The 57,671-nt window shown below is 48.2% G+C and carries 38 protein-coding genes and 3 pseudogenes (1 of these 41 running past the window's edge); 36 read left to right on the top strand and 5 right to left on the bottom strand.

Annotated features, from left to right (window positions below; all coding sequences use genetic code 11):
- Together CF651_RS07830 and CF651_RS07825 are read right to left on the bottom strand one after the other, a co-directional pair.
- Nucleotides 1-1,239, bottom strand: the 5' portion of a protein-coding gene (locus CF651_RS07830) for an LLM class flavin-dependent oxidoreductase (protein WP_094014299.1). Its footprint begins 105 nt before the window's first position; 1,239 of the gene's 1,344 nt are visible here — the first part of the coding sequence; it begins with the start codon at nucleotides 1,237-1,239; the stop codon falls past the left edge of the window.
- A gap of 22 nt (nucleotides 1,240-1,261) precedes the next feature.
- Nucleotides 1,262-2,113, bottom strand: coding sequence for a MetQ/NlpA family ABC transporter substrate-binding protein (locus CF651_RS07825; RefSeq protein ID WP_179232729.1), 852 nt, complete (start codon nucleotides 2,111-2,113; stop codon nucleotides 1,262-1,264).
- A 372-nt stretch (nucleotides 2,114-2,485) separates the two neighbouring features.
- Between CF651_RS07825 and CF651_RS07820 the strand changes: the two genes are divergently transcribed.
- The 6 genes from CF651_RS07820 to cysC are packed head-to-tail and all read left to right on the top strand — an operon-like array spanning nucleotide 2,486 to nucleotide 8,144.
- Nucleotides 2,486-3,331, top strand: coding sequence for an STM4015 family protein (locus CF651_RS07820; protein ID WP_094014297.1), 846 nt, complete (start codon nucleotides 2,486-2,488; stop codon nucleotides 3,329-3,331).
- A gap of 2 nt (nucleotides 3,332-3,333) precedes the next feature.
- Nucleotides 3,334-4,551, top strand: a complete 1,218-nt coding sequence (locus tag CF651_RS07815; protein ID WP_094014296.1) for an STM4014 family protein — start codon at nucleotides 3,334-3,336, stop codon at nucleotides 4,549-4,551.
- Nucleotides 4,552-4,569: 18 nt separating this feature from the next.
- Nucleotides 4,570-5,355, top strand: a complete 786-nt coding sequence (locus tag CF651_RS07810; protein ID WP_094014295.1) for an STM4013/SEN3800 family hydrolase — start codon at nucleotides 4,570-4,572, stop codon at nucleotides 5,353-5,355.
- A 19-nt stretch (nucleotides 5,356-5,374) separates the two neighbouring features.
- Nucleotides 5,375-6,751 (top strand): STM4012 family radical SAM protein, encoded by a 1,377-nt coding sequence (locus CF651_RS07805; RefSeq protein ID WP_094014294.1) that lies wholly within the window; start codon nucleotides 5,375-5,377, stop codon nucleotides 6,749-6,751.
- Nucleotides 6,748-7,605, top strand: coding sequence for an STM4011 family radical SAM protein (locus CF651_RS07800; RefSeq protein WP_094014293.1), 858 nt, complete (start codon nucleotides 6,748-6,750; stop codon nucleotides 7,603-7,605). The genes CF651_RS07805 and CF651_RS07800 overlap by 4 nt, the downstream gene beginning before the upstream one ends.
- Nucleotides 7,606-7,622: 17 nt before the next feature.
- Nucleotides 7,623-8,144, top strand: a complete 522-nt coding sequence (gene cysC / locus CF651_RS07795) for an adenylyl-sulfate kinase (protein WP_094014292.1) — start codon at nucleotides 7,623-7,625, stop codon at nucleotides 8,142-8,144.
- A 28-nt stretch (nucleotides 8,145-8,172) separates the two neighbouring features.
- On the opposite strand, the gene CF651_RS32205 is transcribed toward cysC, so the two are convergent.
- Together CF651_RS32205 and CF651_RS07790 are read right to left on the bottom strand one after the other, a co-directional pair.
- On the bottom strand, nucleotides 8,173-8,328 hold the full coding sequence (locus CF651_RS32205) for a hypothetical protein (protein ID WP_218827840.1): 156 nt from the start codon (nucleotides 8,326-8,328) through the stop codon (nucleotides 8,173-8,175).
- 29 nt (nucleotides 8,329-8,357) lie between these two features.
- Complete coding sequence (locus CF651_RS07790) at nucleotides 8,358-9,563, bottom strand: ATP-binding protein (protein WP_094014291.1); 1,206 nt, start codon at nucleotides 9,561-9,563, stop codon at nucleotides 8,358-8,360.
- 320 nt (nucleotides 9,564-9,883) lie between these two features.
- Between CF651_RS07790 and CF651_RS07785 the strand changes: the two genes are divergently transcribed.
- The 20 genes from CF651_RS07785 (at nucleotide 9,884) to xynC (ending at nucleotide 37,024) form a co-directional block, all read left to right on the top strand.
- Nucleotides 9,884-10,810, top strand: coding sequence for a carbohydrate ABC transporter permease (locus CF651_RS07785; protein ID WP_094014477.1), 927 nt, complete (start codon nucleotides 9,884-9,886; stop codon nucleotides 10,808-10,810).
- Nucleotides 10,811-11,644, top strand: coding sequence for a carbohydrate ABC transporter permease (locus CF651_RS07780; RefSeq protein ID WP_094014290.1), 834 nt, complete (start codon nucleotides 10,811-10,813; stop codon nucleotides 11,642-11,644).
- A gap of 198 nt (nucleotides 11,645-11,842) precedes the next feature.
- Nucleotides 11,843-13,213 carry an ABC transporter substrate-binding protein gene (locus CF651_RS07775; RefSeq protein ID WP_094014289.1) on the top strand — a complete coding sequence of 457 codons (1,371 nt, stop codon included), beginning with the start codon at nucleotides 11,843-11,845 and terminating at the stop codon, nucleotides 13,211-13,213.
- A gap of 57 nt (nucleotides 13,214-13,270) precedes the next feature.
- The gene (locus CF651_RS07770; RefSeq protein WP_179232727.1) at nucleotides 13,271-15,061 is read left to right on the top strand and encodes a cache domain-containing sensor histidine kinase; all 1,791 of its coding nucleotides are present in this window, start codon (nucleotides 13,271-13,273) and stop codon (nucleotides 15,059-15,061) included.
- 14 nt (nucleotides 15,062-15,075) lie between these two features.
- Nucleotides 15,076-16,674 (top strand): response regulator, encoded by a 1,599-nt coding sequence (locus CF651_RS07765; protein ID WP_094014287.1) that lies wholly within the window; start codon nucleotides 15,076-15,078, stop codon nucleotides 16,672-16,674.
- Between the two features lie 219 nt (nucleotides 16,675-16,893).
- Nucleotides 16,894-18,627: an extracellular solute-binding protein gene (locus tag CF651_RS07760; protein WP_094014286.1), complete on the top strand. Its 1,734-nt coding sequence runs from the start codon at nucleotides 16,894-16,896 to the stop codon at nucleotides 18,625-18,627.
- Nucleotides 18,628-18,694: 67 nt separating this feature from the next.
- Nucleotides 18,695-19,597: an ABC transporter permease gene (locus CF651_RS07755; RefSeq protein ID WP_094014285.1), complete on the top strand. Its 903-nt coding sequence runs from the start codon at nucleotides 18,695-18,697 to the stop codon at nucleotides 19,595-19,597.
- 14 nt (nucleotides 19,598-19,611) lie between these two features.
- The gene (locus CF651_RS07750; protein ID WP_094014284.1) at nucleotides 19,612-20,532 is read left to right on the top strand and encodes a carbohydrate ABC transporter permease; all 921 of its coding nucleotides are present in this window, start codon (nucleotides 19,612-19,614) and stop codon (nucleotides 20,530-20,532) included.
- A 45-nt stretch (nucleotides 20,533-20,577) separates the two neighbouring features.
- Nucleotides 20,578-22,353, top strand: a complete 1,776-nt coding sequence (locus tag CF651_RS07745) for a sensor histidine kinase (protein WP_245855766.1) — start codon at nucleotides 20,578-20,580, stop codon at nucleotides 22,351-22,353.
- Nucleotides 22,328-23,947 (top strand): response regulator transcription factor, encoded by a 1,620-nt coding sequence (locus CF651_RS07740; RefSeq protein WP_094014282.1) that lies wholly within the window; start codon nucleotides 22,328-22,330, stop codon nucleotides 23,945-23,947. Before CF651_RS07745 ends, CF651_RS07740 begins: the two co-directional genes overlap by 26 nt.
- 268 nt (nucleotides 23,948-24,215) lie before the next feature.
- On the top strand, nucleotides 24,216-25,121 hold the full coding sequence (locus CF651_RS07735) for a carbohydrate ABC transporter permease (protein WP_245855794.1): 906 nt from the start codon (nucleotides 24,216-24,218) through the stop codon (nucleotides 25,119-25,121).
- A 12-nt stretch (nucleotides 25,122-25,133) separates the two neighbouring features.
- On the top strand, nucleotides 25,134-25,961 hold the full coding sequence (locus CF651_RS07730) for a carbohydrate ABC transporter permease (protein WP_094014281.1): 828 nt from the start codon (nucleotides 25,134-25,136) through the stop codon (nucleotides 25,959-25,961).
- Between the two features lie 66 nt (nucleotides 25,962-26,027).
- Complete coding sequence (locus tag CF651_RS07725) at nucleotides 26,028-27,791, top strand: cache domain-containing sensor histidine kinase (RefSeq protein WP_094014280.1); 1,764 nt, start codon at nucleotides 26,028-26,030, stop codon at nucleotides 27,789-27,791.
- Nucleotides 27,788-29,395 (top strand): response regulator, encoded by a 1,608-nt coding sequence (locus CF651_RS07720; RefSeq protein ID WP_094014279.1) that lies wholly within the window; start codon nucleotides 27,788-27,790, stop codon nucleotides 29,393-29,395. The genes CF651_RS07725 and CF651_RS07720 overlap by 4 nt, the downstream gene beginning before the upstream one ends.
- A 130-nt stretch (nucleotides 29,396-29,525) precedes the next feature.
- Complete coding sequence (locus tag CF651_RS07715; RefSeq protein ID WP_094014278.1) at nucleotides 29,526-30,872, top strand: ABC transporter substrate-binding protein; 1,347 nt, start codon at nucleotides 29,526-29,528, stop codon at nucleotides 30,870-30,872.
- A 56-nt stretch (nucleotides 30,873-30,928) separates the two neighbouring features.
- A complete protein-coding gene (locus CF651_RS07710; protein WP_245855764.1) occupies nucleotides 30,929-31,954 on the top strand; it encodes a Gfo/Idh/MocA family protein in 1,026 nt (341 codons plus the stop codon).
- Nucleotides 31,951-32,955: a Gfo/Idh/MocA family protein gene (locus tag CF651_RS07705; RefSeq protein WP_094014277.1), complete on the top strand. Its 1,005-nt coding sequence runs from the start codon at nucleotides 31,951-31,953 to the stop codon at nucleotides 32,953-32,955. The genes CF651_RS07710 and CF651_RS07705 overlap by 4 nt, the downstream gene beginning before the upstream one ends.
- Nucleotides 32,952-34,130, top strand: a complete 1,179-nt coding sequence (locus CF651_RS07700; protein WP_094014276.1) for an N-acetylglucosamine-6-phosphate deacetylase — start codon at nucleotides 32,952-32,954, stop codon at nucleotides 34,128-34,130. The genes CF651_RS07705 and CF651_RS07700 overlap by 4 nt, the downstream gene beginning before the upstream one ends.
- Nucleotides 34,127-34,942, top strand: coding sequence for a glucosamine-6-phosphate deaminase (locus CF651_RS07695; protein ID WP_094014275.1), 816 nt, complete (start codon nucleotides 34,127-34,129; stop codon nucleotides 34,940-34,942). Before CF651_RS07700 ends, CF651_RS07695 begins: the two co-directional genes overlap by 4 nt.
- A gap of 405 nt (nucleotides 34,943-35,347) precedes the next feature.
- Nucleotides 35,348-37,024 carry a glucuronoarabinoxylan endo-1,4-beta-xylanase XynC gene (gene xynC, locus CF651_RS07690; RefSeq protein WP_094014274.1) on the top strand — a complete coding sequence of 559 codons (1,677 nt, stop codon included), beginning with the start codon at nucleotides 35,348-35,350 and terminating at the stop codon, nucleotides 37,022-37,024.
- Nucleotides 37,025-37,234: 210 nt separating this feature from the next.
- On the opposite strand, the gene CF651_RS07685 is transcribed toward xynC, so the two are convergent.
- Entirely contained in the window at nucleotides 37,235-45,811 is an 8,577-nt protein-coding gene (locus CF651_RS07685) for an endo-1,4-beta-xylanase (protein ID WP_094014273.1), read from the bottom strand.
- A 401-nt stretch (nucleotides 45,812-46,212) separates the two neighbouring features.
- On the opposite strand from CF651_RS07685, the gene CF651_RS07680 reads away from it, so the two are divergent.
- The 10 genes and pseudogenes from CF651_RS07680 to CF651_RS07650 form a co-directional block, all read left to right on the top strand.
- Nucleotides 46,213-48,441, top strand: coding sequence for an AraC family transcriptional regulator (locus CF651_RS07680; RefSeq protein WP_094014272.1), 2,229 nt, complete (start codon nucleotides 46,213-46,215; stop codon nucleotides 48,439-48,441).
- Between the two features lie 223 nt (nucleotides 48,442-48,664).
- Nucleotides 48,665-49,606: an ABC transporter permease gene (locus tag CF651_RS07675; RefSeq protein ID WP_094014271.1), complete on the top strand. Its 942-nt coding sequence runs from the start codon at nucleotides 48,665-48,667 to the stop codon at nucleotides 49,604-49,606.
- A 15-nt stretch (nucleotides 49,607-49,621) separates the two neighbouring features.
- Complete coding sequence (locus tag CF651_RS07670; RefSeq protein WP_094014270.1) at nucleotides 49,622-50,512, top strand: carbohydrate ABC transporter permease; 891 nt, start codon at nucleotides 49,622-49,624, stop codon at nucleotides 50,510-50,512.
- 59 nt (nucleotides 50,513-50,571) lie between these two features.
- Nucleotides 50,572-52,131, top strand: a complete 1,560-nt coding sequence (locus tag CF651_RS07665) for an extracellular solute-binding protein (protein WP_094014269.1) — start codon at nucleotides 50,572-50,574, stop codon at nucleotides 52,129-52,131.
- A gap of 645 nt (nucleotides 52,132-52,776) precedes the next feature.
- Nucleotides 52,777-53,178 (top strand): annotated as a pseudogene (locus tag CF651_RS32795) (hypothetical protein); the annotation flags it as partial.
- Between the two features lie 21 nt (nucleotides 53,179-53,199).
- Nucleotides 53,200-53,550, top strand: a pseudogene (locus CF651_RS32790) (carbohydrate-binding protein); the annotation flags it as partial.
- A gap of 27 nt (nucleotides 53,551-53,577) precedes the next feature.
- Nucleotides 53,578-54,447, top strand: a pseudogene (locus tag CF651_RS32785) (glycoside hydrolase); the annotation flags it as partial.
- A 189-nt stretch (nucleotides 54,448-54,636) separates the two neighbouring features.
- A complete protein-coding gene (locus tag CF651_RS32780) occupies nucleotides 54,637-55,296 on the top strand; it encodes a dockerin type I domain-containing protein (protein ID WP_342746560.1) in 660 nt (219 codons plus the stop codon).
- A 395-nt stretch (nucleotides 55,297-55,691) separates the two neighbouring features.
- On the top strand, nucleotides 55,692-56,684 hold the full coding sequence (locus CF651_RS07655) for an S-layer homology domain-containing protein (protein ID WP_094014267.1): 993 nt from the start codon (nucleotides 55,692-55,694) through the stop codon (nucleotides 56,682-56,684).
- Nucleotides 56,685-56,795: 111 nt separating this feature from the next.
- The coding region (locus tag CF651_RS07650; protein WP_425436227.1) for a family 43 glycosylhydrolase at nucleotides 56,796-57,671 on the top strand (876 nt) is incomplete at its 3' end.

Genomic DNA, 57,671 nt, shown 5'->3' with positions numbered 1-57,671 from the left:
AATGGGGAGGACGAGATTAACAAAATCATGGATGCCTTCCGGTACAATCGGGCCTGAGCTTACGATAAAGCCATCGACGGCTTCCGACTCGAACCACTCTTGAATTTCATCAGCAATCTGTTCCGGTGTACCGACAAACGTGCCTTTATCTTTACGGGTGGCGTTTCGAATAGCCAATTGGCGAAGCGTAAGCTTTTCCTCCTTCACGATTCGATCCAACTGTTCTACAGCACTTTTGAAACCGTCTGAGCCCCAATCCGTCCATTTGTCCGGAAGCGGCTCATCCAACGGAAACAATGTCTTTAGATCAACACTATTGAAATAACGGTCGAGTGTATTAAGGGCTTCATCCACATTGACGAGTCCATCAATTTCCGCCAGCTTGCGCTGGGCTTCCTCCTCGGTACGGCTGACAATAATGCTGACGCCAGGAAGAATATGCAGGTGCTCCGGTTCTCTGCCGTGAGCATGGACTCTGCTTTTTAGTTTTCGATAAAAGGCTTGTGCACTGTCCAGACTCCCTTGATGCGTAAACACGATATCCGCGTGCTTCGCAGCGAAATCGATCCCTGCGTCGGAGGAGCCTGCCTGCACAAGTACCGGATAGCCTTGTTTCGTACGTTCGCTGCTTAACGGCCCTTTAACAGAGAAATATTTACCTCTATGGTCCAGTACATGAAGCTTTTCCTGATCGAAAAACACGCCTTTTTCTTTGTCCCGGATAAAAGCCCCTTCTTCCCAAGAGTCCCATAATCCTTTGGTAACCTCAACAAACTCATCAGCAACCTCATAACGCTGGTCATGCTCCAAATGGGCTTCTTTGCTAAAATTAAGTGCGGTATTGGCTAACGCGGTCGTCACGATATTCCAGCCGGCCCTGCCATTGCTAATATGATCGAGTGAGGAAAAAAGCCGCGCTACATTGTAAGGTTCGCTATATGTAGTGGAGAGAGTGCCGACAAGTCCGATATGCTTTGTAACGCCTGCCACGGCCGTAAGCAGCGTCAGCGGCTCTAGGCGGTTGATTAGCGGAGGAGGCGAATTTTCGTTAACGAACAACGTATCACCAACGAATATAAAATCCATCTTGCCTTCCTCGGCTTTTTGCGCGCATTCTTGAAAATATCGGATATTAATTGGTGCATCCGACCAATGTCGGGGATGCTTCCATATCGAGTTCTCGCTGCCGCTGCTCAATGCACAACCGAGTATGAGCTGTCTTTTTGCTTTCTTGGGCATGGATAAATACCACCTTTCAAGATTACCATGAATAGTAAATACTTCCTGCATCGTACTTTTTAACGTAAAAATCCTTCACTGCCGCACTAAAATAAGCTTGCTGCAATGCTTTGAGCTTGGCGGAGCCGATTAGCTCGGGACGGGTAAGAGCAATGATGTAATAATCTTTTGCGTCGGCCGATTCGAGGCCTAAAGCATCGGTAAGCTTGAATCCCCCCTGAATTCTCAAGCTTTGATACAAGAAGCCGGCATCGACATCATCCAATGCTCTTAGTAGAACTGCTGTATCGACAGATTTGAATTTGTATTTATGCGGATTTTCAATAATATCCGAAGGAGAGGTTTTTGTCGGGTCTGTACCCGGCTTTAACTTGATGAGACCTTTACTTTGGAGAATAAATAGGGGACGACCGGCATTTGAGGCATCGCTTGGAATGCTGATCGTAGCACCCTCAGGCAGCTGCTCTAAGGATTTGTACTTTCTTGAGAACAATCCATTCGGGGCGAAAGTTGTTTTAAACGCCTCGACCAAATTCGTTTTTTGCGCTTCATTATAAGTGTTCAGGGCGGCAGTATGCATGCCGATTAAGGCATCGTAGTTACCAGCCAACACTTCTTTGTTCCCGACATTGGTGTCGGATGGCGTTTTGAATTCGAGCTTATAACCCAGTTTATCCAATTCCGTTTTTAAAATCGGAGCAACTTCATCGTTGTTGTTGACGGTTGAAGCTAATAATTTGATCGTTACATCCTCAGGTCTGACTTGGGCGGGAGCCGGTTGGCTCGACGAGATTGCTGTTGTAGAAGGCTGTGAACCGCATGCGCTGACAACAAGAAGCAGGGACAGGAAAATGACTAGCTTAACTTTTTTCATTTCATGGTTTCTCTCCTTTGATGTGTTAATCATGTTTGAATTTGACCTATAACTACGATCTACAGTATTCATACTAAACCTATATGAATTATATAATATATGGTAAGTGAATGTTCTATTTTTGTCTAATAGACCTTTTCTATTTCTGAATCGTTTGAATAGAATAGTCAGATAGAGTAAATAAGGTCAAAGCATTACAACTATCCATTTACAGGTGAGTGCGATGATAGTACAGGGGAAATCCAAGCAGTACAAATTTGAGAAGCAAAAGCAATTATGTAGAGAATGTGAACGAAATGGAAAACATTTGAAACGGGTGTGTGTGGCTTTTATAATGAATGAAGGTCATTATTCATTTTAAGGAGGTATTTTATGTCCGAGTGTAAACTATCCGTCGATTATGATCAGTACGAGAATGGAGTCAAAATCCTAGATTTAATAGAGGAGCTAGCAGGTAAGGAGGAGAGCTTGCAGCTTGAAAGTCTCGTTATCGGTGACTGGGGCGGCGCCTACGAAAATGATTCCAGTGAAATTGTAGAAGCGCTGGTTCGGCTGAAAGACCGCTTTCCAAAGCTGCGCAGCTTGTTTATTGGCGATATGTCCTATGAAGAATGTGAGGTCTCTTGGATTAATCAATCCAATTTGGGACCGATTTTATCTGCTTATCCCGAGCTTACATCCTTCACGATTAAGGGAAGCACAGGTCTCAGTCTTGAACCGGCCCATCATGACAAGCTGGAGGAGCTGACGATCATTTGCGGCGGCCTTGGAAAAAATGTCATTGCCAGCATTAGCGATGGCAGCTTCAAAAGCCTGAAAAAGCTGGAGCTTTATCTAGGGGTTGAAGAATACGGATTCGATGGAAGCCTCGACGATGTCCTCCCGCTGATCGAGCCTGGTAAATTCCCTCAGCTAACCTACCTGGGGCTCAAGGACAGTGAAATTCAAGATGACATCGCTGTGGCTGTAGCCAATGCACCGATTGTTGATCAGCTTCACACGTTGGATCTTTCGATGGGGACGTTATCGGATGTGGGAGCCGAAGCGCTGATCAACAGTGAGAGGATCAAGAGGCTGGAGCTGCTTGATTTAAGCTACCATTACATGTCGGATGAAATGATGAATCGTTGGAAGCAGTCAGGCCTCAACGTAGATATCAGCGATCAGCAGGATGCTGATGATGACGAGGATTACCGCTATCCTTCATTGACGGAATAACGATGAGATCGATGATACTCATCGGCAATTCTGAGAATCGAAGAACAACCGGATTACAAGCGGCAAGAGCACGGCTGGGGCTGCCCCCAGCCCTTGTTTTGGATTATATCGATGTGCTGCAGGGAAAAGCATCCTTGACTTCAATTACACAAACCCTGGGACGAGCAATGGATGAACCGCCCTTGCTGCGGCTCGACGCTCCGGGGGAGCATTTTGAAGTGGAGCGTGAGCTTATTGCGCTTGGCGCCCCTGACGCCGAAGCAGCCCATATAGACGATCGTTGGGTAAGGTGTGACCAGAGTATTGTCCAGCCCATTTCAGTTCGGATGGCCCAAGGCTTGCAGGAAATCAAGGGGAAGCTGTATCATCCTTCCCAGTGGTTTCGCGGCTATTGCAGGCTGTTGTCCCGATTGGACAGGGAGGCGGTTCAGCTGTGGGATACGCCGCGTTGGATGAATGCTCCTCAGGACATCGCCGCTATGTTCGACAAAAGGGTTACGCACCGGCTCTTATCTTCAGCCGGGCTTCCGGTGCCTAGAAGACTAGCGCCACCGGAGGCTATTCCGGATTATGATACCCTGCGGGATATGATGAGACATGAGCGGACATACCGGTTATTTATTAAGCTTGCCGCAGGTTCCGGCGCTTGCGGCGTCATTGCCTATCAAGTCAACCCCGCTACGGGGGCGGAATCGGCCGTGACAACCATTGGGGTGGAAAATTATATCGCCAGGCCCCCGTTATTTTATAACGTGAAGAAGCTGGCGATCTACAAAGAACGCCAAGTCCTACGTCAAATCATCAATTGGCTGTTGGGACATGGCGCGCATGTGGAGCAGTGGATTCCGAAAGCGTCTTATGGGGATCGTACTTTCGATATCCGGCAGCTTGTCGTGGCAGGTAAGGCTTGTCACAGTCTGGCAAGAGTAAGCAGAACACCTATCACGAATCTGCATCTGGATAGCGACAGAAGGACCTTGGCAGAGATAGGCCTGCCTGATGAGCTTCAAGCTGCCGTGCGGCAATGCGCCGAACGGACTTTATCGGTTTTTCCGCGTTCTACCGTCGCAGGTATTGACGTATTGCTCAGCAGCGGGTCGTATCGGCCCTATGTATTGGATGTCAATCCGTTCGGGGATTTGCTATATCATAGCCATTATGAAGGACATGACCCTTATGAATGGGAAATGAAAATGGCTTCGCACCCTTCGACGATCTAAATGGAAGGGGACACCTTGATGTTTAACATGAATGAAATGGCAGGCAGTCATGACATTCTCATGATTACGCTGGATACATTGCGCTATGACGCCGCCGTCCTGGAGGAGGAGAACTGCCCGAATTTGTGCGGAGGCGGACATTGGGAAAAGCGACACACGCCGGGCAGCTTCACCTATGCGGCGCATCATGCTTTTTTCGGCGGATTTTTGCCCACCCCAGCTACGACCAATAAGTCAGAGCATGTTCGGTTGTTTCATTCGAAAAATACGGGATTAAAGACTCACCCGTATACATGGCAATTCGATTCAACAGATATCGTATCCGGCCTGCAGGCCGAGGGCTACCGTACGATCTGCATAGGCGGAGTGATCTTTTTCACGAAAAAGGTACCGCTGGCCAAAGTGCTTCCCGGCTATTTCCAGGAAAGCTATTGGAGAATGACCTTCGGGGTTACGAATCCACGCTCGACAGAGCATCAGGTGAACCATGCCATCAAGCTGCTGCAAAACTCGGATCAGGCCGAGCGTCTGTTTCTGTTTATGAATATTTCGGCGATTCATGGGCCGAACCATTATTTTGTCCCTGGGGCGAAGAAAGACTCAGTGGAGACACAGCGCGCGGCGCTCCGTTATGTGGACGGGGAGCTTGGACGATTGTTTCACGCATTCAGAGAACGGGAGCGGCCCGTATTTTGTATGGCGTTCTCTGATCACGGCACCGCCTACGGCGAAGATGGCTACAACGGCCATAGGCTTGCGCATGAGGTCGTGTGGAATGTGCCTTACCGCGAATTTATTTTGTAAGGTGAAAGGAGGGATCATGATGAGCCCTAAGGTCTACCCAAATGACTTGGATATCATCCGGAATCCGGAGGCTCTGCGCAGCTGGAAGGATAACCTAATATCATTGCCTTACCGGTCTTATCTGTACTCTTATCCGCATAAAACGTCCTATCGGCAATTGGAGAGAAAGCTGCCGCTATCCGAGCTGTGGAGCGGGGAATTGGCGGATACGTTCTTTTTATATATGCATATCCCGTTTTGCGGGGCTCGCTGCGGTTTTTGCAATTTATTCACCTTGCCCGACAAGAGAGCCGATGTTCATGCCGAATATGTGGATGCGTTGGAAAGGCAGGCTGTACAGTGGGCCCCGTTCATTCAGAACAAGCCGGTGGCCCGGTTTGCAATCGGCGGCGGAACGCCGACTTTGCTCGAGCCTGTCCAGCTTGACCGGTTGTTTCATATCGCTCAACATGTGATCGGCATGGACCCGGATCAAGCTTCCATCTCCGTGGAGACCTCTCCCGAGACGGTGACCTCCGAACGGCTAGCCATTTTAAAAAGCAGGCAGGTGGACCGGGTCAGCATGGGGATTCAAAGCTTCATAGCGTCGGAAGCGGAAGCCATTTATCGTCCGCAAAAGCCGCAGGAGGTCGAAAGAGCGCTGGAGCAGCTTAAACGGTACCCCTTTCCGATCCTGAATCTGGATTTGATTTATGGCCTCCCCGGTCAAACCCTTGCTTCATGGTTGTATTCACTGGATAAGGCGCTGTCTTACGAGCCGGAGGAAATGTTTATATATCCGCTGTACACGCGCGAGCACACAATTGTAAAGCCGGAGCACATCAGACAGAGCGGCGAGGATCAGAGGCTCACGTTCTACAGCGCTGCTCGGGAACGTTTGCTGGCACGCGGATATACCCAGTACTCTATGCGCCGATTTGCGAAGGCGGAAGCGGGCTCCGGGAAATCATTGCTTCCTTATGGCTGTCAGGAGGAAGGGATGATAGGACTCGGCTGCGGCGCGCGATCGTATACAAGGTCAGTTCATTATTCCTCGCGCTATAGCGTAGGGCGTTCAGCCACAGCAAGCATCATTGCCGATTACGTGGCCGCAGCCGACTACACCCATGCAGAGTACGGCATTGTGTTGAGCATGGATGACCAGCAGCGGCGCTTTATCCTTAAAGCGTTACTTCATACGGAAGGCTTGGCACTCCATAGTTATGTGGAGCGGTTCACAACGCCGGCTCTCGCCGATTATCCCGAGTTGAATCTGCTTGTTCAAACCGAGCTTGCTGTTATTGAGCATGAGGTGCTGCGGCTGACGGAAGAAGGGTTTATGTACTCCGACGCCATTGGGGATTGGTTCATCTCCCCGGATATTCGGGCTCGCATGGAAAGCTGTGTGCTGTCATGAAAGCAGCGATCTATTTTCGGGGCAGCTTAAGCTCCTGCAATTACGACTGTCCTTATTGTCCTTTTAGCAAAAATACGGATAGCCAAGAGACGTTGGCTAAGGATCGGCTGCAGGTAGAGACATTTGTCGACTGGGTAAGGAATCAGGAGCACAGCGGACATCAGCTGTCCGTGTTTTTTAACCCTTATGGGGAAGGGCTTACGCATCGTTGGTATAGAGAGGCCTTGGTGAAGCTGTCTCATATGCCGCACGTGGATAAAGTCGCTATCCAAACGAACTTGTCCGCTAAGCTGGAGTGGACGTCCGACTTGAATCCGGCAACAGCTGCATTCTGGGTAACGTATCACCCTGGTCAGACGGAGGAAGCGCGCTTTGTACAGCAGTGCGGCAAGCTCTATGAACAAAAAATCCCGTTCAGTGTAGGCTGTGTCGGTGTCAAGAGTGCATTCAGCTCCATTAAGTTCATGAGGAAGGCATTACCTGAGGATGTCTATATGTGGGTGAACGCCTTCAAGGATAAATCGGATTACTACTCTGCCGAGGATGTCACGTTTTTGACCCGTGTGGACCCGTTGTTTGGGTTGAATGCCAAGGATTACGACAGTATGGGCAAGCCGTGCCGCGCCGGGGAAAAGGTGTTTTACGTCCAAGGAGACGGGCGTGTAAAGCGCTGCTATAAGGATCGTCAGGTGATCGGAAATCTGTATAAAGACGGGCTGGAAGGCATCGCTAAAAAACGTCCGTGCCGTATGAAGCAATGCGATTGTTATATCGGCTACATCCATATGGAAGGACAACCGTTCGATCCTATTTACGGAGACCGGGCACTCGAACGGATCGCCGTGATAACATAAAAGGAGGGAACAGCGCCTTGGTCGGGACGGCAATTTGGTTAACCGGACTTCCAAGCTCCGGCAAAACGACAACGGCACTCGCTCTAACGGCGGCGCTTCAGGACAGAGGCGTTAAGGTCGAATGCTTGGACGGCGATGAGCTTAGACGCGAAGTCGGACGCGAGCTCGGGTTCAGCAAAGAAGACCGGCTGGAAAATATTCGCCGTGCCGTCTATATTAGCAAGCTGCTGAACCGCAATGGCGTGACGACGATCCTCTCTATGATTGCGCCTTATTTGGAAATGCGGGACTATGCACGAGCACAGCTGGAATCGTACGTCGAAGTGTATGTGCATTGTCCATTGGAGGAGTGTGTGCGCCGAGACGTGAAAGGCTTGTATGCCCAAGCGAGACAAGGCGGCATTGCCGCATTTACCGGCATTGGCGATGTGTATGAACCGCCGAAGCATCCGGACATCACGATACATACGCATACGAACAGTGTGGAGTCGAACGTGCGTCAGATTTTGGACTGTTTGTCAGCTCAAGAGGCAGTATAAAAGCTTGTGCCAGTCTATGGCACAAGCTTTATTTTGTCTCACGCCATTGCCGGAGCCGACCCATACTTTGCGGCTTTGTTTCATCGCTTTTTTTGATCATCGACTGTACGCTTTCCCCGCTGTTTTCATCCACAAGCACACTGCCGATGCCTGTCGTACCGATGTCGAGTCCGATCAAGTGCATCCTCATGTTTTCCTTCAGCATTTCTGAGATTAAAGGACATTCAACAATTGCTTCCGATCGTTGGAGCCGAGAGCCATGTGAATGAGATGGACGACCATCTTTTTCTGTTCCCGGTTCAGATCGATGAATACCTTCGGCGCCGCTTGATACATCTCGCGAATCACGCTTTCGAGCTCTTCCTTTTTGAGCCGATCCTCCGGTATTTCCAAAAAGGGCGGGAACGCATCGGCTTCAGCCAAATCCTGAATAACGACATCGGTATAAGCCTTTAGATACGGCTTCCTTTTTTGCTTAATCAATGCACTTACTTCATCGAGCAGGAACAAATACGCGTCGCTTCGCTTGTTTTCACCGAAACCGAACTCCAGCTGTTCGCTGTCCGGCTCCGTGTCAAAATCAAAATGGTCAAAATACGAGCTCTGAATATACACGCTGTGATAAAAGGAGTCACTTTTATTATTAAAGGTGGTTGGCTGCTTATGCTTCTCGGTTAGCGTAGAATCGAGGAAGTAGATTTTGGAATGCTCATGATGGATGCGGTCATTCCACTGAATATATTTTAAATGAAATACCGTTTGGGTTGGCTTATGTAGAAATTCAAGCCGTTCCTTTTCCCTAATCAGGCTGGAATAATCGAGCGGGCTTCCGTCCACTGTTAGATCGAAGCCCTTGTCCGAATTCAATTCAAGGAACCACCCGAATTCCCTGCATAAATAAGCTATGAACTCTGCATAATCAAATTCTTTTATGATGTTGTGAAAGGTTACGGTTGTCCCTGTGCCTTGAACGTCATTCGCCGGAACAGCCTCTGTCGCCTCATAAGTATCCATGCGGTCCGAACGAACATGAATCGTGTATGTCTTGTAGGAACTCGCATCCTCATACGTAGTTCTCCACAAAGCGTCGGAAGCGAAGCGGTGGAACGTTAAACGGCCGATACCGTTTTTTCCGTGCATAGCTGAGGTGATGCGAACACGTTTGCCTGGATCGAGCTGTTTCTCCGATTCGTAAAAAGGAGTAAATTTGCGCTCCAGCGCCTCGCGATCAATACCATATCCGTTATCTGCAATCGTGATTTGGTTGATTCCGCCTAAGGGGTTCCTTTGAAGCTGAACCTCTACAGCCGTCGCGTGCGCATCAAACCCGTTCCATATGTACTCGGAAACCGCTTGAAGATAATTAAACTTCCGAAGCGTCTTCTCAATTCCTTTTGAGGTGATTCGGATTCGGTTCAATAGAGTCCCCTCCTTTTAAGTGTGGAGCATGTTCTCTTATTTGCTAGTTTAATGGATTTACTTAGGATTTGTAAGCGGGTTATTTTGTCGAGAAAAGTTAAAAACCCCCAGGATGAGGGTTTTATCAATAATTCGAGCTGTCAATTACAGTACGGCAATACATCAATATAGCCAGATGCATGGAACCCATCCTATTTTTCTGTGATCAGATGATAATTTTAAACACTTTGATGCGATTATTACATTCAATTAAGCGCTTTCAACATATAAAATGAAACCACTACAATAGAGTGGAGGTATACACGATGGGGGCAAAAACCATGGAATTAGAATCCCCGAAGTTCCTAAGAGCAAAGCCTTCGAGAAAGAAACGCATTAAATGGATGCCCTACCTGTTTATCGCGCCATCCGTGCTGCTGATCGTTTCTTTCTTGTTCTACCCAATGCTAAATGTTTTCTACTACAGCTTGCAAAACTATAACCCCAGTAAGCCTTTCTACAACGGATTTGCCGGCTTTGATAATTTTGTGAACATTTTTACCGCTGATCCATTATTTTGGGAAAGTCTGCAAATATCTTTGAAATGGGTCATATTGGAGGTTGTCCTGCAGCTCCTGTTCGGATTGCTGATCGCTCTTATACTGAACCGCGCTTTCCGGTTTCGATCTCTGATTCGTACGGCCGCGATTATCCCGTGGGCCATATCCGGCGTTCTTACCGCCACCATGTGGTCCATGCTGTACAGCGAGCATAGCGGTCTGCTGAACGACATCCTGACGCGGCTTCATCTGATTCAATCACCGATTGCCTGGCTCGGGGATACGGAATGGGTCTTCTTTTCCATCGTCACGGCAGAGCTCTGGAGAGGGATTCCCTTCTTTACAATCACGATGCTGGCCGCGCTGCAAACCATTCCGCAGGAGCTGTATGAATCTTGCACAGTCGACGGCGGGGGCCGTTGGAAAGGGTTTCTCCATATTACCTTGCCATTTCTGAAAAACTCCATTATCTTGTCTACGCTGCTGCGGGCCGTATGGGAGTTCAATAATGTCGATATGATTTTTGCCATGACGGCCGGAGGCCCTGCCAATCATACGATGACGATGACCATGTACGTAGCCAATCAAGCTATCGTCGCGCAAAATTTCGGGTACGGCTCGGCGCTCACGGTTGTTGCCTTCTTAATCCTGATGCTCTTTGCTGTCGGATATTTGAAAATAAGCGGATTCGGAAAGGAGGACAAATAAATGCTCAAAAGAAGTTTGGATCGCGCAGCCACCTTGTATGTTCCGCTGCTGGTCGCCATGCTGTTTACGCTGCTGCCCTTTTATTGGACGATCATCACTTCACTGAAGCACGAAGTCGATATTACCAGACTGCCTATCCAATATTTGCCGAGTCCGTTCACTTTCGAGAATTATAAAATAGCCTGGGATACGGTCGGGTTCTCGATATTTTTTAAAAATAGCCTGTTCGTTTCGCTGTCTACGGTTGTTATTGTCCTTGTTCTTTCCGTGTTGACCGGCTATGCGTTGAGCCGTTTTCAATTTCGCGGGAAACGCGCATTCCTTCTCCTGCTGCTTTGCACGCAGTTCATACCTGGAGCGATGCTTTTGATTCCGCTTTTCATGATTTTCAAGACGTTTGGTATGATCAGTAATCCACTCAGTTTAATCATTACGTACAGTACGTTTCAGCTTCCGTTCAATTCCATTCTGATGAGCGGATTCGTTACGAACATACCGGAGCAGCTGGAGGAAGCGGCGATGGTGGACGGCTGCAGCCGGCTCAAAGCGGTATTCCTGGTGATTTTCCCCATTCTGCTGCCAGGCATCGTCGCCACCACCGTATTTACGTTCATCGGAGCGTGGAACGAGTTTCTATTCGGGCTGATGCTGATCAATAAACCGCAATTTTTCACGCTGCCCATCGGGCTGCGCTATATGCAAGGAGAATATAACATGGCTTACGGTGCATTGGCGGCCGGGAGCGTCATTTCGCTGCTGCCGGTAGTCGTCCTGTTCGCCTTCGTTCAAAAGTACATGGTGCAAGGCATGTCCGCAGGTGCAGTGAAAGGTTGAGAAAACCTTTATCGAGGCCTTTCACAGATGAGCGACCGCGTTAAGCGGTTGGTTTTATCGCCAATAAGAAATGCCGATCAGAAAGTTATGAGCTTTCACGTAGTGAAGCACTGAAACTTTCTGATGCGGAAGACAGAAGGATGTATTCCTGAATCAGGATTCATCATAAATATAAAACCAGAAAGCGGGGAAATTTGAATGAAATGGATGAAGCTTCTGGCAGTCGCATCGGGCATCACTCTGGTTCTGGCAGGCTGCGGATCGGGCGGAGGAAGCCAGGCCGGTCAGGGAACGTCGGGCGGAGACGCTGCGGCGAGCAAGCCGGCAAACGGCAGCGATGCTGCAAGTAAGGACGGCAAAGTAACAATTACGTTCTGGGACGACAACGCTGGTCCGAACCGCACCCCGTTCTATCAAGAAATGTTCAAAAAATTCGAACAGAAATACCCGAATATTCACGTGGAATATGTCGGCGTACCGCAGCAATCGTGGAAGCAAAAAATGGACGTCGCTATCGCTTCAAACGATGTGCCTGACGTGGCGGCCGTCGCCAACAACTTTGTGTCCGATTTTGCGGCTAAGGGTGCCTTGCTTCCTGTAGACTCCAATTTTGACAAGTGGGACGAGAAGGACAAAATGATTCCTTCGGTCATCAATTTCATCCGCTCGCTCAGCCCGGACAAGAAGCTGTACATGCTTCCTAACACGCTCTTTATGGACTTGTACTGGTACCGTACCGATAAGATCAAGGATGCAGGGCTGAATCCGCCGGGGACGTGGGACGACTTCTTCAAGGATGTAGACAAGCTCACGGATGCGAACAAAAACCAATTCGGTTACGGCTTGCGCGGAGGTACTGGCAGCATTGATCAGTTAACGAGGGCGATGTATGCCTACTCCGGCATTACCGAATATTTCGACAAGAATGGCAAAGCGACCGTGAATGATCCGAAAAATATCGAATTTGTCAAAAAATTCGCGGCTCTTTACAAGAAAAATACCGCTGCGAGCGATGTTGCCAACGGCTACAAGGAAATGGTCGCGGAATTTAACAGCGGTACGGCGGCGATTATTCAACACAATTTCGGCTCGTATAACGACAATCTGAAGGCTCTCGGGGATAAATTTGCCGGTGTCCTTCTGCCTAAATCGGCTATCACCGGCAAAGCGGTCATGGTGACGAACCCGAACGGATACAGCGTAATGAAGGGGACGAAGCACCCCGACGAAGCGTGGAAGCTCTTGAGTTTCCTAGCCTCAAGCGACATTCAGACCTATTGGAACCAAAACATCGGGCAGATGCCGACGAACCAGGATTCGATGAACAGCGACTACGCGAAGAATGCGAAGCATATTCAGGACGGCGCTAAGATTTTGGCGGATAAGGATACGGCCATCCTCAGCGTGCCCGTTTACTTGCCGGACTACGCCAGCATCGTATCGCAGCAATTGGAGCCGAATCTCCAGAAGGTGCTGACGGGCAACATGACGGTGGAGGATTTTGCGAACGGTTGGGCCAAGGCGATGGAGAAATCATACCAGGACTACAATAAAGCGCTTAAAAAATAAGAAGCGACACTCTTTTCCAGGCTGAGAATGTGGTACAATGTCGGTGGGGGGATCCGCATGAGAGGAACGCGCTCTATCCAATTTATTATCCTATGGAGACTCATTCCCGGATTGATCTTTTTCGTAGTCACCACCGGCATTGCCTCCTATATTCTGTCGGCCGATCAATTGAAGGCGAATGCCTATGCCAATATTTACGATACTGTATCCCAAACCAAAAATTATATGGACGACCGTCTCAATGTGTTGTTGTCGGCGGTCGTCGCCATGTCTAATAACAGTTTCAACAACAATTCGGATTTGGTGCAGTCGCTGCACCGGTCCGACAGCCCAACGTTTGTCCCCGGCCCTTATGATTATATTGCCTGGAGTCAGGCACTCAATCAATTTTATTCCTATGATATGGTCGATTCAGTCGTCCTATGGTACAACAATGGCGCCATTTCCGTAGCCAGGACGGATCACCTTTTTTCTATCCGGAATTTTCCCGCCGGACCTTATATGAGCCGGCCTGCAGGGTCGTCTGCTACTGTATTTTGGAGAAATCTTCATGAGCGGGACCTACCTTACAGTGGAGATGCTTCCACCCAGGTAGCAAGCCTATACGAATGGATCGGAAGCAACGGTTTGAATCCGGACGGCGTTTATATCGTCAACATTAAACCGGACTTTTTCAAAAAGATTCTCGACTCTCCAAGAATTAGTGAAAACGGTTACTTGATGCTGGTCAGTCCCGACGGCATTATGCGCTTTAAGCCGTTCAGCGGCAAATATGAGCTGGACGACGAGCAGCTGCAGAAGCAATTGCTCGGTACGCCAGACGATCATGGGAGATTGGATGTGCGCAGCAAGAGAGGCGCGAAGATGGACGTCATCTACGATACCGTCAGCACGAATCGCTGGAAGCTCGCCGCGGTATTTCCCGAAGAAGAAGTGCTTAGTAAAGTGAACAATATCAAATATTTAAGCCTGATGATCACGCTTGGCGCCGTTGTGTTCGCCATTTTATTTGCTGCTTTGCTGGCAAGGTATATTTCCAAGCCGATCCAGCATTTGACGAGACAGGTCAATCGAATTGAAGAAGGCCACCTGATCGTGACCGTAAAGAAATGGCCGCAGTATGAAATGACGGTGTTAAACAATGGATTAAAAGATATGGTCGAACGAATTCGGGCGCTGCTCCGTCAGGTTCAAGAAGAACAAGAGATGAAGCGGCAAATGGAGATTTCGCTCCTGCAGGCGCAAATTCAGCCGCACTTTTTATACAACACCTTGTTTTCCATCAAACAGCTATGCGATATGGGCGAAGCGAAGGAAGCCGGCAGTATGATTACCGCTCTCTCTACATTCTTCCGGATTTCGATCAGCAAAGGCCAGGAAGTCATTTCGATCGCTCAGGAACTGGAACAAGTCCAGACCTATTTGTTTATCCAAAAAATGAGATACGGAGACGTCTTTCATTACGAGATCGATGTTGACCCGTCCCTTCTGAACTATCCGATCGTCAAACTGACGCTGCAGCCCATAGTGGAAAATGCCATCTATCATGGGATTAAGAAGAGCGAGGCACAAGGCAGGATACACATTACCGGTTATGACGCAGGGGAAGACATTTACTTGTATGTGGAAGATAACGGTGTCGGGATGCATGCCGACAAGCTCGATGAGATCAAAGCCAGTTTGTGCGATATGGGGCAGGCCAGAGTCGGTTTTGGAATCGGCAACGTGCACAAGCGGCTGCAGATGCATTATGGAGACGACTGCGGTTTGTCTTATGAGAGTGAGTCGGGGCAGGGAACCGTTGTTGTGGTCAAAATCCGCAAGGCTTTGAAACAAGCGGCCGTGTGAAAGGAGTACACCTCATGTACAAGCTGATGATCGTCGACGACGACGTGATCATTCGTAGAGGGTTAACCCGAAATATCGATTGGGAAAGCCAGGGGATCAAGTTGTCGGGGAGCGCCGGGAACGGGAAGGAAGCCCTGCTGCTGGCGGAGAGTCTGAAGCCCGATCTTGTCGTTACCGACATTCGGATGCCGCACATGGACGGACTAGAGCTGACGGAACGGCTGATAGCAAAATTCCCGGAGCTGAAAGTAATTCTGATGACCAGCTACGAGGAGTTCGAATTTGCGAAAAAAGCGTTAAAGCTGAAAGTATTCGACTATATCTTGAAGCCTTTTGAGAATGATGCCCTTCTCGATACCGTGAACAGAGCAGCTGCCGAATACCGCCGCGAGAAGAGCGTCCGCAAGCAAATTATCGACAGCATGCCGCTGCTGCGGCAGCTGTTCTGGGAGCATCTGATTTCCGGGCGGTTCGAGGAGACGGAGCTGGCCACGGAATCCGAATTTCTCGGGATCCGGTTGCATGCTTCTCATTATGCCGCGAGCGTCATCAAAATCGACGACTACCGTTCCCCCAATATGTTGAACCGCTTCGGCCAGGAAATGCTGAAGTATTGCGTCGGTAACATTATTGAGGAAATGACCCGCCATCTGGACCCATGTTACATCATTCATTACGACGGGGGGGAAATCGTACTTGTATTTGGTTCGGATGATGAGCCTGTGCACATGGCGCACGAGCTCCATACCCTCATGGAGAAGCTCCGGGCCAACGTGGAAACTTTTTTGAAAACGACAATAACGGTAGGAATCGGTCCGGTTTACGAGCGGCCGCTTTCCCTCCAGCATTCTTATGCGGAAGCCAATGCAGCGCTCGAATACCGCCATATTACCGGAACGAATCAGGTGTTCATTGCGCAGGAGGTCCATTTGCAGCCGGAACCCGAAACCGTCAGCCCGCAGGGCTGGGAAAAGGATCTGCTCGTCAAAGTGAAGCTTGGGATGGAAGAGCCTGCCGTATCGATCATTGATCAGCTGGAGCAAGATGTGCTGAAGCGAAAACGGGTTCCTCTGCAGCAGGTGCATATTTTGGGGACCGAAATCGCGCTTCTTCTGTACCGGGAGTTCTGGGAGTGGATTCAGACTCCGCAAATGGAACAACGTTTCGGCGGTTTTACGCACTTTTGCGCCAATCTGCAAACGATGACGACGTCCAAGCAAATTTTTACAACCGTTCGGGATTTTACCGTCGAACTTATCTCCGAAATATGCGCGAGACGAGACAGTCACCAAAAACAATTGATGAGCAAAGCGTATCAATATGTGGAAACCCACTTCAGCCGGGAGGATCTCTCGCTGCAGGACGTGGCTAATTACGTGAACGTCAGCCCCGGTTATTTGAGCGCGATGTTCAAGAAGATCGGGAACACGACATTTTCCGAGTGCTTGCTGAAAACCCGGATGGAAAAGGCTTTGCAGCTCATGAGCAAGGACGACTGCAAAGCGTATGAGATCGCCTACCAAATCGGCTTCAGCAACCCTCAATATTTCAGCGTATGCTTTAAGAAATATACAGGGTTCTCTCCTTCAGAATACCGCTCGCGCAGGGCCTGAGCCACGTTTCGGGATACATACTTCATCTGTCGAATTTTGTATTCGGCCGGTGGAGTATTTTTTTATGGCAGGAAAAATGGATAGCGCTTTCATTGTGTCAACGATGGGTAAGCAAAGTAAAGAGATGTACATTGTTTGCCTGCTGGTACAAACCTATAATAAATGCATATACAGTCATCGTGCAGAGGCCTAAATAAATCCGATGAATGGGGGAAGGACATGGAAGCGAAGACACACAAATCAAAGACATTACTGGTATCCATCCTATCGATTGCTGCTTTATTAACGGCGTGCAGCGGGCAGAACGATTCAACAGATATCGGGAAAGGCAAGGGTTCTAAGGTTGAGTCGGGGAGTACAGCTGGTAATGAGGCGAAAGGAACAAATGATGATCCGTTAGGGAAATACGATCCGCCGATCGAGGTGTCTTTCATCCGGAATCTCAATGACGTTGTAGAAAACAACGTGCTGGGTGTGCTGAAGGGCGAAACGTTCGAAGATAACCGCTGGACCCGCTTATACAAAGACCAGCTGGGCATCAATATCAAAAATAAATGGGTCGTTAAAGGAAGCGATACTTCAGAGCAATATTTGCAGAAATTGAATGTAACGCTGGCTTCCGGCGATTTGCCTGATGTCATTGCCGTGAACGCGACTCAATTGAAGCAATTGGCCGACTCCGACCAGATTGAAGATATGACGGCTTTATATAAGAAATATGCTACTCCGTTAATCAAAGAGACTTTGCTGCAGGAGGGAACGAGTCCGTTCGACGCCGCTACCATTGACGGCAAACTGATGGCCATCCCACAGGTGGAATCCTCGATTGAGCGCGCCATGTTTATATGGATTCGGACGGATTGGCTGCAGAAGCTGGGATTGCAGCCTCCGAAGACGATGGATGATGTGCAAGCGATTTCAAAGGCTTTTGCAGAAAAAGATCCGGATGGCAACGGTAAAAAGGATACATACGGCCTTGGCTTGACCAAAATTTTGTGGGGAGGCGCCATGGGGCTGGAAGGGTTTATGGCCGGCTATAAAGCCTATCCGAATATGTGGGGGACAGACGCATCCGGTAAATTGGTTTTTGGCGGTATTCAGCCTGAAGTAAAGAAAGCGCTTCAAGCTCTGCAGAATATGTTTAAGAACGGAGAGCTGGATCAGGAATTCGGTATTAAAGACGGAGGCAAGGTTTCCGAGCAGATCACTGCCGGAAAGATTGGAATGGAATATGGTGAGCAGTGGAACTCCATCTGGCCGCTTCAGTTGAACCGGAACAATGATCCGAATGCGCAGTGGCGTGCATTTCCGATTGTTTCGGAAACCGGCGAGACGCCTAAAGTGCCTTTAAAGTTCAGTACGCTCAAGTTTTTTGCAGTGAAAAAAGGAGCTAAGCATCCTGAAGCGGTCATTAAAATGTTCAATCTCCATCTGGAGAAAAACTTTGGCAAGACCGCGGAGTTTGACAAATATTATGCTCCGCCTGAAGCCGAAAGTGTATGGCAGTTATCCCCAATGACGCCGTATCCGCTGAAGAAAAACGTGGAGGCGTTTAGAGCCATTGATGCAGCCCGTAAAGCGGGCGACTTCTCGACGCTGAAAGGGGAGCCCAAAACGATTCAAGAGAAATTGGATGCTTATAAATCAGGGTCCAAGGAAGGGTTTGCACTATGGGGCTGGGAACGAATTTACGGTCCGGAAGGCTCCGAGGGAATTGTTGACCAGTACGATAAAAATAACCAGTTCCTCATGGATAAGTTCGTTGGTGCGCCTACTCCTACCATGGTGGAACGCAAATCTACTCTGGAAAAGCTGCAGAATGAGACGTATACGAAAATCATTATGGGCGCTTCTGTGGATGAATTCGATAAGTTCGTGCAAGACTGGACTAAGCTTGGCGGAGAACAAATTACAAAAGAAGTAAATGACTGGTATGCCTCAAAGAAGAAGTAGCAACGGGCAGAGGTGGGATGAACCTTCCTTCCTCTGCTTATTTTATTTCACAGGACGGAGGATGGATATGATCACAAGGAAACGGTTAAATGAGCTCCCCCTGCATCTGATGATATTGCCGGCACTGCTGCTTATTGTCTTATTCTCATATGTCCCCATGACGGGGATTATTATTGCTTTTCAAAAGTTTATTCCTGCGAAGGGACTTTTTGGAGATCAGCGGTGGGTTGGATTGGACAACTTTAGATACGTATGGAACTTGCCGAGCTTTAAACAGGTTCTCTGGAATACTCTCTTTATTTCAAGTCTTAAGCTTATTCTCGGACTGATCGTACCGATTGTATGCGCTGTTCTGCTCAATGAATTGAAGAATGAAGTCATCAAAAGAAGCGTCCAAACGACCATCTATTTGCCCTATTTTCTCTCATGGGTCGTTCTTAGCGGGATCTTGATCGATATCCTGTCTCCGTCCACCGGTATCGTGAATGGATTGCTGGGCGTTTTTGGCATGAAAAAAATATTTTTTCTGGGGGACAATCATTGGTTTCCGTTCACCTTAATATTTTCTGATTTATGGAAAAACTTTGGTTACGGGACCATCGTTTACTTAGCCGCTATTACCGGCATTGATCCGGGGCTTTATGAATCTGCTACAATTGACGGCGCAAATCGCTGGGATAAAATATGGCATATCACTCTTCCCGGCATGCGTATGGTTATCGTTCTCTTATCTGTTCTCAGCTTAGGTCAGCTGCTCAATGCGGGCTTTGATCAAGTATTCAATTTGTACAGTCCTCAAGTTTATCAAAGCGGCGATATTCTGGATACGTTTGTGTATCGGATCGGTTTGTTAGATGCCCAATACGGCGTGGCGACTGCCGTCGGACTTTTCAAATCGCTTGTATCGCTCATACTCATATCCGGCTCGTATTTTGTTGCCTATCGATTTGCAAATTATAGAATTTTCTAGGGGGCGGGAAACCAATGTCACATGTATCAGCTAAGCTTGTTTCGGATAAGGGGATCAGGGCATCCCGTAAGCCAATCGAATGGTTTTCCGTTGTAAACACGTTCTTTCTTATCTTGGTATCCTTCATCTGTATCCTTCCGTTAATCCACATTATCGCCGTTTCGTTCAGCTCAAGCACTGCGGCGGCGGCAGGCTATGTGAAGTTATGGCCGGTTGATTTCACTCTAGCTTCCTACGCATACACGGCAAGCCGGGAAGCGTTTTGGCATTCCATGCTGGTTTCGTTGGAACGCGTTGCGATGGGAACGCCGCTAAACCTGCTATTAACTATACTGGTCGCCTACCCTTTGGCCAAAGACTCGGGTTCGTTTCGTTCTCGAAACGTCTATGCATGGATCTTCTTTATTCCCATGCTTTTTCATGGCGGCTTGATCCCTTGGTACACGACAATTAAGCAGTATCATCTGCTTGACACGATCTGGGCGCTGATTTTGCCAGGTGCGGTTCCTATATTCAGTATCGTACTGCTGCTTAATTTTTTTCGCGAGGTGCCCAAAGAGCTTGCGGAGGCCGCTACTATTGATGGAGCAAGCCACTGGACAACGCTATGGAAAATTTATGTACCGATATCCATGCCCGCACTTGCAACCCTTGCCTTGTTTTCGATGGTGGAGCATTGGAACAGTTGGTTTGACGGCCTGCTGCTGATGGGGGACCCGAACCATTACCCGCTGCAAAGCTATATCCAGACGATCGTGATTCAGCAAAATTTGGCGAATATGTCTCGTGATGAGGCGTTGAATTTGACTCTGATATCCGATAGAACACTGAAATCCTCCCAAATTTTCCTGGGCTCGCTTCCGATTATTTTGGCGTACCCGTTTTTGCAAAAATATTTTGTCAAAGGGATTGTTTTGGGAAGCGTAAAGGGTTGACAGCCGGAGTTATAATGAAAGAAAATGTTTGGAGGTTCCCTCCCCTTGTTCAATCGTCAACCGTTCTCTCTAAGAAATACCATCTTCCTACGACTTCTCATTACGTTCTTGCTGATCATGCTGCCCATCGTTTCGCTTGGCGTCTATTTGTATCATTGGATCGTGCAGACGGCAAGCGAAGATATCTCCAAAACGGCTGTCTCCCAGATTGCTTTCTATTTGACCGATCTTGAGAACGAGCTGGAGCGAATGAGATTACAGCAGTTCGGCATTCTGGAGGACGAGGATCTCAATGAATTGACATTAACTTGGAATTCCATGGATGCATTCAAACGTACGGAAAAAATCAATTCGTTGTGGAAAAGGCTTAATGCCATACAAAACAGCAGTATGTACATCAAAAATGTGAGCGTTGACGTCTTTCCGATTTCAAAATCGATTTCATCCGCAAATCGGACTCAGGATTTGGATCCGCTATCCTATTACGAGAATCACCCGAAATTTGACATCAGGAACAACCAAGTCATCGAGTGGAAAGGCAGCTTATACTTAAGCACGGCCAAACAGAGCGCCACCAAAGGGGAACAGCCCTTATTTATTATCGTCATCGAGCTGGATACCGTGAAGCTGAGGGAGGCGCTAAGTCAGCTTAATACCTACGCCGGCAGTGGAACGCTGCTGTTCTCTAAGAAAACCGGAGACATCCTTGTCAGTGTTTCTGAAAAGCAATTGAATGAAGATACGAATGCTTTCATTTCACAAATCAACCAGTCCAACTTGACTCAAAATGGAACCTATACGATGTTAGGCAATCATTATTACACTGCGTTTGCAAGTTCCGATTATCTGAATATGTCCATCATCCGATTTATCCCCGAAGAAATCATCAAGAAGCCGTTGGACAAGTTTTATACATGGGCATGGCTGTTTATATTTGCCACTATCGTGATTATTGCTGTTTATGCGTTTTCTACCTACAAATTTATACATAAACCGCTGTTAACGCTTGTGAAGAGCTTTCGGCGCATGGAGAGCGGAGATCTCCAGTTTGTTATCGCACATGAAGCAAAGGACGAGTTCGGCTATTTATACGGCCGATTTAACCAAATGATTGCGAATCTTCGTTCGCTGATAGATCAGGTTTATAAACAGAAAATTATGACTCAGCGTGCTGAGCTGAAACAACTCCAATCGCAAATTAATCCGCATTTTCTATATAATAGCTTTTTTATCCTGAATACGATGGCGAAGATGAGTGACGTCGAGCGAATCGAGCAGTTCACGACTCAGCTGGGAGAATATTTCCAATTTGTGACCCGCAATGCTTCAGACGAGGTATCGCTGAAACAAGAAATTCACCATGCCAGAATGTACACGGAGATTCAGGAGCTTCGCTTTTCTCGGCGCATTCGGGTGCAATTCGACGCACTCCCGCAGGAAGCCGAGCAGGTATCTGTTCCCCGTTTAATTATCCAGCCTATTATTGAGAACGCATTCGAACATAGTTTGGAGCAAATGAAGCATAGCGGGTTGATAGTCATCCGCTTTGAAATGGAAGAGAGGGAAATCCGCATCATTGTCGAAGATAATGGTCAAAGCTTATCAGACAACGGGCTGGAGCAAATTTCAAATTCCTTGGCTAACGGTAATGATCATACGGAGACGACAGGTTTAGTGAATATCCATCGTCGTGTGAAGCTCACGTTTGGCGATGCATATGGTTTACGGGTAAGCCGAAGCGAGCTCGGGGGATTGAAGGTAGTCATTTGTTTTTCCTCTGAAGGGGGTGACGCTCATGATTCGATTGCTCATCGTCGATGATGAAGAAATTATTACGGAAGGGCTATTTGAGGTACTTAAGCAGTTGAATCTAGGGCTTGATTTGTACAAAGCCTATGCCGGAGAAGAAGCACTCGATTTGATGAATAGAACGAGAGTGGATATTGTGTTATCCGATATTCGGATGCCCGGCATGGATGGGCTGGAGCTCATGAATAACATACGGAGTCACTGGCCGCATTGTAAAATTATTTTTTTGACCGGATACAACGACTTTGATTATATTTATCAGGCGATTCAAGCATCGGGTGTTAGCTATCTCCTGAAAAGCGAAGGATATGGAAAGATCATTAAAGCGGTAACCGATGCCATGAATGAATTGGAAAACAGTCTGAGGTTCCATAATCTGATCAAGCAGTCAAGAGAGAAGCTAACCACGCTCGAAACGCTGGCCCAAGGCAATTATTTCAGGTACCTGCTTCAGGGGGCGAGAGCGGAGGAGGAGCTGGAAGTCGATTTTCGCAAATTGGGCATTGCTCTCGATTCCTCCCTCCCCGTACTTGTGGTGCTTGGCGACCTGCAGCGAACGAACCTGAGCCATTCATTTGCCGATAGTCAGGAGGCTGCGCTGGCCGTTAAATTTTTGGCTGAAACCTTCCTTACGGAGCGGACCGACAGTCTTGGAATCATTGACCGATATGGCGACCTTGTATGGCTTATCCAACCGGGAAGCGGCTTGCGAATAGACCCAGGTGAAGCCTATGTTCGTACGGTTAGGTATTTGGAAGGGCAATTTGAGCTTCTGCAGCAAGCTTGTATGGAATCACTGGGCATCACTTTTGCCATTACGCTCTGTGCTGAGCCTTGTGAATGGAAGCAGCTTTCCATGGCGTATGAACGGATCCGAAATCAACAGCATAGGAGAGCGGGCGACGGTGCCCAGATGATACAAACGGTCTACATGGAATCGGTCGAGACTGCAATTCCTTCGCGATCCTTGAGGGAAAAAGAGGAGACGCTGGCGATCCATCTTGAAGGGGGGAGCAGAGAGGGGTTTCTTCATCTGTTGCGTGAGCTGACCGAAACGGCATTCGTTGAGGGCAGAGGCGGGGGGCCGTTTGTCCTCGAACTTTATTATACAATAGCACTGCTTCTATTATCCTACATCAACCGTTGGGAGCTGCATGATAAGGTAGAAGCAACCGGTCTCATGCAGAGAGAATTGCATGCGTCTTGGCAGGACAGCTTCGATTATTTGAAAAGGGTTGCGGAGTCTTTGTTCGATCTTAGGTTGAGCGGAGAACGCAGCAGGGCGGCTGCGGCGATTGAAAAGGTCCGTTCATACATTGATGAACATCTTGGCGAGGACTTGTCGCTTGTGCGTTTGGCCAATGTGATTCATTTCAATCCATCTTATTTGTCGCGGCTTTTTAAGCAGGAAACCGGAATCAATCTATCGGAGTACATAGATGAAGCTAGGATAGAGAAGGCTAAAGAATTGCTGAAGCAGGACGAGATGAAGATAGCCGAAGTGGGTGTTCGTGTAGGGTATGAAACCCCTCATTCCTTTACTCGATTTTTCAAAAAGTCAATCGGCTTTACCCCGCTGGAATATCGGGAAGGCTTGAGGAAATAACCCGATGTTAAATCATCGGAGGATGTAATTATACGCAATTGGGAAAAAGCACAATCCAGCTTGATATTTTGGCTCAGCGGCGGCTGGGCCTATTTGCTTTTTCTATGAAATCAAGCGTTGGCCCGCGAAAGACACGGTTGAAACGTGTAGTTTTTTATTAATATTTATAGATTTCCCTCATATAAAAAGGGGAAGCGGACAGGTAAGATTACTGTACAAAGGTTTTGAAAAGCTAGAGAGGAAGAGGGAGTGGAAATCAGTGAAGAATATTCGACAAAGAGCAAAATGGAGTCCAAGACGTCTAAGGTTCGTTGAACCTGCTTGGGGCTATGTGTTTATTTCACCGTGGCTGATAGGTTTATTTGTGCTAACCATCGGTCCTATGTCCCAATCGTTCTATTTATCGTTAACCCATTATAATTTGCTTGAACTGCCCAACTGGGTCGGGTTCGGCAATTATAAGGAAATTTTTATGGGAGATCGAGATTTTTGGAAGGTGCTGCAGGTGACTTTCACCTATGTGCTGATGTCCGTTCCGCTAAAATTATTGTTTGCTCTGCTGGTGGCTATGCTGTTATTTAGGGCAATGCGCGGCATGTCCGTTTTTCGGGCCATTTTTTATTTGCCTTCCCTTATCGGTGGGAGCGTAGCGATCTCCGTCATTTGGCGCAACCTGTTTGGTATGGACGGATTTTTAAACCATTTGCTTAGAGTGATTGGCATCCAAGGGAGCGATTGGATCAACTCACCCGAGACGTCCCTCTACACGCTGGTGCTTCTGGCGGTATGGCAGTTCGGGTCCTCCATGGTCATCTTCCTGGCCGGGCTAAAGCAAATTCCACGCGATCTTTATGAAGCAGCCTCGGTGGACGGTGCATCGAGACTACATTCCTTCTTTTCGATAACATTGCCGATGCTGACGCCGATCATTTTTTTCAATTTGGTCATGCAAATTATCGGCAGCTTCCAAATGTTTACCCAGGCGTTTATCGTGACGAAAGGCGGCCCTATCAACTCCACCTTAGTTTTCGCTTTATATTTGTTCCAGAAAGCGTTCGCTTACTTCGATATGGGCTACGCCAGCGCTTTGGCTTGGATATTGCTGACGATCATTGGATTGTTCACAACGTTTATTTTTTGGTCGTCGAAAAAATGGGTGCACTATGAAACATAGGAGGCAAATGCAATGAGGCAAAATAAATTTTTTCAATACATCTTCCTGATCCTGTGCAGTGTCATGATGATTTATCCGATTTTTTGGCTAGTCGGTAATGCGCTTAAATCGAACGAGGAAATCCCTAAATCGAATCTGATCCCGACGGAAATCCATTGGGAGAACTTTGCTGACGGCTGGACGGCCATCCCTGGATTCAGCTTCGCCCATTTTTTCTACAATTCTTTCTTTATATCCGTATGCTCGGTGATTGGAACGGTGCTTTCCAGCGCTTTCGTGGCATTCGGCTTTGCAAGGCTCAATTTCCCGTTAAAGAAGTTTTGGTTTGGGATCCTCATGATGACCTTAATGCTCCCGACTCAGGTTACTTTGGTACCGCAATATATTTTGTTTAAAAATTTCGATTGGGTAGGGACGACGCTGCCGCTCATTGTTCCGCATTTTCTGGCGGTGAGTCCGTTCTTTGTATTTTTGATCATTCAATTCATTCGTGGTATTCCAAGGGATCTGGACGAATCGGGAAAAATAGACGGCTGCTCGACGCTCGGGATTGCCTTCAAAATTGTGCTTCCCTTATGCATGCCAGCCTTCATTACAACAGCCATCTTCAGCTTTATCTGGACGTGGGATGACTTTATGGGGCAAATGATTTATTTGACAGATACCGCCAAGTACACGGTTCCGTTAGCGCTGCGTTTGTTTCTGGACACCTCGTCGGCTGTAACATGGGGACCGATGTATGCCATGTCTCTGTTATCCGTCATCCCGTGTTTTGTCATTTTCATTGTCGCTCAGAAATACTTTGTAGAGGGGATTTCGACTACGGGGATTAAGGGATGATTTACAAGACAATGGAATGGTCTTATACTTACAAGTAAAAAACGGAACCTATAGGTGGACTGCAGCATGAGGAATCCATTTAAAACCTTTTCATTCCAAACAACATTTTTCGTTTCGTTTATTATCATTTCCGCCTTATTGATTCTTCTTCTGGGAATCACCAGCTACTATATTACAAATCAGGAAGTGGTCGAACAGACCATTTCTTCTAGAAAGCTTCTATTAAATGAAATTAATAAGCAGCTCGATTCTGCTATGCAAACGGTGGAGTACGATTCCTTGGTGCTTGCAAGCAATCCGAAACTGATCAATTATTTACAATACAACGATGATTCCTTCGAACATATCCAGCAGAAGTCGGATATTATTGACTTGTTGAGCCGGCTCAGTTATGTAAAAGAGGGTGTTCATTCGGTTCAGCTGTACACGAAAAGCAGCTCTATAGATGGCCATATCGGAGCGAATGGCGTTTTTGACTATTCCATTATCAAGCAGAGCCCGTGGTATAACGAGATTAAAGACGCCGATTACTGCTGGGCGGGGACTCATGCGATCGAGGTAGGAAGCTATCCGGCTGAGGAAAGAAATGTGGTTAGCTTTGCTAGAAAAGTACTGGCCCCCTCCGGGGAGGAAGTCGGGATTCTCGTCATCAACTTAAATCTGTCGTTTATGCAAAAGGTCGTCTCAGGCAGCTCGCAGAACGTAAGTCGGGTTATTCTGGATACGCGCCATCGGCTTATTGCGGAGTTTAACGACGGTTCCAAATCCGATTCATTCGCCAGTATGAAGGAGAATCTGTCTGAGGTGCTGGACAAGTCCGCCTCCGAAACCTATGCAATCGCTCAGTTAGAAGAGAAAAAATTAATCATTTGGAATCAACAGGACCGCACAATGTGGGTCACCATGGATATTATCCCCTGGGACGATATTGAGAAGGGGAGCCGGCGAATTGAAATGGTGATGCTGGTTGCGGTAATATTCTGCATTCTACTGGCGATCATCATGGCTTACTTGCTGTCTAAGCAATTCATTTTCCCGATCCGAAATCTTGTTCATGCTATGAATATGATGAAGGGCGGCAAACTGGATATTCAAATCATAAACGACTATCATAACGAGTTCGGTCATATGAATGAAAATTTTAATCAAATGACGGCACGGATCAATCATTTGCTCATTGAAGTCAACGAACAGCACAAGCGCAAGCGTGAAGCGGAGATGCAGGTGCTGCAAGAGCAAATCAACCCCCACTTTTTATATAACACACTCGATACTATGAATTGGCACGCCATCGAGTCTGGCTCCCGTGAAATTAGCCATATGCTCTCCTTGCTGGGCAAGATGCTGCGAATCGGCTTATCCAGCGGGGCCACCTTCATCACCATCCAAAGAGAGCTGGAACACCTGCATTATTACATGGAGCTGCAAAAAATTCGTTATAAGCAAAGGGTGGAATTCCACATCTCCATCCCCGAATCGATGAAAATCTTTTACACGCCGAAGCTCATCATTCAGCCCTTCGTCGAGAATGCCCTCATTCACGGCTTACATTCTTGCGAGAGGGGCCTGATCCACATCTCGGGATGGGAGGATGAGCAAAGCTTGTATTTTCGGATCGAGGATAATGGTGAAGGCATGGACACGGATATGACGGTTCTAACAAGGGATCATAACGGGATTCGCAATGTGCGCGAACGAATTCAATTAAATTTCGGGCAGCGTTACGGGGTCGAGGTTTATAGCGAACGAGGCCAAGGCACCGCCATTATGTTGTCCTTGCCTAAAATCAGAACTGTGCCACCACATTATACGGAGGGGAACGCAAAATGATCAAAGCCGTAATCATTGATGATGACATGACGACAATTCATGGAATTACCCGTTCTATCCGTTGGGAGGAGTTCGGGATTGAAGTGTCGGGAACAGCCAAGAACGGTAAGGAAGGCTTGGAGCAAATACGGATTCACCGTCCTGATATTATTTTGACCGACATCTTTATGCCGGTTATGAACGGGATCGACATGCTGAAGACGCTGCGAGAAGAAGGTAATCAAGCGGAAGTGATTATCTTAAGCGGCTTCGAGGATTTCAAAACGGCTCAATCGGCAGTAAAGCTGAATGTGAACGATTATTTGTCGAAGCCAGCTACGTTGGATGAAATTGAAAGCGTTCTCAGATCGGCGCTTGCCAAAATAGAACAAAGAACACGTACGGAAAAGGAAGATAAGGAATTAAGAGCTCTTCTCGAGTACAATCTCCCAACGACAAAGAAACAATTATTCAAGGGGCTGCTGGAGCCGGGTTTTTCGCAAACCGCTTCTTTCCATAGAATGGCGGACTATTTGAAAGTGGATTTCTCTAATCGATATTATACAGTGCTGTTGATTGAGTTTTTCATGAACCGCGAACGTAATGCGTACCGTCCAAGCGAATTATCGTTGTTTGCTTATGCCGTGAAGAATATTGTGGAAGAGCTGGTGCAGAGTAAGGAAGGCATCTATGTGGCGGATATTCAACGCAATGTGACTGCCGTAATCGTATCCGCCCCATACCATGGAAGAAAAGAACAGGTCAAGCTCCAGGCGAAACAGACAGCTCATGAATTTTTGAATACTATTCAGAAATACTTGAAGCTGGAAGTATGCGCATCGATAGGATGTATTGTCGATCATGTGCATGATATTCCGAGGTCGTATGTTGCTGCTATTGATTTGTTAGCAGAACGGTCAAGGCTGCCGGATCAGCAGCTGATTTGTGAAGAAGATTGCCGAGGAGTGACCAAGGCGGTATCACGCCGCCCAATGGAAAGCTATCAGGCGATTGTTGACGCTGTTATGATGGGTCAAGAGGATCTCGTACATGAGCGTATTACGGAGCTTGTGAAAACACTTCACAAGGGGGATGTGCCGAGCATCAGCACCCTGCGTGAATTTTCCATCGACATCGTGGGTGTTTTAACGCTAGCGCTTCATGAGCACGGCTTGCAAATCGAAGACATCGACTCAAGATTCAACTTGTACAAGGAGCTCGAGCTGCTGCACGGGATAAAAGATTTTGATGCATGGCTGCGAGATCTGCTTATTCCGGTGTGCGGGGTGATGAGCAGGCGAGGTTCGCAGAAGCATCCGAGGACTATCGATTTTATTATGAGGTATGTACAGGAACATTATGCCGAAGATATTACATTGGATGTGTTGGCCGAGAAAGTGTATTTAACGCGAAATTATTTGAGCCAAATTTTCAAGCAAGAAACCGGTGAGAACTATAACAATTATTTAACTCGCGTTCGTATGGAAAAAGCAAAGGAATTTATGCTGAGCGGAAATTATAAAATATTTGAAATCTGCGAAATGGTCGGATATAAAAACAACGCCTACTTCAGCCAATTATTTAAAAAACATACGGGGTTAACCCCCTCCGAGTTCAATCATTGATCCGCAGGATAAGATGAAGACAGTGTGTATTTTTTTAATACATTTTATAGATTTCCCTTATTCTATTAAAAAACGAAAATTTTATAATGAAGTTGTAACCAATGAAACAATAAAATAGGGGGGCAAAAAAATGGTGAGATCCGGGTTGAAAGTCCGCAAGTTAATGAAGGCAGGTTTAGCCTCGACTGTGATCATGGGGCTGCTGGCAGGGTGTGTCCCTACGGAGAAGAAAAGCGCGTCGGAAGCCCAGCCGAAAAGCATTGAGCTTCGTTTCTCTTGGTGGGGGAGCCAAGGTCGTCACGACCGTACCTTGAAGCTGATCGATAAGTTTCAGCAGCTGCATCCCAATATTAAGATCAAGCCTGAGTATACGAGCTTCGACGGCTATTGGGAGAAGCTGTCCACACAGGTGGCAGCGAATAACGCGCCTGATGTGATGCAAATGAGTATCTTATACATCAAAGAGTATTCGGAGCGCGGTGTTTTGGGTGACTTTTCACCCTACTTGGACAAGGAACTGCATATTGACGATCTGAATAAAGACGTATTGAAAAATCAAGGAACCATTAACAGCAAATTGACCGGTTTACCCGTATCGGATAACGCTTCCGTCCTGATTTACAACAAGGAAATGTATAAGCAGGCTGGTATTGAACCTCCGAAGATGGACATGACGTGGAAGGAGTATTTCGATAAGGCACGCGAAATCAAATCCAAGCTGGGCGATAATGTATTTGGATCGTTCGATATGTCAACTTCACTGGAAGCGTTTATGTACTATTGTTTCTCGGTAGGGGACACCCTTTACAAGAACAATCGGCTCGGCTACAACGAACAAACGATGAAGAACTGGCTTAAAATGTGGGATGACGCTCGAAAGGAAGGTATTGTGCCGCCTGCTGCGCAGACCGCTTCTTTTCTTCCGTTGAGTAATGCTGATCCCAATAAAGATGCTTTGATGAAAGGGGTCGTACCCATTATTGGGCCACAATTTACGGCTACTTTCCCCGCTTATGAGAATGTGATGAAGGATAAAATCGATATGGTCGCTTATCCGAAGGATAAGCAAACCGGCAGTGTGCTCGAAACAGCAATGTTCTTATCGGCTTCGGCCAAGTCCAAATATCCGAAGGAAGCGGCTATGTTTATTGACTTCTTCCTTAACTCCAAGGAAGCGGCTGATATTTTGGAGACAGATAGAGGCTTGCCGGAAAACAAAAAAATGCTGGAATACTTAACTCCGAAATTCGCGGATCGAGATAAAAAGATGGTAAGCATGCTGCAGTATGTAGCGAGTATTCAGCCTTCCTGGTACGATGCGGGACCTAAGGGAGCCGGAGAAGTGACGAAGTTGTTTGAACAAGTCGTGCAGAAGCAGCAGTTCGGCAAAGCGTCTATCGATGAAGCAGCCGCCGAATTCCGGAAGGAAGCCGACAAAATTTTTGAGAAAAACAATAATGAACTCACGAATAAATAAAATAGAATCCCGCTCCGCAGAGCGGACATTCTATCTTTCAAGGGAGGGTGCTGCGAGTGTGTGCCAAACAGTTTGCCATTATCGGTTGCCAGCATGCGCACATCGGTATTTTTATAAGTGAAATGTTGCAGCTTGGTTACACGTGTGCCGGCCTATATGAGGACGAAAATGATCAATTGGCCGGCAGTCTATCCAGGCAATATGGGATTCCTCTTGTTCAGGATAAAGAGAGCCTGCTTTCGGACACAGTTGAAGTTGTCGGGTGTGCTTCGATCAACGACCGCAAAATAGACGTCATCGAATTATGCGAAAGCCGGGGGAAGCATGTCATGCTGGATAAGCCGGCTGTCACGGGCCGTGAAGGGCTCGATCGGCTGAAGGGCGTGATAGACAGAGGCCGCATCCAAATCGGCATGCTGCTGACGGAACGATTCCACCCCGCGATCTATACCTTGAAGCGGAACATCGGGCTTGGAGTTTTGGGAGAAATCGTAACGATCGGGATGCGCAAGCCTCATCGATTGAATGCCGCGAGCCGGCCGGCGTGGTTCTTCTCTAAGCATCAATCGGGAGGCATCCTTGTCGATCTGCTCGTACACGATTTCGATCTTCTCCGCTGGTTGACCGGTAAAGAACTGGTAAGCGTTCAGGGCTATGTCAGTAAGACGGTCATGCCCGAGCATCCTACCTTCTATAATACGGCAAGCGTACAGGTTGAAATAGAAGATTGCATCGTTGCCCAGCTTTATGCCGATTGGCATATGCCGGAGCAGAGCTGGACGTGGGGAGACGGACGGATCTACGTCACCGGAACCGAAGGCATTGCAGAATTGAGACTGCAGGGCGACCCTTTAGTTGGGGAAGAGCCTTCACTGCTCATACAATTAACCAATCGGGAGCCGGTGGTTCGAGTGCCTCTTTTAGAGCCTCCTTATTCCATTTCGCATGATTTCGTGCGCCGGATTGAGGGTCTTGATTGTATCGTGAGCCATGAGGATATTGTGAAGACGAGCGAAGCGACGATCTGGGCTGACGAATCGGCTGCTTATTTACAACTTGACGTGAAGGAGCCGCAGAGATGAAAGAAGGAGTTCGAACGAAATTTGCGATTGTCGGCTGCGGTGTTATCGCGGACGTTCACGCGAATGCCATCCGTAATACCGCGGAGGCAGAGTTGATTGCGGTTTGCGATATCGATGACGCTAATGGTCAACAGTTTGCGGATAAATATGGCGCCCAATTGTACACAAAGCTTGATTCCATGCTGCAAAATGAGGATATCCAGGTCGTGTCCATTTGCACGCCAAGCGGACTTCACGCCGAGCAAACGATCCAGGCCGCCAAAGCCGGCAAGCATGTGATGACAGAGAAGCCGATGGCGATCCGGCTCGAGGATGCCCACCGGATGATTCACGAATGCAAAGAGCAGGGCGTCCTGCTAAGCACGATTTTTCCGAGACGAATGTCACCGGCAGCTCAGTTTGTCAAACAGCTGCTTGCAGACGGGAGGTTAGGGAGATTAAGCTTGTGTGACGCTTATGTTAAAATTTACCGAAGCCAACAGTATTATGACAGTGCCGGTTGGAGAGGGACCTGGGCCATGGACGGCGGCGGTTCTATGATGAATCAGGGGATCCACACGGTGGATCTGCTGCAGTGGCTCGTCGGTCCCGTTCGATCCATTTACGGGAAGGCTAACACCCAGCTGAGAAATATCGAGGTGGAGGATACGGCGGTGTCGCTGCTCGATTTTCATAATGGGGCCATGGGCATACTTGAAATTACGACTACGGTATATCCAGACCGGGGACAGCGTTTGGAGATCCATGGGGAGAAGGGATCTGTCATCATCCAGGAGGATGACATCGCCTTGCTGAAAGTAGAAGGCGAAGAGGTGAACATTCCGTCATTCCCACCGTTTCAGGTCATCCCCGACGGGCATCGGATGCAGATTCGCGATATGGCTTTAGCCGTGCAAGAGCTGAGAGCGCCGATAGTGCCTGGTGAAGAAGGCATCCACGCGCTAGAAATTATTTTGGGCACATACGAATCCTCGAAACAAAAGAAGGAAATTAAGCTATGAGGCTGCAAGGAATCCGATTCGATACGGCTGAGGTCGTCGAGGTAGAGGTTAAGGACGGGCTGATCGCTTCCGTGAAGCCGCTGGAATCAGCGGCAGCGCAAGAGCTTCCCTGGATTTCCCCGGGTTGGTTTGATCTCCAGGTCAATGGGTTTAACGGGTTTGACTTTAATGGCGAAACCACGACTGTGCAGGATGTAGTTGGGGTCACGGAAGCACTATATCAAAGAGGTGTCACCCATTACTTGCCAACCGTTATAACCGGGAGCTTGGAACGGATCAAGCAAGCGGTGACGACGATTGCGGAAGCTTGTGAGCGTTATCCGGATGTGTGCCGTTCCGTTGTCGGGATCCATCTGGAGGGTCCTTACATTTCCGGTGAAGACGGACCTCGCGGAGCTCATGCAAGAACCTACGTCAGGGACCCGAACTGGGAGGAATTCGCCCAGTGGCAAGAGGCATCGGGGAATCGGATTCGTCTCGTGACAGTGGCTCCGGAAAGAAAGGGAGCCATCGCCTTCATTCGAAGACTGAAGGAAGCCGGAATTACGGTCAGTTTAGGGCATACTTGTGCGAATGCGGATGAGCTGGCCCAAGCTGTAGCCGCGGGCGCTGCTTTATCCACACATCTTGGAAACGGGGCGCATACCCAATTACAAAGGCACCCCAATTACATTTGGAATCAGTTGGGGGAGGATCGTTTGTGGGCTACTTTTATTGCCGACGGCCACCATCTAAGCCCGCCGGTTTTGAAAGCGATGCTTCGTGCGAAACGCGACCAATTTATTCTGGTCAGCGATAGTGTGAAATTTGGCGGTTTGTCCCCCGGACGCTACTCTAGTGTCATCGGAGCGGAAGTTGAGCTTCATCCGGATGGAAGGCTAACGCCTATCGATAATCCACTCATTTTAGCTGGATCAGCCGAGGCTCTGGATGTGGGGGTCTCCAATGCGGTGCGGTATGCGGGAATCTCTTGGTCTGAAGCGATTGAGGCAGTCACGCTGCGGCCCGCCCGTCTTCTCGGCCTGTCGGGGCCGGGGAGGGAATGGCTGGAGGTAGGCAGCGAAGCGAGCTTTACACTTTTCCGACAGCCCGATCGGCAAGAGCGGATTCGGATTAGCGCTGTTGTATTGAATGGAGAAACCAAATACAGTTTCATGGGAGGAGGAGCCCAATGACGTCCGTTTTTATGCCGGAGCAGAGCTTTACTAGGGATGAATTAAAGGTCCAGGTTTATGCCACGCGGCGTGAGTTAGGTGCGGCTGCGGGAGCTGAAGCGGCGGAAGCAATGCGCAGTAAATTGCGGGAAAAGGAAGGGTTGCGAATCGTATTCGCAGCCGCTCCTTCCCAAAATGAATTTCTTGAGCAGCTATGCCAGGAGGAAGGAATCGACTGGAAGCGGGTTACCGCATTTCATATGGATGAATATATCGGTTTACAGCCTGGTGCGCCTCAGCTCTTTTCTGAATTTCTCAAACGAGGCATATTTGATAAGGTAAAGCCTGGCGTCGTACATCTCATGGATGGCGCGAATGGGGAAGCGGAATGTGTTCGGTATGCGGAGCTGTTAAGGGAGGCCCCGATTGATTTCGTCTTCCTCGGCATCGGAGAAAATGGGCATCTTGCCTTCAACGATCCGCCTGTCGCCGATTTTGATGACCCTAAGGCGGTGAAGCCCGTGCTCTTGGAGGAGTCCTGCCGACAGCAGCAGGTGAACGACGGATGCTTCGAGGATGTGCATTCGGTTCCCACTCATGCATTGACGCTTACCATCCCTATGCTCATGTCAGCAAGCCTGCTATTCTGCATGGTACCGGGGCTTACTAAACGTGAAGCTGTACGGAGCACGCTGCAGGCCGTCATTTCTACGGCTTGCCCGGCAACTATACTTCGCAGTCATCCGAATTGTACCCTGTATGTAGATAAAGAATCGTACGTCCTGGCGGAGTGCAGCAGCGATCAGAATAATGATTCGTCTATGCAGCCGTAGCTTTTTCAATGGCCTCCTTCACAGGAGGTTTTTTTGTTCAGGCGAAATTTACGATCGAGTCCATTCGGCGGCCATCCTTTAAAAAGAAATTAAGTCTAAAAGAAAGGTAAGGTCGCTTGCAAATCCTTCCGTAAAGATGAAGCTAAGTCCCAAATTATTGTATATATTCAAAGTCGCATTCCAGATGATACAGTAGGACCTGATTGAACGATTGGGACAAATAGGAAAATATTTAAATGTTTTCATTCGACTGCTTGGAGATGAGGAAGCCTTGCGTCCGCATACGAAAGGGCGTGGTCCAGGGAAATTGCGTAAAACGGTGTAACACGGAGATTGCAGCATTCCCACGGTAACCAGTTTGTGGAAGCGATTAATTTACGATTAATTTATGAGGAGATGAAAACAATGACGTCGCGTGTAAAGAAATCAATAAGTGTTCTGTTGGCATGTGTAACGATGCTTTCGGTTATGTTAACCGTATTTTCTCCTGCTGAAGTTTCGGCAGCGAGTGATGCCACGGTGAACTTGTCGGCAGCAAACCAAGTGATTCGCGGCTTTGGAGGCATCAACCATCCGGTTTGGGCCGGAGATTTAACCGTGGATCAAAGAGAAACCGCTTTCGGTAACGGACAGAACCAATTGGGCTTTTCCGTTTTAAGAATTCATGTAGATGAAGATAAAAATAACTGGTCCAAAGAAGTAGACACTGCCAAAAGTGCGATTGCGCACGGTGCCATTGTGTTTGCTTCCCCATGGAATCCCCCAAGCACGATGACGGAGACCTTCGATCGCAACGGGGACACGTCGGCCAAACGGCTTCGATATGACAAGTATGCGGATTATGCACAGCATCTGAATGATTTTGTTGCCTACATGAAAAATAATGGTGTGGACCTGTATGCTATCTCCGTCCAAAACGAGCCTGATTACGCCCATACCTGGACGTGGTGGACTCCACAAGAAATGCTTCGCTTTATGAAAGAAAATGCCGGATCGATCAACTGCAGGGTCATGGCACCGGAATCATTCTCGTATATGAAAAATATGTCGGACCCTATTTTGAACGATCCGCAGGCTCTGGCTAATATGGATATTCTCGGTGCCCATACGTATGGGACGAATTTTAGTGATTTCCCTTATCCTCTTTTTAAACAAAAGGGAGCGGGAAAAGATCTTTGGATGACGGAAGTATATTACCCGAATAGCGACAACAACTCGGCGGATCGCTGGCCTGAGGCATTGGATGTAGCTTATCATATGCATAATGCTATGGTGGAGGGGGATTTTCAAGCTTATGTGTGGTGGTACATCCGCAGGCAATATGGTCCTATGAAAGAGGATGGAACGATAAGCAAACGCGGCTATAGTATGGCTCATTTCTCGAAATTCGTTCGCCCCGGCTATGTAAGGGTTGATGCAACCAAAAACCCCAATTCGAACATTTACGTATCTGCCTATAAAGGAAACAATAAAGTAGTGATTGTCGCCATTAACAAGGACACTACAGCTGCAAGTCAAAATTTTGTTCTGCAAAATGGCACGGCCGCTCAGGTAGCCTCCTATGTGACCGACAGCAGCAGAAATCTTGCAGCCGGGTCGTCCATTAATGTGTCCGGCGGTTCCTTTACGGCCCAGCTTCCTGCCCAAAGCGTTACAACATTCGTAGGCGATTATACGGACGGCACGACCAGCAGCGGGACCACCTATGAAGCAGAGACAGGCACGATATTAACTAGTGCAACGGTAGATACCCTCTATACAGGCTATACCGGTACAGGATATGTTAATTTCAATGCTTCAACTGGAGCGGCTGCGCAGTGGAATAGCATCAATTGCGCCGTAACGGGAACCAAAAATGTGAAGTTCCGGTATGCATTGGATTCAGGAACTCGAAACTTGGATGTGTATGTGAACGGGACGAAAGTGATCAGCAACGCCGCCTTTACGGCGACCGGGAGCTGGACAACGTGGGGCGAAAAAACGATTCAGGTACCGATGAATAGCGGGACCAACACTTTTAAAGTCGTCACGACCGGTACGGAAGGACCGAATGTGGATAGTATCAATGTGACTGCCCAGTAGGTTCATTTAATCAAAGGGAAAAGGCGGGGGATAGAAGACCGGCCATAAGCAAGAGGCTGTCAGGCAGTAATAGAAGCCAAAAACCAAGGAGCTAAGCGAGAACAGGCCGCTTAGCTCCTTGGTTTCTTTAGAAAGTCATTCTAGTTCTTGTTGCTGAGGGTGTTCCAAAGTTTACTATTGGAACACCCTCTTTTGTTGCGCGTAGGATCGTTACTTTTTCAAGGCTAACACGCGTTCAATGACCGTTACAGCTTCCGCACGGGTCGTGTGATTTTGCGGCTGCAGTGTTCCGTCCGGATAGCCGTTCATTACTCCCTTCTCCATTGCAGCGGCAATGGCTGATCTAGCCCAGCTGGAAATATCCGAGCTGTCTGTGAAATTCATGCTTTCATTCGTGGAGTTCAATGCTGCGGCACGAACCACGATGGTGGCCATCTGCTCACGGGTAATGTAATCGTCGGGCCCAAAGGTCGTATCGTCATAACCCGATACCCATCCTTGCGCCTCCGCTGTGGCGATAAACGATTTGGCCCAGTGATGGGCAGTATCGGCATACACCTTGCCGTTCTGTTCGTTTAGATGGAATGCTTTTACGATGATGGCGATAAATTCCGCTCTTGTGATCTTGTTGTCCGGTTTAAAGGTACCGTCTGGGTAACCGGCAATGGCACCAGATTGAATCAGCGCTTGGATCTTGGTTTCTGCCCAATGCCCACGAATATCGGTCAGCTCTGTTGTTCCGGCCGTCGGCTTCGAACCTTCCGTTTTCTTTACCGCTATAACCGCAAAGCTGCCCAAATGGTCAATCGAACCGCTGATCGTCGCTTGACTTTCATCTACCTGCTGATTATTCAATAAAATCCACTTCTGTGCTTGCTCATTGTACCAGTAAAGACCGATTTGATTGTGCTCAGCGTCTAATTTGCTCTTATCGAACGGGAGCTTGATGGTAACTGGCATGCTTAAGGTACCTTCAGGCTGCCCGATCATTTGAAAGACATCGCTGATCAGCCGGGACGCGGTGTCCAAGGTCAAGCTCGACACATCCGTTACTTTATTGACGGTGATCTTCATGTCTTTTTTAATAGCTTCGGCGGGAATGACGATTGTAGCTCCATTGAGGCTAAACGTACCGCCTTGATTTGCAGCAACGGCTGCCGTGTTTGTTTCTGCTGCAACGCTCCCGCCGCTTCCCCCATGGCTGCGACGAGGGGGGGGATCCACGTTGTTCACCGTGTAGATGACGAACTGGGTAAAGTGTTTGGTCCAAACGATCAAGTCATTGCCGACAGAGAGCTTGGCGTCTCCTCCGGCTGGAATCTCACGCTCAGCGGCTGATTGGCTATCGGCACTGATGGTGCCTGCAATCGGAACGATCGTGCCATTTGACACAACTCCTACCGATTTGCCCGCTTGACCCGGGAAGACCAGCCTTACCGCTTTATCAAAGGTGAAAGGGACACCCGGTGATCCGACCTGAATCACTGCAAGAACGGTACCATTTGCGACCGAAACGGTGCTGCTGCTTTGAACTTTTGGCAGCTCCATAAGGCCATTCCAGCTCGACGGCGCCGTTAATTGCGTATTGGCAGGAATCGTCATGTCCACAACGCCCAGCGAAGTGTTCGAATGGACAACGATAGACGGAAGCGTTACTTTTGCTGCTGTTCCGGATAGGTCCGGTGTGAATTGAATCGCAGCATTCGTCACTTCCTTAGGCACGGTAATCTGTACCGGATCGTTACCGGGCAGCCGAAGCACAGGCGCATCGATAGTAGGTACGAGCTCAATAGCGCTGACTACCGCGATGTTCGCACTGGCGCTGAAGCCGCCATAAGTTGCGGTGATTACGGTTGACCCTGCAGATAAGCCTGTCACAATACCTTGGCCGGTGATCACTGCGACCTGCGGATTGGATGAGGCATACCTTGCAAAACCCGTCACATTAACTAAGGAATGATCCGAATACACGGCGGAGACTACTGTGTTATGGCTTTTGCCGATCAGCAGGCTGTAGCTGCCAGAATCCAGGGTAACGCCCTCCAGCACGGAAGGTTGTTCACTGCCGGCCGCACGGGTTACATTGACCGTGTACGTTTTCGTGCTGCCGTCTTGCGCGGCAACCACGATCGTGATCGTATTATTTCCAACGGCAAGCTGAATCGGGCTGCTCGGCTGGCCGCTTACGGCAGGTTTTCCGTTAATCGTCAGCGTAGAGCGGCTGTCATACACGCTTGAGGTGACGGTCAAACTTGTCACGCTGTTCGGCAAGCTTACGTTGTAGCTAAGTGTGCCCGGAGCAAAATCCACTTTGCCGCTGGACAGCGACAAGCTGGACAACTCGGCATTGCTTCCATCGGATTTACCGGTAAGGGTAAGGTTGCCAAATACCTCTGTAGATTTGGTGGCTCTGCCCAGGATATCGTTCCATGTAGCGACGCTTTGAAGCGTAGACCCGGTTGCATCGTTCACCTGCGCATCAAACCGGATCTTCGTACCGTTTTGCGGAGTGATCGTTTTGAACGGAATTTTCATTTCTACGGTATAATTCGTTCCATCTGCAATGGCCGCCGATTCAAACCCGGGGGAGGTAGCCGGCGTTGAATTGCTGAGGAACTTGAACGATTGCTCGTTTGCATAGTTTACCCGGTACTCGCCGTCATCCTCACGATAAGGCCATGCGTCCACTCTGTCCTCGTCCACATAGGCTTCAACAGAGTCCTGGTTCGCTTTATTCGTGCTCGACTTGCTGAGCTGCGTATCCTTCACTTGGAACAGGACATACAGATTTTTTTCATCCCAAAGTACCTTTGCTGTTCCTGTCGCTCCTGCCGTTGCCATGAGAAGATTGTTCATCTGAATCGAAGGGGCTTGATTCCATAGGGAATCGATCGTTCCGTCGATTGCAGGCGTGCCGTACAGAGCTGTGGCGCTTTTTGTTTCAGGCGGCGAATACAGCGGATGCTCCGCCAAATATTTATCCGGGTCGATGATTGCATAATAGGACGGCTTCGGTGCCAGAGAACCAACGAATGGCAGCGGATTTTGGCTGGCCCTCCAGCTGGTGTTGTCCGTGTATCCCCAAATGGTCACACGCGCGATCTTATCGGCATGCTTCTTATAAATTTTGAATAATTGTGCATACAGACTTGCCTGTTTATCCGCCCACTCCGCGGATAGGGAGGAGTTCATTCCGGCTAGAACATCAAGCTCGCTGATGCTCAGCTCGACGCCCAAGGAAGCATACTTTACAATCGCGGCCTCTACATTTGCCGGGCTGGTTCTCATATCGTAGTGAGATTGCAGGCCAATGCCATCAACCAGAAGCTTTCCTGGGTGGGTCAACGAATACCGGTCGTTCATTTCTTTGATCATGTCATAGATGGCGTCTCTTTTCGCAGGGAAATCATCGTTGAAATCGTTGTAATACAGCTTCATCTTCCAATCCGGATGTTCATCCATCACGGCTCGGGCCGCAAGGAAGGCCTGTTCTACAAAGTCCGGACCGACGGAATAATACCATGGCGATTTCCGCAGCGCATCCTTCCAGTTGGAAACCGCAGGCGGTCCATCCTGCATCGCTTCATTGACGACATCCCAAGAGATGACTTTATCTCCGAAATGCTCCATCACGGTTTTGATATGGGTCTTCATATTGGCAAGCGCCTCATCCCGACTCAGATAGATAGGATTTCCCGCTGCATCTTTTAATGCATTGCCGGATGCATCTACCTTTTGGTTAAACCATGCAGGCGTCTGACTGTGCCAAACGAGGACATGACCATGGATATTCATTCCCATGCTTTGCGATTTGGAAACCATGCTGTCCGCGGTAGTGAAGGTAAAGGTCCCCTTATTTTTCTGCAAAGCGTCCGGCTTCATCTCATTGCCAAAGGTCACGGTATCAAAGTGATAATTATAAAAAGCATTTTGCCCGTTGCCCGGTGTCAAATCATTCATTCCCGGTACATTTCCCATGAGGAAGTCATTCTTATACGCCTCTTTAAGAGGGACGATACTTTGCAGCCCTGTATCTTCAAAGCTGAAGTCATCGATATAGTAGGATGCAGTGGAGCTGTTAGGGCTTTCCACATATAAGGTGACATCCTCGCTCAAATAACGATAGGTTCCTTCCAGCTTCACCCAGCCTGAGGAGTCGCTTAGGGTTTGCTGTTGAAGGCTGATATAGTAAGGTGTTGCTGCATTGACGACTGCGGTAAGCTTCAATTGCGCGCTTGCAGGGCTGATCAGCTTGACCCATACGGCGGCTTTGTATTCGTGCCCGACCTTAACGGCGTTCTTCACGTTGATGGACGGTCCATCCGAATTGGCATTTCGGCCGCTGACTTTCAGCGCATAGGCCCCGCCTGCGGTATGGTTGGCTTCGTTTGTTGGATTCAGCGTTACTGTAGCGCTGCCCTTCGGAGTGAAGCCTTGTACCGTTTGATCCTCGAAGTCTTTCGCTATAGCTGCCGATCCGTCGCCCACGACGGTAAGCGAGAGAATGCTTAGGCTGGCGGCTCCTTTGAAGATGCTCAGCGCAAATTGGCCGTCTGTAAGCGAAAGGGTGCACGTAACGCCAAGCGATTTGAGTTTGGCGTCATTATTAAGTAATTGCTGGGCTTTCGTTTGCAAGGTGATGGCGTCATTGCCGGCAGCATTCGGAACCGTAATGCGATTTCCTATCAGAGCTGCGGCTTGTTCCACTGCCTGTTGGTCGGCATTCACAGTTCCGTTATCCGCCCCAGTCATCAGCAAAGTCACATTGGAGAAGGCAGCATTCAGATCGACTGTCGCGCTCTTGTTAATGGCAAACAGTTGAAGCTTGGCGCCTTGGAAGAAATCAGGGGTAAACTGCACATTCGTTCCCATCATATTCCAGGTAGAGCCGTTGGTCGTCGAATAATATCCTTGCACACCAGTTCCACTCTTCACGATGCGAATCCAATAGCTGGAACCGCTCAAGTTCGTATTGGAAGTATTGTTTGTTACATTGGCGCCAGATTTACTCGCATTATGAACCTTTGTGTTCGTAGTTACCTTTTGGGCATCAATTTCATAATTTTCCCCATTGGCCGCATTATAGATCCCGATCCCTGCTTGAGTGCCATTCGTATCGGAGGCACTGAGTGCGATATTCGTGTTGACCGTTGCTGTGATCGTCCAATTCCCCGCTAGTGAAACCGGCAATTGCAAAATATTATGGCTATTGGGGTAATCCGCATCTGCCTTCTTGGTGTTAACCGACACCGCATTTGCTGTTGTCTTGATAGAGGTATCCGCTTGATCCGGGTTGATGATCACCCAGCCTGCCGGAAGTCCATTCGCAAAGTTGATGATTTCATTCGTACTAAAGGCAATGGTATACGTCTTCACATTTTGACCTTTAATAAAACGTATCACAGCCGTCCCTTGAGCGCTGTCAGCTTGTGAAATACTGACTTGCACCTCCGGATCGCTCGAAGCTGCTGTTACTTTGGGAAGGGTCGTTCCTGTAACCGTATACGTATAATCTGACTTATTGACGTCAAAATCGGACGGTTGAATGCCGTCAACGTAAATATTGTACGTAGGGATCACATCAGGGGTTAACGAGAGCTGATCTGTATAGAGGATGTTGGCATCCTTTGCATACAAGGCTACAATTACCTTGGCCGTGCCGTCAGGTTCGTTATAAGTGAACGGCCGGTCCGGAGTCTCGTGCCAATCGGCCACCTTCACGTCAACGGGCTGGAAGGAGCTTAAGCCAATCGGTCCGCCCTCAAGGATGCGGCCCACAAATTGGCCGCCCGCGTTCCAATAAGCAGCATCTCCCGCTTCTCGGGCTGCGTAAGGTTCGGGCATCTTACGGCCATTAATAGGAGTGAGGCCGAGTTGTTTTCCATTACTGTCGTAATATACTAGGGCAGCTTCGACATCGCCCGGGTTTTCCGCCGCAATATCATAGCTTTCCGGGCGGCCCTTCATGGCAAGAAAATATCCCTTGAAGTTGTATTGTTCTCCTTTAGTCAGTTTACCGGTGACATCCTGCCAGATGCCGTCGTACTGGTTTACCGCATCCACACGGTTGGAAATTTTCGCGGAACCGGCCACCTTCGAGGTCGAGCTATTTTTCAAGTAACGGGAGAGACCCGAGTAGCTCTGGACGGTATCTGCAGTGAAGGCAGGTCCGGTTACCGATGGGTTAAACGCTCCGTTATCGTATCGGCCGGTGGACCAATTATTGGTATTGGAGGCGGTGGTGGTGTCAAAGTCGCCGTTCAGTAAAATATTGCCCGGCAGGCTTACCGTCGAATTGTTGCCGGCGGCACTCCAATCGGAATCATTGGCTCCAAACAAGAAACGGTCAACCGTGATGGAACTGCTGGGCCCATTCGTCGCAGCTACGATATAAAGATCCTTATGGCCATAAGCACTAAGGTCACCCGTAGCTACCATGTCCTGATATTTCCCGTATTGATCATTAGCCGGTACCGTGATTTTGGCGACCCGTGTACCTTTGGATAGGAGTTCAGCGGCACTGCTCACAGTAGTGCCTACCGGCAGGACATAAGCATGCAGGGTGCCGCCCTTTGCTGACTTGGCTTGTGCGGTTAAATATAATAGGTGTCTACGGACAACACCACCGTTAGCGGAACCATCCGCAAAGTTCACGTTTTTGTAAGCAAGATAGCTGCTATCGGCCAGCGTGACAGCCTCGTTGGTACGGCCGGCATTGCCTGCGGTGTCGCCAGGCACGCCGTTGTCATTGCCTTCCGCCTCCAGAGAGGAGAATATATCGCGCTCTCCGTCTAGACCGTTGTAAGTCGCATAGGTACCTTGAGACGGTACAACGGTGACGATACTGGCTGAAGGGACGTCGATCACGAACTTGCCGTTATTTACAGGAATCGTGCCGAGCTTCTTCTGATTCTCACTGCCTGAGGTGCGGAAAACGGTTACACTTTTGGTGTCTGTCGGGAAGTCTTTCAGGGTGAATTCTAAGGGCTGAATGCTGTCATCATTTTTGGCGTTGGAGAGGGTAATCGAGAAATCATTGGTGTTCGGGTTTTTGAAGCCGACGATATTGATATCGTCCGCTGGCACACGCGTTACATCGAAGCGCACGTCGCCCGGCTTCATAAAGCGGGAGAAGTGGCCAAACCCGTAAAAGCGCTTGAACGCGCGGTACTCGCCCGTCAGCGTACTGATGTGTCCGGCTCGCTGTTGGGAGTTGGTGCTGGCAAGGCGGATCAGGTCGGAGCCGTCTGCACCGTTGCTATCCCACATACTCCACCAGACGAAGCCGTTAAAGCCTGGGTTGCTGGTGAACATATTGGTCATCAGATTGGACCAGCGCACGGCATCATTGATGTTCTGGTTGCCATACCGCTGAGTATACGCACCGGCTGACCCGTCGTTCGTATCCTGATTCATAAACTCCGCCTGCCAGAGCTTATACCGGGTCAAATAGTCCGGATACTTGGACCCGTCCTTCGTATAATCCAATGGGCTTTGGGAAAAGTCACCCGTATGGTACAGCTTAGTCTCATCCGTGCCAATGCCGACCGTGCCGTACAAGTGGGTAGTAAACACGTCGAGGTACGGATTTTTGTTCAATGCATTGCCTTCATCGGTTTCGGAAAATACCGCACCGCCTCTGCTTAAGGAGGCGCCGAGATTGGTACCGTCCACGGCAGCGAGCTGAGGTACGAAGTTAATCGCTTGCCCGTCAGGATTTTTGATCTCGTAGAGCGCGCCGCCCGGCTGCATTGACTTTTTCAATGTCGGACCGATATAGCCGTCGATAAGCTCTTGGACATAAGCAGCGCTTCCGCCTGCAAGGTCAACCTCATTAAAAGGGTTGATATGGGTAATCGGAATCCCCCACTGCTCCCACATGCCCCGGATATAATTGACGAGATAATCGGCATAAGCCTGATAATAGATTTTAACTGGCTTTCCATCTATCGTCGCTGTGTCGCCACGGATAATTTTGCTAGGCGTATTGGTTGACGAATTGCTCATCCAGTAAGGCACCGTCCAGGTGCAGGCGTAAAATTGCTTGACGCCATACTGCATAGCTTGACGCATGGTCCACACCTGGTCAAAATCGAAGAGCTCTTTTCTTGTACGGGGAGAGCCTTTGATCACAACCGGATCGCTGCCGGGGGAACTGAGGAGGTTGGTAGGGCCTCCATCGTCATTGGCAATCGGCCGGTTCCAAGACGGATAATCCCAGACGAAGCCCTCTACGGGCACCAGCGTACCCGGGTCATGCTCCGGCTCGTTAGGCCAGATACTATCGGTATTGCCATCGTAATAGCGGTCATTTCCTTCAATCTTATAGCCGTACAAACCGGCGGTTCCTCTCGTAGGAATGGGATTTCCCTGAATGTCATAGCCCGGTTTGTTCACATCTGCAAGCAAGCCTGTAACCGGGTTGAAGCCGGGGCTGGCCGCCGTTGCGTTAGCTGCGGAAAGACCGCCGTTATCGCCGATGATGACTCGGACAATATCGTGGCCGGTGCCGTCTTTTTCGCTAAACGTCAAGTTAAGCAGATGTCTTACGGTGTCCTGATGGCCTGCGGCAGCGAGCTGCATCATATGTACGGAATCGGTGTAAGCATAGGCTGCGCCTACACCGTCCATCGTCTGGTACGTCGAGTACCAGTTGGCGGTTACCGGGGCGGCAGGGATGCCGGCAGCCTGAACCAGGGGAGAAAACGACACGGGCGTCATCATGGAAAGCAGCATCGTGCTGACCATCTTAACAGCCAGTGCCTTTCGCCAGATCCTTTTACTCATTTTACGTGTTCCTCCTTCGCTTTTTCATTCAGATGAGTTCTCGGCCTTGTTCTTATCGAGTTAAGTCTCCTTCCTTCTAAAATTCGCCAACTGCCATGCATGGTTAGACTGGTCTCACAGCTCATACTGTACCATCCGAATGGAAATATTGAACATATACAATAATTCGAGACTTAACTTCCTTCTTTTTATGGAGGGAGTGAAGGAGGCTTACCATTTTTTGAGAGCTAACATCTTTCCAAGTAAAGGGGAAAATCGGCCGAGGGCTGCAGACTTGGTATTTGATTAAGAGCCCGGTTCGGTCACTCTCTACAGGCTCTGATTCCCTTTTCTTTTTTTATGAAACCGTATCCAGTTTGAGGGAAAAATGATAATATTATGGAATAGGAGGTTGGACTGTAATGAGAATGAGCTGGTATTATCGGATGATGTTATCCTATACACCAATTTTTTTCGTTGTCATCTCTTCCGTCATTTTTGTCTTCTTCACCACGTTGAACCATGCTTCGGAGAACCGGTACATCGAGACGAATAAGGCAATTGTCGAGCAAATGATGCAGAATACGGAAGCTAACCTGAAACTTATCGAGCGGAATGCGGTCAGCGCTTTGATTACTGATCGAGTGATTATGGATTTTTTCTCTGAAAAGAACATGGCCATTTATGATTATTTCGTCATCCAGCAGCGCTTAATTGAATTGAAATCCTCCTTTCCTTATACCAGCACCGTTTATCTCTACGATGAAGCGAACAAGCGTATTCTTACGGATTCCAGCGTCTACGAGGTAGACGATTTTGCCGACCTGACTTTTCTGATGGATCCTCATCATGGAACAGCTCCGTCCGGTTGGACTAAACCGAGAGATTATATGCTATCGACAATCGACCGTAACAAACAAAAGGTCGTATCCATCGCGAAGAATTACTCTTATTCATCCCATCAACAAGGGACCATTGTAATCAATATCTACGTTAGCTCACTCATGGAATTTATAAATAAATACAATCAGGAGAATCGCGGAACGGTTCATATTCTGGATAACGATGGGCAGCAGTTCCAGACGCCGGCATCGGATCGGTCGGCACTATCCCGTTTAAGGGCCGTTTCGGAATATACGGGTTGGACCTATTACGCAGACAGTGTCAATGCTGCAGGGTATTCAGCGTTATCCTTATTATCCAATGTTTGGATCATCGCTGTCCTGGTCATCATTGTATTGGCTCTGATCTGGTTTACTTTCATCACGCATATCCATTATAAACCGATTCAAAATCTGGTCGAAAAAATCAACACGGTTACGGTAAGAAAAAGCGGCAGCTGGAGCAGCAGGACACAGCTCAATGAATTCAAGATCGTCGAATCCGCCATTGACGATCTGCTGAAGAAAGCAGTCGATTACAATACTCTGCAGGAGGCGGAGGCGCTGCACCGCAAGCGCATCTTACTTCAAGAGGTGCTTGTCGGTCACCGGTTGATGGGGAATGCAGAATGGAGAGAACAAGCCCTGAAGCTGGGATTGCCTGCTGACTACGAGAGGCTCTGTGTCATTACCGTTGAGCTGGATCAATACAATACATTTACTCATGCCTATAAGCCGAGCGACCAGCATCTTCTGAAATATATTCTGGAGAGTGCATTTCGGGAGCTGGCAAATGAACGAGGCATACCGCAGTGCTCTGTATGGACAGAGCTGCAGCAGGTGACATTTGTGCTGTTTCTCATGGAATCGCACCATCCTTATTCCGAGACATTATTTCGAATGTGCGATGAGTATCGGGGGTGGATTCATGCCAACACTCAATTAACGGTATCTATTGGGATTGGTTCGGTTTCGGGCGGAATGGAAACCATCGCACAGTCGTATCGCCTTGCAGGCACTAACGTATCCTACAAGGCCGTTTTTGGGACCAACTCTGTTATCGACAACCGAGTTGCAGAGTCTAAGCCGGATAATGACTCCTATGTTCTATTCGGCACGATGCCGGAAATGGTGTATCTTTTTCGCAAAGGGGACAGGCAGTGGCGAAATAAGCTGTCTCAAATCATAGGTGAGCTAAAGAACCGAAGATTAGGCAGAGCGGAAGTAGCATCCTTCGCTACTAGTCTTGCCCAGCATATAGAGAAGGAAATGACCTCCATGTCATCTGAATTAGCAAAAACATGGCAAGAACACTATCGGGACCGGTTCGACGTGATTGCACAGACAACGGAAACACTTGGTGACCTGCATCGGGAATTGGAAGCCGTTATGAGCGATTTGGCGATGGATGTTGAGAAGGAGCGGGAGATGACTAGCAGCAATTCCATAGCCATGCGTATGAAGGCATATATTGATAAAAACTATGCAGACCCTGGGATGTCACTCGTGGGGGTCAGCGAAGCCTTCGACATGCCTTCCAGTAACGCCAGTACTCTCTTTAAGAAAGAAACCGGAGAAAAGTTTATTGATTATGTGTTGAAGGTTCGCCTTGAGCATGCGCGTGACATGCTTGTTGAAACCGACGACCCGATTCAGTCCATCGCAGAAAAAGTCGGGTATACCCATGTTCTTTCCTTTCACCGAGCCTTCAAGAAAGCGTTCGGGTTCCCGCCTGGCGAGTACCGGGCCATATATCGGGTGCAACGCTAACCATATCGAGTCTGCTGTTCATCAGCAGATTTTTTCTTTGCCCGGAAAAGATGTTAGGCTTCAAAGAATGGTAAAGTACCTGGCAGCCCCTCCCAAAAGGAAGGAAGTTAAGTCTTGAATTATTGTATATGTTCAATCTTTCCATTCGGATGCTACAGTAAGACCAGTGAGACCAGCCTAACCATGCATGGGGGATTGGAAACTTCTGAAAGAGGGGAGACTTATGGAGATAATAACAAAGCCGAGAACGCGGGAAGCATCACGATGGAAGTTGAAGGCCCTAGTTCACAACTGGCAGCTTTACATTCTGCTTTTGCTCCCAATGACGTACTTTCTTACATTTAAGTATGTCCCTATGCTCGGCGTTATCATTGCGTTTAAGGACTATAATATCTTTAAGGGGGTGTTGGGGAGTCCTTGGGTCGGATTGGGCACCTTCAGGGAAATATTTCAGATGCAGGGTTTCTATCAAGCATTGCGGAATACCTTCATGCTAAACCTGCTGGATCTGATCGTCAGTTTTCCGATCCCTATTATCTTGGCCATACTCCTGAACGAATTGCGGGTTCAATGGTTTAAGAAAGGGGCACAGATGATTCTGTACTTGCCGCACTTCATCTCGTGGGTTATTATAGGCGGCATTGCCATCCAACTGCTGGCGACGAATTCCGGTATCGTGAATGGGGTATTAAAAACAATGAATATCGAAGCCATCCCATTCTTGACGAAGCCCGTGTATTGGGTCTTCACCTATTTGGGGATCGGTATTTGGCAAAGCGCGGGTTGGGGAACCATCATCTACTTGGCCGCCCTGACAGGCATTAACAAGGAACTGTACGAAGCTGCGGAGGTTGACGGTGCCAATCGTGCTCGTAAAATTTGGCACATTACACTGCCAGGCATCAAGCCGACCATCATTATCTTGCTCATTATCAACATCGGCCATATGGCAAGCATTGGATTTGACCGGCCGTTCGTGCTAAGCAATCCGCTCGTGACGGATGTCTCTGAAGTGATAAGCACCTACGTGTATAAGATCGGCATCCAGTCGGCCCGTTACACGATCGCTACGGCCATCGGGTTGTTCCAGGCCGTCGTTGGTTTGGTCTTCCTGTTATCTGCGGATTATATATCCCGAAAGGTCAACGACCAGGGCATTTGGTGAGGAGGATAAAGCTTCATGACTAGTGAAGGTAACGCAACAAAATGTATAGATGGCCGAACCAAGCTATTGGACGGGATCATTATTGCAATCATTACAATCGCCGGTGTGCTCTGTTTGGTGCCGATGCTGCACATCTTTGCCTTATCATTGAGCGGAAATAGTGCCATTATGGCCGGTAAGGTAACGATTTTTCCGATAGAGCTTGATCTGAGAGCCTATAAGTCCGTGTTTGGCAACGCGCAGATGATCCGTTCCCTTATGTTCACGGTTCTTCTAGTGGTACTATTTACGGTGATTTCCATGACAATGACCATCATGGCTGCTTATCCGCTGACCAAAAAAAACCTTAAGGGACGGGATGGCTTCCTGTTTCTGATTGTTGTAACGATGTTCTTTAGCGGTGGCATGATTCCGGAGTATTTGCTCATCAAAAGCTTGAATCTGCTGGATTCCATTTGGGCACTTATTTTACCTGGAGCCATCAATGCTTTTTATTTGCTGATCATCAAAGCCTTCTTCTCTTCGATACCTGAGGAGCTCGAGGAATCCGCACGAATGGATGGCGCGAGCCAATTCCGTATTTTGTTCAGTGTCATCCTGCCGCTATCGCTGCCTGTTCTGGCAACGCTCAGCCTGTTTTATGCAGTGGGGCGATGGAACGGCTTTATGGACGCGCTCCTCTACATCACGAACTCGAACCTTTATCCGCTGCAGCTGCGTCTGTACGAAATGGTCATGAACAGCAAAGTAAACGACATGACAGAGGGACTCGGGGTTACTCCTCCGGTGCCTGAGAGTCTTAAGGCAGCATCCATCATGTTTGCTACGATTCCAATTCTGCTAGTGTACCCTTGGTTACAACGTTATTTTGTTTCGGGTATGATGGTCGGTGCCGTGAAGGGATGAGCACTTCTTCGAGCTTTTCAAACGAATAATCTATTTATTTTACTAAGGGAGTGGGTCAAATGAAAATGATGTCAAGTGGATGGTCAAAAAGCCTTCTGGCGGTTGTTTCCACGACAACCCTTTTGGCAGGCTGCGGGGACAACAATACAGGGAATGTCACAGAGAAAAAGGAAGCGCTAACTACGCTGCGAATCGAGCTGTTCGACAGGAATAACACCCCGACAGGCGCGCCCCCCATTACAAACAATTTCATGACGAAGTACATTCAGGACAATTTCGGTGCCCCGAATAACATCAAGGTTGAGTTTGAGACGGTTCCACGAACCCAGGAAGTCGAGAAGCTGAATGTACTGATGGCAGCCAACCAGGCACCTGATCTCGTATACAGCTACGATACCCCGACCGTACAGAAATATGTGAAGGATGGGGGATTGACGGATCTCGGGCCGATGATTGAGAAATATGGTCAAAACCTGAAAAAGGTGTTGGGTAATGACGTACTCAGCTATGGTGTATTTGAGGGCAAGCAGTATACGATCCCTGCCCGACGGATGCTGCTCCCGCAGAGCACGACATTAATTCGACAAGATTGGCTGGATGAACTGGGCCTTCCGGTTCCTAAGACAACGGAGGAGTTCTACAATACGCTAAAAGCGTTTAAAGAGAAGAAACCTGGAAAATCCGGCGATAAAGTCGTTCCATACAGCAATATTGATCCGTTTCATATGAAGCCGCTTCAGTATTCGTTCTTAGAGTGGAACAAAATACCGGCTTCCGATTTTTACTCTATGCCGGAATGGCTGCTGCCCGGAAACAAAGAAGCGCATCGTTTTCTGAACAAGCTGTACAATGAAGGACTCATTGATAAGGATTTTCCATTAACGATGAATAAGGATTTTCAGAAGTTTCAGAAGGATCTAATAAGCGGCATGGTCGGTGCAGGTACGGCCAACACGAACGAACCGATTTACCAGGGGTATCTGGCGGAAGTGTATAAGGCGGATCCGAAGGCCAAGCTAATTCCGATTGATCCGTTCACTAGTCCGGATGGCAAGCATCCGAAAGCTGTGTATCCGCCGAACGGCCTCTATATGTTTGTGCCCAAATCAAGCAAAAATGCAGAGGCCGTTGTGAAATACTTGGACTGGATGGCACAGCCGAAAAATATCCTTGCGCTTCAAAACGGAACCGAAGGAAAAACCTATGAAATGAAGGACGGGGTTCCGCAAACGCTGGACAACGAAGAAGCGAAGCAGACGCTTTATAACTATCCGGATTACAGTATTATTCTTAACGGCAAGTTTGTAAGTGCTACGGACGAAAATCTGAATATCGCAGCGAATGCATCCGATCCCAAATTTAAGGATTTTACCATTTCAAGCATCAAGCTAGGCGGTACGGACGGGGTTATCAAGCCGAATGTCAACACACCGATCCAATCAGAAATCAAGTATGCTGCTACGCTTAAAGCGAAAAACGACGAAATCTTCGTCAAAGTCATTACAGCTAAGCCTGCTGACTTCGACAAGGTTTACGATAACGAAGTGAAGGATTACATGAAAATCGGCGGACAAGAGGTTATGGACGAGAAGCGTAAGGCATTTGAAGCGAATAAGTAGTAATCTTCAGATAAGAAGCTGCAAATAGAAAGCTGCAAATAGAAAGCTGCAAATAGAAAGCCAACTCAAGCCCGGCCCTCCGACATGTTCGTGGGGACGGGTTTGTTCGTACCTTGAATAACGCGTGCCATCTGGAGAGATGGCTAAGCCGTTTAGCCTTGCTCGGCTAGACTAATCCCATAAAAACGAACTTTTTAAAGAAGAAATTACATCGTGATTTTCATGTAGCTTGGTTATAATAAAAGATATCCAAAGCAGGGGGGGCAGGATGCTTCTTTGTAAAAAAACGAATGACCTCGATGTTCCAGTCTTCATCGGCAACACAATGTTCAATAACGGCAGGCCCCAACTTCTTTAGCATCTCCCCGAAGCTATTTAAGCCTTGCCTTACTTCCCACTTCACCCGTAAAAAAATGGAAAATTAGTCCATATGCAACCTGGACCAGGTTCAAGCCTCCAACTCATGATGTAGCAGAGTCATTAATGGGGGGCGTGGCGTAACATTGAATCGATTTGGGTCTCAAATGTTATCATCTGCAAAAATTAAAGCGTTATCATACTTAAAATGTTAGCGACAGTTGTCTGACTGAAGGAAGCTGTAGTCAAAGAAACAGGTTATGAAATTTAACTCAGGGGCTGAAAATAATGATTTCACGTGTGAAAAAATCATTTTGTGTATTTTTGGCATGTGTAACCGTGCTTCCGCTATTTCTCATGCCGGCATCTACTGAAGTCTCTGCTGCTTCGGCAAATGATGTCATTGTTAATTTATCGGCGGAAAAGCAGGTGATTCGAGGTTTTGGAGGCATGAACCACTCCGTTTGGATTGGAGATTTGACACCGGCTCAAAGAGAAACCGCTTTTGGTAACGGAGAAAATCAGCTGGGCTTTTCTGTCTTAAGAATTCCGATAGACGAGAACAAAAATAATTGGCAGAGAGAAGTGGATACAGCAAAAAAAGCGATAGAACACGGAGCCATTGTGTTCGCATCACCTTGGAACCCTCCAAGCGAGATGGTCGAGACCTTCAATCTTGGCGGAAGCTCAGGCAACGGGACGGTTTATGAAGTGGAGACGGGGACAACCTTGACCGGGTTCGCAGTGGAAAAGACCTATTCGGGTTATAGCGGTACCGGATATGCCGATGCTCAGGCTTCATCAGATGCGTCCGTTCAATGGAATAACATTAGTATCGGCAGTACAGGAACGAAGAATGTGAAAATTCGGTATGCGCTGCAAACGGGGACATCGGTTTTGGATGTCTATGTTAATGGCACAAAGGCCATCAGTCAAGTGGCCATTGCAGCAACGGGCAGTTGGTCGACCTGGGGCGACATATCGGTTCAGGTACCGATGCAGAACGGGATCAGCACCTTAAAGCTGGTAACTTCCGGTGCTGATGGAGCGAATATCGATAATATCACCGTTTCCCCCTACGTGGTGGGTACGACGGCAAAACGATTGAAGCACGACATGTATCAACAGTATGCGCAGTATCTGAATGAATTCGATTCCTACATGAAGAAGAACGGTGTAGAGCTGTATGCTATTTCTGTTCAAAATGAGCCTGATTATGCCTATGATTGGACTTGGTGGAGTCCGGAAGAAATACTTCGTTTTATGAAAGAAAATGCGGGGGCTATCAATAACAGAGTTATCGCACCGGAATCATTTTCTTACGTAAAGCAAATGTCAGACTCTATTCTGAACGATCCGGAAGCTCTTGCAAATATGGATATTCTAGGTGCCCACACCTACGGTACGAAGTATAGTGATTTCCCCTACCCGCTGTTCGAACAAAAGGGAGCGGGAAAGGAGCTGTGGATGACGGAAGTATACTATCCGAATAGCGAAACGAACTCGGCGGATCGCTGGCCTGAGGCATTGGGTGTTGCGGAGCATATGTATAACGCCATGGTAGAAGGGAATTTTCAAGCTTATGTATGGTGGTACATCCGCAGGCATTACGGTCCAATGAAAGAGGACGGTACGATCAGCAAGCGCGGATACAGCATGGCTCATTACTCGAAATTTATTCGGCCTGGCTATGTAAGGGTTGAAGCGACCAAAAATCCCGAACCGCAAATTTATACTTCTGCCTATAAAGGTGACCATAAGGTGGTTATTGTGGCAGTTAACAAAGGCAATTCAGCAGTAAATCAAAACTTTGTTCTACAGAACGGTTCCGCAACACAAGTATCTTCGTGGGTAACAGATAGCAGCAGGAATCTTGCTGCCGGAGCGCCCCTCTATATATCTAATCATTCCTTTGCTGCCGAGCTTCCTGCCCAAAGCGTGACAACCTTCGTAGCTGAGAATGTTGACAGCAATATCCCGGAAGCTGCGCTTTCGGCGGACAGCAGTGTGAAGCCGGGCAGCAGCTTTACCGTCGGCGTAAGCCTGGATCATTTGACACAAAGTGTTTACGCCGAGGACATCACCTTGGCCTATGATGCCAATGTGTTTGACTATGTGAGTACGGCAGGGGCCAACAGCAACATCCGGATGGTGACGGAGGACAAAACGACTGCCGGAAAAGTGAGACTGATTACCGCCAATATCGGAGGGGTATCTGGAGCCAGCACGCCGGTGTTGAATTTAACCTTCAAGGTCAAGGCAGGTGTTCAGAATACGACCGGAACGATTGCAGCGACCCAGGCCAAGCTGGGTGTGGGTCCTGAAGGAACCGTGCTTCAGGCTGCGCTTGGCAGGAAGAGCATTACCGTAGGCAATATTGAAGTGGTTGTAGATAAGACAGCTTTGTCAACAGCTATTGCTAATGCACAGAGCCTGTATGATGCTGCTGCCATTGGTACATTGCCGGGTCAATACCCGCAGGCAGCCAAAGATGTATTCGGGGTTGCCATCAATGCAGCCAAAGCTGTAAAAGATAACCAGAGCGCGACACAGTCCCAGGTTGACAGTGCCACAGCAGCACTGGCCGGCGCAATCGATACTTTCAAGGCAGCCCTGATTAAGGAAGTGTCTGCCGACCTCAACAAAGACGGAAGCATCGATGTCGGTGACCTAGCGATGGTTGCTTACTATTACGGTAAGGATTCCACCGGCACGGACTGGGTAGCGGCCAAGACGGCTGATATGAACAGCGATAACAGGATCGATATTACGGATCTTGCGTATGTTGCATCCAAGATAGTCGAATAAGTTGATCCGCCGTACGTTGTGGCTATATTAGTTGTGTGAAGCACTGATATTGTAGTTATGCCCTATCCCGAGAAAACCACAGTTGGATAGGGCATACTAGATAAGAAGTGGCCTTCATCTTGCGGATAACAAAATACTCGTCTTAAAAAAATCAACTTTTCAAAGAAGAAATTACATCGTAATTTACTAGTTACGTAGTTATAATAAAGGAAATTACTGTAAAGTTAGAAGCCTGAAGTAAATAATAAGAAGGAGGGCAGAGGCGTAACATTGTAAATTTTGAATTTCCATATACTAACATCCACTAAAATTAAAACGCTTTCATTGATGGATTTGAAAAATCATAGTTAGGAGAGGTGACTCCTCCCTTTATTCCTACGATAAGGAGACTAAACATGAAAAAAGGCAAATTCACTCTTGTCATGTATTTAATTGTAGTCATGATAGTTGCTTCTATACCCGGCGCAGGATATGCAGAAGGGGACCCGGCCTTCACGCTGAGTAAAAGTGCAGAGCAAGTAATGCCTGATCAAGCATTGGAAGTTACGGTGAATGGAAACAACTTGAAAGGCCTCTATGCTTATGAAATTTTGATTACGTTTGATCCTGATGTTGTAGAACTGGATAAGGCGGAATCCAAGCTGGATGGTTTTTTTCTCCCTCCAAAGGTAGATAACGGGAAAATGACATTAGCCTTCACCAAAATAGGAAAGAAAGCTGGAGAACAAGGAAATACTGCCCTGAGTACCATTGCCTTCAAAGGGAAGGCACAGGGGAATCCCAACATTAAGCTGGTATCCGTAAAGGCACTGGACCCGAATCTGGCAGCAACTGAATACAGCTACAGAAATACCTTCGACGATCTGGCAGGTTTCGAATGGGCAAAGCTAGAGATAGAAACGCTTGCATCTGCGGGAATCATCAAGGGAACGTCGGATACTACCTTTAGCCCGGGTAACAACATCACCAGAGCGGACTTTACTATTTTACTGGTGAGGGCATTAAATCTGAATGCAGAAGCAGACGGTAATTTCGATGATGTAGATCCATCCGACTATTTCTTCAAAGAGGTCGGGATCGCCAATAAACTTGGAATCGCTCAAGGAACGGGTGACAACCAGTTTGGGCCGAGGATAAGCATATCTAGGCAGGATATGATGGTAGTGGCTGCACGAGCAATGAAAATTGCCGGAAGGATGCTGGATGAACCCGTCTCGGACCTGAGCCGCTTCAGTGACTCCAGCGAGGTAGCAGACTATGCGGTAAACCCGTTGGCTCAACTAGTCAAGAAAGGAATCATCCAGGGCAACAATGACATGATTAAGCCAAATGATACGGCAACAAGAGCGGAAGCAGCCGTGATCATATATAGGCTATTGAAGAAGTAGACCAAGCTTTAGGCTTCTAAGGACATGGAGGGGAGGTGTTGCCTTCGGAGTCACTTGAACCCATTAATCAATGAATAATTTTATCAATGTATGAGAGGTGGAAACGGTTCAATGAAGATGTGGAAAAACAAATTAATGGTGATGACAACGGCTCTGACTCTGGCAATCACCTCAATCCCAGTTATGGAAAGGGTAGAGGCGGCAGCAGCTCCGGTTACACCGGCACTGGCTAAAACGCCTGGCAACGCGAACCCGTTATTTACGCAAAAGTTCGGCGCTGACCCTTATGCCATGGTTTATAACGGCAGGGTGTACGTTTACATGACGAATGATGTATTTGAATACAATGCAGACGGGACAATTAAGGATAACGGATATGGTTTAATCAATAAGATTACGGTTGTTTCGTCTGACGACATGGTGAACTGGACGGATCACGGAGAAATACCGGTGGCCGGGCCGCAAGGTGCGGCCAAATGGGCAAAAAACTCTTGGGCTCCGTCAGCTGCACATAAAACGATAGACGGTAAGGAGAAATTTTTTCTTTATTTTGCGGATAGCGCAAACGGCATTGGCGTGCTTACAGCGGATAGTCCAATTGGGCCATTTACAGATCCAATTGGAAAGGCTTTAGTTAGTAGAAGTGGTACCCCAGGGGCCAGCGATGTGACATGGCTGTTTGACCCTGCGGTGCTGGTTGATGATGATGGAAGTGGTTATATCTATTTCGGTGGCGGTGTTCCGACGGGGAAGGAGGCTGACCCGGGAACAGCACGTGTTGCGAAGCTTGGGGCGGATATGATCAGTTTGGATCTGGCTGCTAGTGGCGGAGCTGTGAAACCGATCAATCCGCCATGGTTGTTTGAGGATTCGGGAATTCACAAATACAACGGGAAATACTATTATTCCTATTGTACTAATTTCTCTGGTACGCATCCGGCGAATATACCTACAGGAACGATTGCCTATATGGTGAGCGACAACCCA

It is taken from the genome of Paenibacillus rigui (genome assembly GCF_002234615.1).
Classification (GTDB): domain Bacteria; phylum Bacillota; class Bacilli; order Paenibacillales; family NBRC-103111; genus Paenibacillus_S; species Paenibacillus_S rigui.
The sequence above is the reverse complement of the archived record's forward strand: the minus strand, read 5'-3'. Positions and strand labels throughout refer to the sequence as shown.

Excerpts from the sequence above, each read along its gene's own strand:
- CF651_RS07825 (WP_179232729.1), bottom strand. The coding sequence starts at position 2,113 with ATGAAAAAAGTTAAGCTAGTCATTTTCCTGTCCCTGCTTCTTGTTGTC.
- CF651_RS07820 (WP_094014297.1), top strand. The coding sequence starts at position 2,486 with ATGTCCGAGTGTAAACTATCCGTCGATTATGATCAGTACGAGAATGGA.
- CF651_RS07815 (WP_094014296.1), top strand. The coding sequence starts at position 3,334 with ATGAGATCGATGATACTCATCGGCAATTCTGAGAATCGAAGAACAACC.
- CF651_RS07810 (WP_094014295.1), top strand. The coding sequence starts at position 4,570 with ATGTTTAACATGAATGAAATGGCAGGCAGTCATGACATTCTCATGATT.
- CF651_RS07805 (WP_094014294.1), top strand. The coding sequence starts at position 5,375 with ATGAGCCCTAAGGTCTACCCAAATGACTTGGATATCATCCGGAATCCG.
- CF651_RS07800 (WP_094014293.1), top strand. The coding sequence starts at position 6,748 with ATGAAAGCAGCGATCTATTTTCGGGGCAGCTTAAGCTCCTGCAATTAC.
- CF651_RS32205 (WP_218827840.1), bottom strand. The coding sequence starts at position 8,328 with ATGCACTTGATCGGACTCGACATCGGTACGACAGGCATCGGCAGTGTG.
- CF651_RS07785 (WP_094014477.1), top strand. The coding sequence starts at position 9,884 with ATGGAATTAGAATCCCCGAAGTTCCTAAGAGCAAAGCCTTCGAGAAAG.
- CF651_RS07780 (WP_094014290.1), top strand. The coding sequence starts at position 10,811 with ATGCTCAAAAGAAGTTTGGATCGCGCAGCCACCTTGTATGTTCCGCTG.
- CF651_RS07775 (WP_094014289.1), top strand. The coding sequence starts at position 11,843 with ATGAAATGGATGAAGCTTCTGGCAGTCGCATCGGGCATCACTCTGGTT.
- CF651_RS07770 (WP_179232727.1), top strand. The coding sequence starts at position 13,271 with ATGAGAGGAACGCGCTCTATCCAATTTATTATCCTATGGAGACTCATT.
- CF651_RS07765 (WP_094014287.1), top strand. The coding sequence starts at position 15,076 with ATGTACAAGCTGATGATCGTCGACGACGACGTGATCATTCGTAGAGGG.
- CF651_RS07760 (WP_094014286.1), top strand. The coding sequence starts at position 16,894 with ATGGAAGCGAAGACACACAAATCAAAGACATTACTGGTATCCATCCTA.
- CF651_RS07755 (WP_094014285.1), top strand. The coding sequence starts at position 18,695 with ATGATCACAAGGAAACGGTTAAATGAGCTCCCCCTGCATCTGATGATA.
- CF651_RS07750 (WP_094014284.1), top strand. The coding sequence starts at position 19,612 with ATGTCACATGTATCAGCTAAGCTTGTTTCGGATAAGGGGATCAGGGCA.
- CF651_RS07740 (WP_094014282.1), top strand. The coding sequence starts at position 22,328 with ATGATTCGATTGCTCATCGTCGATGATGAAGAAATTATTACGGAAGGG.
- CF651_RS07730 (WP_094014281.1), top strand. The coding sequence starts at position 25,134 with ATGAGGCAAAATAAATTTTTTCAATACATCTTCCTGATCCTGTGCAGT.
- CF651_RS07725 (WP_094014280.1), top strand. The coding sequence starts at position 26,028 with ATGAGGAATCCATTTAAAACCTTTTCATTCCAAACAACATTTTTCGTT.
- CF651_RS07720 (WP_094014279.1), top strand. The coding sequence starts at position 27,788 with ATGATCAAAGCCGTAATCATTGATGATGACATGACGACAATTCATGGA.
- CF651_RS07715 (WP_094014278.1), top strand. The coding sequence starts at position 29,526 with ATGGTGAGATCCGGGTTGAAAGTCCGCAAGTTAATGAAGGCAGGTTTA.
- CF651_RS07705 (WP_094014277.1), top strand. The coding sequence starts at position 31,951 with ATGAAAGAAGGAGTTCGAACGAAATTTGCGATTGTCGGCTGCGGTGTT.
- CF651_RS07700 (WP_094014276.1), top strand. The coding sequence starts at position 32,952 with ATGAGGCTGCAAGGAATCCGATTCGATACGGCTGAGGTCGTCGAGGTA.
- CF651_RS07695 (WP_094014275.1), top strand. The coding sequence starts at position 34,127 with ATGACGTCCGTTTTTATGCCGGAGCAGAGCTTTACTAGGGATGAATTA.
- xynC (WP_094014274.1), top strand. The coding sequence starts at position 35,348 with ATGACGTCGCGTGTAAAGAAATCAATAAGTGTTCTGTTGGCATGTGTA.
- CF651_RS07685 (WP_094014273.1), bottom strand. The coding sequence starts at position 45,811 with ATGAGTAAAAGGATCTGGCGAAAGGCACTGGCTGTTAAGATGGTCAGC.
- CF651_RS07680 (WP_094014272.1), top strand. The coding sequence starts at position 46,213 with ATGAGAATGAGCTGGTATTATCGGATGATGTTATCCTATACACCAATT.
- CF651_RS07675 (WP_094014271.1), top strand. The coding sequence starts at position 48,665 with ATGGAGATAATAACAAAGCCGAGAACGCGGGAAGCATCACGATGGAAG.
- CF651_RS07670 (WP_094014270.1), top strand. The coding sequence starts at position 49,622 with ATGACTAGTGAAGGTAACGCAACAAAATGTATAGATGGCCGAACCAAG.
- CF651_RS07665 (WP_094014269.1), top strand. The coding sequence starts at position 50,572 with ATGAAAATGATGTCAAGTGGATGGTCAAAAAGCCTTCTGGCGGTTGTT.
- CF651_RS32780 (WP_342746560.1), top strand. The coding sequence starts at position 54,637 with ATGGTGACGGAGGACAAAACGACTGCCGGAAAAGTGAGACTGATTACC.
- CF651_RS07655 (WP_094014267.1), top strand. The coding sequence starts at position 55,692 with ATGAAAAAAGGCAAATTCACTCTTGTCATGTATTTAATTGTAGTCATG.